Origin of the sequence: Aminiphilus sp., from assembly GCF_029975095.1 — a bacterium.
In the GTDB taxonomy this organism is placed as follows: Bacteria; Synergistota; Synergistia; order Synergistales; family Aminiphilaceae; genus Aminiphilus.
Genome location: NZ_JARKPW010000028.1, coordinates 1 through 46,846 on the forward strand (window position 1 = coordinate 1; position 46,846 = coordinate 46,846).

General features: G+C 60.3%; 48 protein-coding genes. All 48 read left to right on the top strand.

Going from position 1 to position 46,846, the window contains the following annotated elements:
- The coding region (locus Q1K49_RS01630) for a DNA topoisomerase (RefSeq protein WP_300522035.1) at positions 1-1,045 on the top strand (1,045 nt) is incomplete at its 5' end.
- A complete protein-coding gene (trmFO, locus tag Q1K49_RS01635) occupies positions 1,038-2,372 on the top strand; it encodes a methylenetetrahydrofolate--tRNA-(uracil(54)-C(5))-methyltransferase (FADH(2)-oxidizing) TrmFO (protein WP_300522037.1) in 1,335 nt (444 codons plus the stop codon). The genes Q1K49_RS01630 and trmFO, both read left to right, overlap by 8 nt.
- A gap of 63 nt (positions 2,373-2,435) precedes the next feature.
- The gene (locus tag Q1K49_RS01640) at positions 2,436-3,335 is read left to right on the top strand and encodes a tyrosine recombinase XerC (RefSeq protein ID WP_300522039.1); all 900 of its coding nucleotides are present in this window, start codon (positions 2,436-2,438) and stop codon (positions 3,333-3,335) included.
- Positions 3,328-3,861: an ATP-dependent protease subunit HslV gene (gene hslV, locus Q1K49_RS01645; RefSeq protein ID WP_213693772.1), complete on the top strand. Its 534-nt coding sequence runs from the start codon at positions 3,328-3,330 to the stop codon at positions 3,859-3,861. The genes Q1K49_RS01640 and hslV overlap by 8 nt, the downstream gene beginning before the upstream one ends.
- Complete coding sequence (hslU, locus tag Q1K49_RS01650; protein ID WP_300522043.1) at positions 3,858-5,285, top strand: ATP-dependent protease ATPase subunit HslU; 1,428 nt, start codon at positions 3,858-3,860, stop codon at positions 5,283-5,285. The genes hslV and hslU overlap by 4 nt, the downstream gene beginning before the upstream one ends.
- A gap of 137 nt (positions 5,286-5,422) precedes the next feature.
- The gene (gene codY / locus Q1K49_RS01655; RefSeq protein WP_029165870.1) at positions 5,423-6,259 is read left to right on the top strand and encodes a GTP-sensing pleiotropic transcriptional regulator CodY; all 837 of its coding nucleotides are present in this window, start codon (positions 5,423-5,425) and stop codon (positions 6,257-6,259) included.
- A 256-nt stretch (positions 6,260-6,515) separates the two neighbouring features.
- Positions 6,516-6,917: a flagellar basal body rod protein FlgB gene (flgB, locus tag Q1K49_RS01660; RefSeq protein WP_029165871.1), complete on the top strand. Its 402-nt coding sequence runs from the start codon at positions 6,516-6,518 to the stop codon at positions 6,915-6,917.
- Entirely contained in the window at positions 6,917-7,336 is a 420-nt protein-coding gene (flgC, locus tag Q1K49_RS01665; protein ID WP_300522046.1) for a flagellar basal body rod protein FlgC, read from the top strand. The genes flgB and flgC overlap by 1 nt, the downstream gene beginning before the upstream one ends.
- Before the next feature lie 213 nt (positions 7,337-7,549).
- Positions 7,550-7,870, top strand: coding sequence for a flagellar hook-basal body complex protein FliE (gene fliE / locus Q1K49_RS01670; protein ID WP_300522049.1), 321 nt, complete (start codon positions 7,550-7,552; stop codon positions 7,868-7,870).
- Positions 7,871-7,879: 9 nt separating this feature from the next.
- Entirely contained in the window at positions 7,880-9,451 is a 1,572-nt protein-coding gene (gene fliF / locus Q1K49_RS01675; RefSeq protein ID WP_300522052.1) for a flagellar basal-body MS-ring/collar protein FliF, read from the top strand.
- Between the two features lie 24 nt (positions 9,452-9,475).
- The gene (fliG, locus tag Q1K49_RS01680) at positions 9,476-10,483 is read left to right on the top strand and encodes a flagellar motor switch protein FliG (RefSeq protein WP_300522054.1); all 1,008 of its coding nucleotides are present in this window, start codon (positions 9,476-9,478) and stop codon (positions 10,481-10,483) included.
- Positions 10,476-11,411, top strand: coding sequence for a FliH/SctL family protein (locus Q1K49_RS01685; RefSeq protein WP_300522057.1), 936 nt, complete (start codon positions 10,476-10,478; stop codon positions 11,409-11,411). Before fliG ends, Q1K49_RS01685 begins: the two co-directional genes overlap by 8 nt.
- Positions 11,412-11,413: 2 nt before the next feature.
- Positions 11,414-12,748 carry a flagellar protein export ATPase FliI gene (gene fliI / locus Q1K49_RS01690; protein WP_300522059.1) on the top strand — a complete coding sequence of 445 codons (1,335 nt, stop codon included), beginning with the start codon at positions 11,414-11,416 and terminating at the stop codon, positions 12,746-12,748.
- A gap of 3 nt (positions 12,749-12,751) precedes the next feature.
- A complete protein-coding gene (locus tag Q1K49_RS01695) occupies positions 12,752-13,228 on the top strand; it encodes a hypothetical protein (protein ID WP_300522061.1) in 477 nt (158 codons plus the stop codon).
- On the top strand, positions 13,204-13,887 hold the full coding sequence (locus Q1K49_RS01700; protein WP_300522063.1) for a lytic transglycosylase domain-containing protein: 684 nt from the start codon (positions 13,204-13,206) through the stop codon (positions 13,885-13,887). Before Q1K49_RS01695 ends, Q1K49_RS01700 begins: the two co-directional genes overlap by 25 nt.
- A 4-nt stretch (positions 13,888-13,891) precedes the next feature.
- On the top strand, positions 13,892-14,587 hold the full coding sequence (locus tag Q1K49_RS01705) for an MgtE intracellular region (protein WP_300522065.1): 696 nt from the start codon (positions 13,892-13,894) through the stop codon (positions 14,585-14,587).
- Between the two features lie 413 nt (positions 14,588-15,000).
- Positions 15,001-16,368 carry a flagellar hook protein FlgE gene (locus Q1K49_RS01710; RefSeq protein WP_300522068.1) on the top strand — a complete coding sequence of 456 codons (1,368 nt, stop codon included), beginning with the start codon at positions 15,001-15,003 and terminating at the stop codon, positions 16,366-16,368.
- 35 nt (positions 16,369-16,403) lie between these two features.
- Positions 16,404-18,143 (top strand): flagellar hook-length control protein FliK, encoded by a 1,740-nt coding sequence (locus Q1K49_RS01715; protein WP_300522070.1) that lies wholly within the window; start codon positions 16,404-16,406, stop codon positions 18,141-18,143.
- A gap of 20 nt (positions 18,144-18,163) precedes the next feature.
- Positions 18,164-18,586 carry a flagellar hook assembly protein FlgD gene (gene flgD / locus Q1K49_RS01720; protein WP_213692464.1) on the top strand — a complete coding sequence of 141 codons (423 nt, stop codon included), beginning with the start codon at positions 18,164-18,166 and terminating at the stop codon, positions 18,584-18,586.
- 158 nt (positions 18,587-18,744) lie between these two features.
- Entirely contained in the window at positions 18,745-20,754 is a 2,010-nt protein-coding gene (locus Q1K49_RS01725; protein ID WP_300522075.1) for a flagellar hook protein FlgE, read from the top strand.
- A gap of 173 nt (positions 20,755-20,927) precedes the next feature.
- Entirely contained in the window at positions 20,928-21,131 is a 204-nt protein-coding gene (locus Q1K49_RS01730; protein ID WP_300522078.1) for a flagellar FlbD family protein, read from the top strand.
- A 129-nt stretch (positions 21,132-21,260) separates the two neighbouring features.
- Positions 21,261-22,055, top strand: coding sequence for a motility protein A (locus Q1K49_RS01735; protein ID WP_300522080.1), 795 nt, complete (start codon positions 21,261-21,263; stop codon positions 22,053-22,055).
- A 44-nt stretch (positions 22,056-22,099) separates the two neighbouring features.
- Positions 22,100-22,816, top strand: coding sequence for a flagellar motor protein MotB (locus tag Q1K49_RS01740; protein WP_300522082.1), 717 nt, complete (start codon positions 22,100-22,102; stop codon positions 22,814-22,816).
- A gap of 31 nt (positions 22,817-22,847) precedes the next feature.
- Positions 22,848-23,294 carry a flagellar basal body-associated FliL family protein gene (locus Q1K49_RS01745; protein ID WP_213693319.1) on the top strand — a complete coding sequence of 149 codons (447 nt, stop codon included), beginning with the start codon at positions 22,848-22,850 and terminating at the stop codon, positions 23,292-23,294.
- 26 nt (positions 23,295-23,320) lie between these two features.
- On the top strand, positions 23,321-24,322 hold the full coding sequence (fliM, locus tag Q1K49_RS01750) for a flagellar motor switch protein FliM (protein ID WP_213693318.1): 1,002 nt from the start codon (positions 23,321-23,323) through the stop codon (positions 24,320-24,322).
- A gap of 3 nt (positions 24,323-24,325) precedes the next feature.
- Complete coding sequence (gene fliY / locus Q1K49_RS01755; RefSeq protein ID WP_300522087.1) at positions 24,326-25,462, top strand: flagellar motor switch phosphatase FliY; 1,137 nt, start codon at positions 24,326-24,328, stop codon at positions 25,460-25,462.
- Between the two features lie 36 nt (positions 25,463-25,498).
- Positions 25,499-25,861 (top strand): response regulator, encoded by a 363-nt coding sequence (locus Q1K49_RS01760; RefSeq protein WP_029165889.1) that lies wholly within the window; start codon positions 25,499-25,501, stop codon positions 25,859-25,861.
- Positions 25,862-25,899: 38 nt separating this feature from the next.
- Entirely contained in the window at positions 25,900-26,268 is a 369-nt protein-coding gene (locus tag Q1K49_RS01765; protein ID WP_213693316.1) for a hypothetical protein, read from the top strand.
- Positions 26,269-26,276: 8 nt separating this feature from the next.
- Positions 26,277-27,026, top strand: a complete 750-nt coding sequence (gene fliP, locus Q1K49_RS01770; RefSeq protein ID WP_213693322.1) for a flagellar type III secretion system pore protein FliP — start codon at positions 26,277-26,279, stop codon at positions 27,024-27,026.
- Positions 27,027-27,046: 20 nt separating this feature from the next.
- Positions 27,047-27,316: a flagellar biosynthetic protein FliQ gene (locus Q1K49_RS01775; protein ID WP_029165892.1), complete on the top strand. Its 270-nt coding sequence runs from the start codon at positions 27,047-27,049 to the stop codon at positions 27,314-27,316.
- Positions 27,317-27,360: 44 nt separating this feature from the next.
- Positions 27,361-28,095, top strand: coding sequence for a flagellar biosynthetic protein FliR (locus Q1K49_RS01780; RefSeq protein ID WP_300522093.1), 735 nt, complete (start codon positions 27,361-27,363; stop codon positions 28,093-28,095).
- A gap of 11 nt (positions 28,096-28,106) precedes the next feature.
- Positions 28,107-29,186: a flagellar biosynthesis protein FlhB gene (gene flhB, locus Q1K49_RS01785; protein WP_300522096.1), complete on the top strand. Its 1,080-nt coding sequence runs from the start codon at positions 28,107-28,109 to the stop codon at positions 29,184-29,186.
- Positions 29,187-29,372: 186 nt separating this feature from the next.
- On the top strand, positions 29,373-31,496 hold the full coding sequence (flhA, locus tag Q1K49_RS01790) for a flagellar biosynthesis protein FlhA (RefSeq protein WP_300522098.1): 2,124 nt from the start codon (positions 29,373-29,375) through the stop codon (positions 31,494-31,496).
- On the top strand, positions 31,497-32,858 hold the full coding sequence (gene flhF / locus Q1K49_RS01795) for a flagellar biosynthesis protein FlhF (protein ID WP_300522100.1): 1,362 nt from the start codon (positions 31,497-31,499) through the stop codon (positions 32,856-32,858). It abuts the gene before it with no gap.
- Positions 32,859-32,892: 34 nt separating this feature from the next.
- Positions 32,893-33,876, top strand: coding sequence for a MinD/ParA family protein (locus Q1K49_RS01800; protein WP_300522102.1), 984 nt, complete (start codon positions 32,893-32,895; stop codon positions 33,874-33,876).
- A 1-nt stretch (position 33,877) separates the two neighbouring features.
- Positions 33,878-34,561 carry a PilZ domain-containing protein gene (locus tag Q1K49_RS01805; protein ID WP_300522104.1) on the top strand — a complete coding sequence of 228 codons (684 nt, stop codon included), beginning with the start codon at positions 33,878-33,880 and terminating at the stop codon, positions 34,559-34,561.
- A 7-nt stretch (positions 34,562-34,568) separates the two neighbouring features.
- Positions 34,569-35,633, top strand: a complete 1,065-nt coding sequence (locus Q1K49_RS01810; protein WP_300522106.1) for a chemotaxis response regulator protein-glutamate methylesterase — start codon at positions 34,569-34,571, stop codon at positions 35,631-35,633.
- Positions 35,634-35,667: 34 nt separating this feature from the next.
- Complete coding sequence (locus Q1K49_RS01815; protein ID WP_300522108.1) at positions 35,668-37,710, top strand: chemotaxis protein CheA; 2,043 nt, start codon at positions 35,668-35,670, stop codon at positions 37,708-37,710.
- Between the two features lie 14 nt (positions 37,711-37,724).
- Positions 37,725-38,354, top strand: a complete 630-nt coding sequence (locus Q1K49_RS01820) for a chemotaxis protein CheC (protein ID WP_300522109.1) — start codon at positions 37,725-37,727, stop codon at positions 38,352-38,354.
- Positions 38,355-38,356: 2 nt separating this feature from the next.
- Positions 38,357-38,845 (top strand): chemotaxis protein CheD, encoded by a 489-nt coding sequence (locus tag Q1K49_RS01825; RefSeq protein ID WP_213693850.1) that lies wholly within the window; start codon positions 38,357-38,359, stop codon positions 38,843-38,845.
- Positions 38,846-38,889: 44 nt separating this feature from the next.
- Complete coding sequence (locus Q1K49_RS01830) at positions 38,890-40,047, top strand: hypothetical protein (RefSeq protein ID WP_300522111.1); 1,158 nt, start codon at positions 38,890-38,892, stop codon at positions 40,045-40,047.
- Between the two features lie 11 nt (positions 40,048-40,058).
- Positions 40,059-40,814, top strand: a complete 756-nt coding sequence (locus Q1K49_RS01835; RefSeq protein WP_300522113.1) for a FliA/WhiG family RNA polymerase sigma factor — start codon at positions 40,059-40,061, stop codon at positions 40,812-40,814.
- Positions 40,815-40,826: 12 nt separating this feature from the next.
- Positions 40,827-42,413 (top strand): FapA family protein, encoded by a 1,587-nt coding sequence (locus Q1K49_RS01840; protein ID WP_300522114.1) that lies wholly within the window; start codon positions 40,827-40,829, stop codon positions 42,411-42,413.
- Positions 42,414-42,442: 29 nt separating this feature from the next.
- Complete coding sequence (locus Q1K49_RS01845; protein WP_300522115.1) at positions 42,443-42,754, top strand: hypothetical protein; 312 nt, start codon at positions 42,443-42,445, stop codon at positions 42,752-42,754.
- A 25-nt stretch (positions 42,755-42,779) separates the two neighbouring features.
- Complete coding sequence (locus Q1K49_RS01850) at positions 42,780-43,364, top strand: hypothetical protein (protein WP_300522117.1); 585 nt, start codon at positions 42,780-42,782, stop codon at positions 43,362-43,364.
- Positions 43,365-44,096: 732 nt separating this feature from the next.
- The gene (locus Q1K49_RS01855; RefSeq protein WP_300522119.1) at positions 44,097-44,501 is read left to right on the top strand and encodes a S1 RNA-binding domain-containing protein; all 405 of its coding nucleotides are present in this window, start codon (positions 44,097-44,099) and stop codon (positions 44,499-44,501) included.
- A gap of 98 nt (positions 44,502-44,599) precedes the next feature.
- Complete coding sequence (locus Q1K49_RS01860) at positions 44,600-45,127, top strand: DUF501 domain-containing protein (RefSeq protein ID WP_300522121.1); 528 nt, start codon at positions 44,600-44,602, stop codon at positions 45,125-45,127.
- The gene (locus Q1K49_RS01865) at positions 45,120-46,073 is read left to right on the top strand and encodes a phosphatase (protein ID WP_300522122.1); all 954 of its coding nucleotides are present in this window, start codon (positions 45,120-45,122) and stop codon (positions 46,071-46,073) included. Before Q1K49_RS01860 ends, Q1K49_RS01865 begins: the two co-directional genes overlap by 8 nt.
- Positions 46,074-46,846: the final 773 nt, after the last annotated feature.

Consider the following 46,846-nt stretch of genomic DNA (forward strand, 5'->3'; position numbering starts at 1 on the left):
GTTCACCGCATCGCAGATGTCTGCTGCGGTGGTGGCCCGGAGCACCCTCGAAGCCGAGTGTGGCGCCTACGGTCTCGCCCAGGCCGGAGCGGTTCTTCGTTTCGAAGGATGGGGCAAGGTCTGGCCCCTGGACCTGAAGGAGGGGCTCATCGCTCCCGCCGTGGAGGGGGAGACGCTTTTCGTGGACGATGTCCTCCGGGAGCAGCGTTTCACCAAGCCCCCCGCACGGTACGCGGAATCCGGGCTCGTGAAGGCTCTCGAAGAGAAGGGCATCGGTCGTCCCTCCACCTACGCCACCATCATCCAGACGCTCTACGACCGGGGATATGTGGAGCGCAACGACGAGCGGCGTCTGGAGCCCACGGATCTGGGGCTCGTGGTGAACGACTTTCTCGTCGCGCATTTTCCTGGGATCGTGGACGTCGGTTTTACCGCAGGCATGGAGAGCGAACTCGACGAAGTCGAGCAGGGCGGCCGCCCCTGGGTCGGCGTGGTGGACGATTTCTGGCGTCCCTTCTCCGAGACGCTTTCCTCGGCGGAGAAAAACGCGGAACGTGTCCGTGTCCCCGTCAAGGAGATCGGCGAGGCCTGTCCCGAGTGCGGCGCTCCCCTCGTGATCAAGCGAGGGCGTTTCGGCGAATTCATCGCCTGTTCGGGGTATCCGAACTGCTCCTACACCCGTCCCATCCTGAAGACCCTGGGCATTTCCTGTCCCACCTGCGGCAAGGGGGAGGTGGTGCGGCGACGTACGAAGAAGGGACGTTTCTTCTACGGCTGTTCCCTCTATCCCGCCTGCGACTTCGTCTCCTGGAACCAGCCCAGCGGAGAAAAATGTCCCGAGTGCGGTGGTCCTCTGATGGTGCGGGGAAAGAACAAGCCTCCTTTCTGTCCTGCCTGTTCCGGCCAGAGTGAGGCCGCTGAACCCGCACCGAAGAAAAAGGCCGGGCGTCCGAAGAAGAAGCCGAGCGCCGCCAAGCCGCGGACTCCCCGGAAGGGAACGACTCCGTCGCCCCGCTCTCCGAAGGAAACCTCCTCGGATGTGTAGCGCCCCGGTCCCGTCCCAGTCCGTCACCGTCGTCGGAGGTGGCCTCGCGGGAAGCGAAGCGGCGTGGCAGTTGGCCCGCCGGGGGCATACGGTTCGTCTCCACGAAATGCGCCCCGTAAACAACACTCCCGCCCACAGGACGGCGTGGCTGGCGGAGCTGGTCTGCAGCAATTCCCTCGGGTCGGACGTGCCGGAAAGCCCGGGAGGACTTCTCAAGGAAGAACTCCGGCGCATGAAGAGCCTCGTCATGGAAGCTGCCGAAGAGAGCGCCGTTCCCGCGGGGCGGGCTCTGGCGGTGGATCGGGAACTCTTCGCCCGTTTCGTGTCGGAGCGTCTCGTCGCACATCCCCTGGTGACGATCCTCCGGGAGGAGGTTGCCACATTGCCCCAAGAACCCGCGGTGATCGCCACGGGACCTCTCACGAGTCCTGCGCTTGCGGCGTGTCTCAGGGAATCCGCGGGAGGTTTTCTCGCCTTCTACGACGCGGTCGCTCCCGTGGTGACCGCGGAAAGCGTGGACGCGGGTACGGTCTACCGGGCCAGCCGATGGGGGCAGGGGGAGGATTATCTGAACTGTCCCCTCGACAGGGAGGCCTACGAGCGTTTTCTTTCCGCCCTGCTGGCGGCGGAACGGACACCTCGGAAGGAATTCGAGCAGGATCCGCGCTATTTCGAGGGATGTCTTCCCGTGGAAGTCCTTGCGGAACGGGGGCCGGACACCCTCCGCTACGGTCCCATGCGTCCCGTTGGGCTTCCGGACCCGAGAACGGGAAGAGAGCCCTACGCGGTGGTGCAGCTTCGCCAGGACAACCGGGAAGGCACACTCTACAACCTCGTGGGATTTCAGACCAATCTGCGCTGGGGGGAGCAGGAGCGCGTCTTCCGGCTCATTCCGGGACTGGAGAAGGCGGAGTTCATCCGTCTCGGCGTCATGCACCGGAACATCTATGTCAACGCTCCCCTGGCGTTGGATTCCTCCCTCCGGCTTAGGGGGCGGGAGGCACTGTTTCTGGCGGGGCAGCTCGTCGGCGTGGAAGGCTATGTGGAGAGCACCGCCATGGGGCTTGCCGCAGCGGTGAATTGTGCGGCCTTTCTCGCAGGTTCACCCTTTCCGTGCTGGCCCGAAGAGACCGCCATAGGTGCTCTGCTGCACTATCTCGGCAGTGCCCTTCCCGGAAGCTTTCAACCCATGAACTGCAATCTCGGCATTTTCCCCCCTCTTTCGAAGCGGATCCGAGGGCGGACCGAGCGGTGCGGAGCGGTAGCCACCAGGGCACGGGAAGCCCTTGCACTCTTTCTTGAGAAGCAGGGCACGCTTTTTCCGTAGTACTTATGACCCCTTTCTCCAGAAATTTCCCAATTTCAAGGGAAAAGTGCTACAATACGCGCCATGAGTGAAAATCTCTCCGTCGAAATGGACCGCTATCTGGAGCACCTGCGCTTCTCTCTGGGGCGCTCGGATCATACCGTGACCAACTACGCGGTCGATCTCGCCCAGTTCTGCGAGTTTCTTCTCCAGCAGGGGCTTGAGGACGTGGAGGAGATAACGTCCTCCCATGTCCGTGCTTTTCTTCGGGACATCATGGGATTCGGATACGCGAAGACCAGCGCGGCGAGGAAACTCTCCGCCGTGCGGAGCTGGTTCGCCTTCCTCCAGCGGAACGGAAGAGTGGCTTCCAACGCGGCGGCATCCGTGCGGAGTCCCAAGCTGCCCCAGCGCCTTCCCCGGGCGCTCTCCCGGGAAGACACGGCGCGTCTCGTCGAAGAGGGGCCGCGTGGGGAGGAGTTTCATCGCGACCGGGCGGTGTTGGAACTGTTGTACGGCTGTGGTCTGCGCGTGGCCGAACTCGTCGCGCTCGACTGGGAGGACGTGCAGCTTGAGGAGCGGTGGATTCGCGTGCGCGGCAAGGGGGACAAGGAGCGCATGGTTCCCATGGGACGCATTGCCCGGGATACCCTTCTGGAATTGCCCCTCCCGCCTTCGGGGGAGCGGGGTGGACCGCTCTTTCCGGGTGAGGAGGGTGGGAAGCTTTCGGTGCGCACCGTGCACCGTATCGTCACCCGAGCTGCCCGGATCGTCGGGCTCGCGGGTGTGACGCCCCACGTGCTGCGCCATTCCTTTGCGACGCACATGCTTGAGGGAGGCGCGTCGCTTCGGGTGCTTCAGGAACTGTTGGGCCACGAAAGTCTCGTGACGACCCAGAAATATCTCAGGATCACCGCGGAGCAGATGCGCCGGAGCTACAGTGCGGCCCATCCCCGCGGGGGAGGAGCGGACGAACATGTTTGAGGGAACGACGATTCTCTGCGTGCGGATCCGGAACCGCGTCGCCATGGCAGGAGACGGACAGGTCACGTTGGGAAACCAGGTCGTCAAGGCGGGGGCGCGAAAGGTACGGCGCCTCTACCGCGGCACGGTGCTCGCGGGATTCGCCGGAAGCACCGCCGATGCCATGACGCTGCTGGAGCGCTTTGAAAAGTTTCTGGAGGAGCATTCGGGAAATCTCATGCGGGCCGCCGTGACCATGGTGCGGGAATGGCGTACCGACCGGGCTCTTCGCAGGCTAGAGGCGATGATGCTCGTGGCGGACCGGGAGCAGACGCTTCTGCTCTCCGGCGCTGGAGATGTCCTGGAACCCGAAGGATACGCCGCGTCCATCGGTTCCGGCTCCGGCTTCGCCCTTGCTGCGGCGAGGGCGCTCTGCGAAGCTGCGGAATGGCCTGCGGAGGAGATTGCCCGCCGCTCTCTGGAGATCGCGGGGGATCTGTGCATCTACACCAACAAGAACATCACCGTGGAGGTGATCGACGCGTGATACGACAGGAAGGACGGGACTTCTCCCCCCGGGAGATCGTCGCCTATCTCGATAGATACGTCATCGGCCAGGAAAAGGCCAAACGCGCCGTGGCGGTCGCCCTGAGGAACCGCCTCCGCAGGCGGCGTCTTCCCGAGGAGGCGGCCAGGGAGATCGCTCCCCGGAACATCCTCATGGTCGGTCCCACTGGGGTGGGTAAGACGGAGATCGCCCGCCGCCTCTCGCACTTGGTGAACGCCCCGTTCGTCAAGGTGGAGGCCACCAAGTATACCGAAGTGGGCTATGTGGGGCGCGATGTGGAATCCATGATCCGCGATCTCGTGGAGACGGCGGTGCAGATGGTGAAGGAGCGGAAGGTCGAAGAGGTTCGCGAGGTCGCGAAGGTGCGCGCCGAGGACCGACTGCTTGATGCGCTTCTTCCCCGGCCCCGTTCCGCGGTCTCTCGCGTCCCCGAGTTCTTTCGGCTTTTCGGCGGGCAGCAGGAGGAGTCCGCCCAGGCGAGTACACCTCCCCCCCAGACGCCGGAGGAGGAACAGCGCTTCACCGCGACCCGGGAGCGACTTCGGGAGATGCTGCGCAACGGCAGGCTCGAGGATCGGGAGGTGGAAGTCGAGGTGACGGAGGTGCCCAAGCTCGGCATGCCCCTGTTGGGAGGTGCCGGCATGGAGGAAATGGGCATGAACCTCAACGAAATGCTCGGCGGTCTGCTGCCCAAGAAATCCCGACGGCGTCGCGTCAGCGTCGCCGAGGCTCGGCGCATTCTTGAGGCGGAAGAGGCGGAGAAGCTCGTGGACATGGAGGTCGTCACCAGGGAAGCCCTCGAAAAGGCACAGGAGGAAGGCATCGTCTTTCTCGACGAGCTGGATAAGGTTGCGGCCGGAGAGGGCCGCGGGGCAGGCCCGGACGTGAGTCGCGAGGGCGTGCAGCGGGATCTCCTGCCCATCGTGGAGGGATGTACGGTGCAGACCAAGTACGGCCCGGTCACGACGGATCACATTCTGTTTATCGCCGCCGGGGCCTTCCACAAGGTCAAGCCGTCGGATCTTGTTCCGGAGCTGCAGGGAAGACTTCCCATAAGGGTTGAGCTCGATTCCCTCGGCGAGGAGGAATTGTTCCGCATTCTCCGGGAGCCCGAACACAGCCTTGTACGCCAGTATCAGGCCCTGCTCGGCACGGAGGGGGTGGAACTTCTCTTTGAAGAAGGAGCGCTGCGCGCCATCGCCAAGTTTGCCACGGCGGCGAACCGCGACATGGAGAACATCGGTGCCCGGCGGCTCGCCACCATTATGGAACTTCTTCTGGAGGAAATCAGTTTCGATGCGCAGGACTTGGCCGGCAGCACGGTCCGCGTGGATGTCCCCTTTGTGGAGGAGCGCCTGCGGGACGTGGCGGCGGACAAAGACATGCGGAACTACCTTCTCTAAGAAAAGGAGATAACGAGGCATTCGAGCATTGCGGGAAGGGCACGCACGACGAGGAAAATCATGCCGGAAGTCCCGAGTGGGGCCGTCGTGAGCGACACGTTTACGAGAAGAAGAAATAGGAGGGACATGCCGTGACGATGAACACCCCCAAGGAACTCATCGAGTCGAGAGCGAAGATCCTGAATCCTTCGGCCATGCAGGATCTGCTCGAGAAAACCCGTCTCGTGAGCCGGGCACTGCAGAACAGAAGGGACCATCGGGCCTATCCGGATTACCAGAAGCTCTCCAAGCTTCTGTGCGATCTTGCGGCGGCCAACGTGTATCTCATCAGCAGGGAGGGGCGCATCCTCGGGTATGCCTGGGTGAGTGAGTACGACTGTCCCATTATGGCGAACCTGCTCGAAAAGAACAGCATGCCCGATTCCTATGTGGAGAAACTCAACCAGTACCACGAATCGGTGCTCAACCACACGGACCACGGGCTGTGCGCCTATGCGGACCATCCCTGTACCTACTCCAACAAGCACGTGCTCTACGTTCCCATCACGGGCGGGGCAGAGCGTTTGGGGACCCTGATTCTTGCTCGGTTCGGCCAGCCCTTTGATACGAGGGACCTCGTCCTCGCAGAATATCTCGCCACCGTGGTGGGACTGGAGATTCTCCACGAGCGGACTCGTTCTATCGAGGAACGCGCCCGGGAGCGTCTGGTGGTGCAGATGGCCATGCGTGCCCTTTCCTATTCCGAGGTGGAGTCGGTGCGGCACATCGTGCGGGAGCTCGGGGGCCCCGAAGGAGTCGTGGTGGCGAGCCGCGTGGCGGATCGCGTCGGCGTGACCCGGAGCGTCATCGTCAATGCCCTGCGCAAGCTGGAGAGTGCCGGGATCATCGAAAGCCGGAGCCTCGGCATGAAGGGAACGTACATCCGCGTTCTGAGCGCGCTCTTCCTGGAGGAACTGGGCATTTTCGAGGAGTGATCCGACAACCCCCGGCTACAGAGGTTTTTCGACGTCGTCCCGACTCTTTCCCGGTGGAATCTCCGATGTTTCGGCAGATTCCACCGGGTGTTTTTCTTCGGGGTGGACGGTCCTGTTCTCTTTTCGCCGTGTCGAGATACGGCGAAAAGAGAGATCCCGGGAGCGATTCTCCTTTCAAGAGAAGGAAAGACGCTGCCGATACACAAAAGGGTCCGATGAGATCCGTTCATCTTGGAATCGTTCGGGAGGGAGTTTCATGCAAAGGGACATGACCTGGGATGTCATCGCGAAGGATGTCGAAGGATTGTCTCGCCGGTTCGAGGCGGTCTCCCAGAACATGGCCAACGGCAACACCCCGCGGTATGCCCGCCGGGAGGTCTCCTTCGAGGACCAGTTGAAGGAACTCATCGACGGTCCCACGAAGCTGCCTCTTGCCGTGACCGACACCAAGCACATTCCTCGGCGTCCTCTTTCCGTGAACGACGTGGTTCCCGAGGAGTCCCGGATCTACGACGAGTGGTACCGCCTCGACGGAAACAATGTGGATCCCGAGCGGGAGAACGCCCTTCTCAACCAGACGAGGATGGGATATACCGCCATGAACAGAATGCTCGGGCGAAAGTTCGGTCTGTACAAGGCCGTCATAGGAGGCCGATGATGCGCGTCTTTCACTCCTTGAACGTGGCGGGAAGTGCTCTCACGGCGCATCGTCTCTGGATGGACACGATCTCGGAAAACCTCGCCAATGTGAATACCACGCGCTCCGGCGACGGAGGTCCTTATGTACGGCGCGTGCCTGTTTTTGCAGAACGCCTCGACCGCGAGCTTTCCCCCAATTCCGCGTCGGGTGGAGTGAAGGTTACCGCCATCGCGCAGGACCCTCTTCCGCCCCGGTTGGTCTACCAGCCGGAACACCCCGATGCGAACGAGGAAGGATATGTGGCCTATCCGAACGTGAACGTGGTGCGGGAGATGACGGACATGATCGTGGCCAGCAGGGCCTACGAGGCGAATCTCTCCATCGTGGACACGGGAAAGGCCATGTGGAACAGTGCCTTGGAAGTGCTCAAAGGATAGGTGTCGGGACTTTTGGATCAATTGAAAATAAGGCTTTCGATTCGGGGGGGTGAGGCAGTCCCCCCTGCTTTTTTTTCGCTTTTTCTGGTAAATTACCGGAGGATTGTCTTTAGAGGAAGAGCGACAGGGGAGAGTCTTTTGCGGTAAATGTCAGTCTGATGTGGTATCATGGTGTAAATCTGCGTATGCGTATTTCCGGGAGGAGGGGCGAACATGAGTGCCGTTACCCTGAATTTACTTGACAGGACGCTTCCTTTCGGGGACGAGGGGAAGGGGAGTGCGGTTCAGAAGAAGGATGAGGGAACAAAGCGTGGAACCACCTTCGCCGCGGTCCTCAAGGAGAGCATGGAGAATGTGAACGACCTGCAACATGTGGCGGACGAGAAGACGCGAAAACTGGCACTGGGAGAAGTGAACGACATTTCCGAGGTGGTTGTCGCCGCGTCCGAGGCGGAGATGTCCCTGCGGTTGTTCATGGAGATCCGGAACAAACTGGTGGATGCCTATCAGCAGATCGCCAGAATGCCGGTCTGACGAACGCTCATGGAACGGATCAGGCAGTTCTTCTCCAGGATACGGGTTTTTTGGGAGTCCCTCGTTCCGTGGCAGCGGTATTCTCTGCTCGGGGCGTCAGTGCTCGTGGTGGCCGCCATCGTCCTCCTCGTGCTCTGGTCCGGAAGAACAGCCTACGACCCCCTCTTTTCCGGGCTCGAAGTGGACGATCAGGCTTCCATCGTGGCGACCCTTCGGGAGCAGAAGATTCCTTACCGGCTGGATCCCGTTGCCAACGCTATTCTCGTTCCCCGGGACGTGGTCCATGAGGCACGGTTGAATCTCGCCTCCGCGGGGCTTCCCAAGGGGGGCGTCGTGGGCTTCGAGATCTTCGACCGGGCCAAGATGGGCATGAGCGATTTCCAGCAGCGCATCACCTACCTCCGGGGACTGGAGGGGGAGCTGGCGCGGACGGTCCTGCAGATCGACGCCGTGGAGTATGCGAAGGTCAACATCGTCATTCCCGAGCAGCGTCTCTTCCTCGAACAACAACAACCCTCCACCGCATCCGTCCTCGTCCGGCTGAAACAGGGGAGAAAGGTCGGTCCGGAGCAGGTGCGCTCCATCGTCCACCTCGTCGCTCACAGCGTCGAGGGCCTTCGCGCCGACGATGTCACCGTGGTGGACACGGCGGGCAACGTCCTCTCCGATATGATCGCCGATGAAAATTTCATCTTTGCGGGAAGTGACGGCCTGGGTTCTTCCGTCTCCTCGGTGCAACGGGAACTCGAACGGCAGCAGGAACAGGAATTCGAACGCAAGCTTCGCGTCATGCTGGAGCGGGTTTTCGGCCCCGGCAAGGCGGTGGTGCGCGTTCGGGTGGAACTTGATTTCGACAAGCGAAAGGTCTCCACCAGGGAATTCATCCCCGGTCCTACCGGCAAAGGCGTTATCCGAAGCCAACAGGACATGGAAGAGACCTACGAGGGACCCGGCAGTGTTCCCGGAGCTCCTCCGGGAACGACCACGAACATCCCGGGGTACGCCATCACGGGACAGCAGCAGGGGAACAGCGAATACGCCAAGACGGAATCGACGAAGAACTACGAGATCACCACCCGGGAAGAGGAGCAGGTGGGAACGCCGGGAACGGTGAAACGGGTCTCCGCCTCGGTGCTCGTGGACGGTACGCTCTCGGACGAGCAACTGGGCGGACTCAAGGAGGCCGTGGCGGCGGCCATCGGTATCGACGAGGTGAGGGGAGACAAGCTCGTCATTCAGCCCATGCCCTTCTCCACCTCTTTTGTGGACAACCTTCTCGCCCAGCTCCAGGAGCAGCGGCGACAGCAGCTCCTCATGGGCATGATCGCGCTCGCGCTCGTGCTTGTGGGGGCGGTCGGCGTGGCTCTCTGGTGGATGCGCCGCCGCCGGCGGCTTCTCCTCGAACAGGCGGCTGGAGGCGAGGAAGGAAAGGTGCCGAGCCTGAGAGAGCTCATGGAAAACCCTGATCTGATGGCCGGACAGAGTGAAGTCGTCGTTCTGGAAGAACAGCTCCGCATCTATGCGATGAAGAACCCCGAGGATGTCGCTGCAGTCATCAAGAATTGGCTGGCTGAGGAATAGCCGCCTGGGAGAGGAAGGGAATCCATGGCCAAAAAAGAACTGAGGGGGAGAGACAAAGCTGCCATCCTCTTGGTTTCTCTGGGCCCTGAAGTGGCAGGACTCATCTACAAGCAGCTCGACGAGGGGACCATCGAGTTGCTTACACTCGAAATCGCCAACCTGCGGAAAATCACTCCGGATGTCAAGCTCCAGGTTCTCAAAGAGGCCCAGGAGCTGCTTATGGCCAAGGAATTCCTTTCCCAAGGGGGCGTGGATTACGCACGGTCGCTCCTGGAGCAGGCCCTCGGGGCCGAGCGTGCCCAGGAAATCCTCCGGCGCATCACCGCGAGCCTTCAGGTACGTCCCTTCGACTTCATGCGCCACACTGACGCACAACAAGTTCTTAGCTTCATCCAGGGAGAGCATCCCCAGACTATCGCCCTCATTCTCTCCTATCTCGTTCCCGAACAGGCTGCGGCGATCATGGGCGGTCTGCCCGCCAACATTCAGTGGGATGTGACGCGGCGCATCGCCACCATGGACAGGATCACTCCGGAAGTCCTGCGGGAGGTGGAGCGGGTGCTGGAGCGAAAACTCAGCAGTGTTCTCGGCCAGGATTTCACCATTGCCGGAGGCATTGAAGCCGTGGTGGACATCATCAACCGTGTGGATCGGGGTACGGAGCGGAACATCATGGAAATGCTCGAGGAAAAGGACCCCGACCTGGCGGAGGAAATCAAACGGCGCCTCTTCGTCTTCGAGGACGTGATCGGGCTGGACGACCGTTCGCTTCAGCGCGTCCTCCGGGAAGTGGACATCAAGGACCTCTCTCTCGCCCTCAAGGGAGCTACGGAGGAGTTGCGGCAGAAATTCTTCAAGAACATGTCCAAACGAGCCTCCGAGATGCTGCTGGAGGACATGCAGTTCATGGGGCCCGTGCGCGTCCGGGACGTGGAGGAGGCGCAGCAGAAGATCGTCAATGTCATCCGCGCCCTTGAGGATGCCGGAGAGATCGTCATCGCCCGAGGTGGAGAGGAAGAGCTGATTGTCTAGCGGAACCGGTCGCCAACGTCTTTTCCGGGCGGTACGCCTTCTTCCGGAGGCGGTCAAGGTAGGAAGCCCCCTGCCGCAGGGGAAGACGGCGCCGGAGGAGGCATGTCCCGTCTCCGGAACCGAGGAGAGGGGAGAGCAGGCGGCGGCTCTTCGCGCCGAAAAGGAGCGGCTCGGACTTCAGGAGAAGCTCCGCCGGGCCGAAGAGGCCCTGGTGGAGGCGCGCAAACACGCGGCGTCCCTGGAGCAGGAGGTCGTGAAACAGCGCAGGGATGCGGAGGCAAGGCTGGAGAAGCTCAAGGCCGATCTGGAATCCCGGTTTGAGGAGCAACGGGAGGATGCGCGTCGCACGGGGCATGACGAGGGCTATTCCGAAGGGTATACCCGGGGGAGGAACAAGGCCTTCCAGGAAGTCCGGGAGGAATACGCGGAGCGCTTCGCCTCCCTGGCGGAACAGATTGACGGCGTCCACGGCGAGCTTCGCCGGAATCTGGAAGAGCTTGCGGAAGCGAACCAGCTCCGGTTGATCCGGCTCTGGAGTGTCGTGCTCGAACGCTTGCTCCATCGTCAGGTGGAACTCAACGAAGCCACGGTGATGACGCTTCTGCGCCAGGTTCTCCTCCGGGTGAGTGATCGGGAGCGCCTGGTGGTGTATCTTCACCCCGAGGATGCCGTCTCGGTGCGGGAACGGCGGGACGAGTTCGCCGACATTCTCCGGGGGATCCGCCATATCGAGTTCGTCGGGGACGAGAACGTGGATCGGGGAAGTTGTCTGGTGGAGACGAATCTCGGCGTGTACGACGCACGGTGGAGGACTCAGCTCGAACAGATTTCCCGGGAGGTTGACGGCGTTCTTCTGGAGGGACTTGCCTCCGGAGGCACGCCCGATCCTGCGGGGCGGGAGGATGCCGCCGAGGACGGCGGGGCGTAGTCATGGGAAAGGATCTGTTGGGTGTCCTGGAGGTGCGTTTGGACCGGAGCGACTGGATCCGCGTCAACGGAAGAGTCGTTCAGGTCGTGGGGCTCGTCATCGAGTCTCAGGGGCCGGATGTGCAGGTGGGGGATCTCTGCGAAATCCGCTTTCGCAGGCGGAACAGCGTGCTCCGTGCGGAAGTGGTGGGTTTTCGGGGCGATCGGGTGTTGCTCATGCCGCTCGGAGACATTCAGGACATCGGTCCGGGGTGCGATGTGGTGGCCATGGGGCGCAGTCTCGGCGTTCATGTGGGAAGCGGTCTCCTCGGCAGGGTTTTGGACGGACTGGGGCGTCCCATTGACGAGAAGGGACCCGTGGCGGTCTCCGGCTTCTACCCCCTTCACGCTGCGCCGCCGCACCCACTGCGCCGACAGCACATTTCGAAACCGCTCTCCGTGGGCGTCAAGGTCATGGACGGTCTGCTGACCCTGGGGCAGGGACAGCGCGTGGGCATCTTCTCCGGTTCAGGCGTGGGGAAGAGCACTCTTCTCGGAATGATGGCCCGCAACACCGAGGCGGATGTGAACGTCATCGGCCTTGTGGGAGAACGGGGCCGGGAAGTCAAGGAGTTCCTCGACAACGATCTGGGAGTGGAGGGCCTCAAGCGTTCCGTCGTGGTGGTGGCCACGTCGGATCAACCGCCTCTCGTGCGTCTCAAGGCGGCGCTCACTGCCACGACGATCGCGGAATACTTCCGTGACCAGGGAGAGAACGTCCTGCTCATGATGGATTCCATCACCCGCGTCGCCATGGCGCAGCGTGATTCAGGACTGGCCGTGGGGGAGCCTCCCGCCACACGCGGGTACACGCCTTCGGTGTTCGCCTTTTTGCCCCGTCTTCTTGAGCGGGCCGGCGCGGGAGAGCGGGGAAGCATCACCGCCATCTACTCGGTTCTCGTCGAGGGCGATGATATGAACGAGCCTGTGGCGGACACAGTGCGGGGCATTCTCGACGGACACATCGTTCTCTCCCGCCAGATCGCCGCGAGGAACCACTACCCTGCGGTGGATGTTCTCCGAAGCATCAGCCGCGTGATGCCCGGCGTGGTTTCGGAGGAGCAGATGGCGGCGGCCACGACGATACGGGAAGTCCTCTCCGTGTTCGAAGAAGCCCAGGATCTGGTCAACATCGGTGCGTACAAGACCGGAAGCAATCCGAAAATAGACTGGGCGTTGGAATACATCGACCGGGTGCAGGATTTTCTCCGTCAGGGTGTTCAGGAGCGATTCTCCTTCGAGGAGACCGTGCAGACTATGGGATCCCTCGTGCCGAACCTGCAGGAGGCGAGGAGATAGGCCATGATGCAGAAGATCCGGAGATTTCGGCGTATCCTTTCGACGAAAGTCCGGGAGGAACAGATCGTTCAGGTGGAACTTTCCGAGCGGCTCACGGCGGAGCAGAACGTGCTCGCCCAGCTCGACGGATTGAAGCTGGAGCGCCAGCGCGCCCTGGACGAGTTCGTGACCCAGGTCGGGCGGGTGTTCTCCCCCCGTGATCTCTGGCATCAGCGGCAGCATATCGAGTGTATCGACACGGATATGGAGTGCAAAGAGCGGGAATTGGCCGCCCTGCGCCGTGCCATTGAAGAGACCAAGGTGCGTCTCCTTGAGCGGCACCGCGAGGTGCGCATGCTGGAGAACTACGTGGACAAGCTCCAGGCCGCGGATACTGCGGTGCGGCTCTCGACGGCGCAGAACGAGTTGGACGATCTCACCTGCATGCGTTTCAACACCACTCGGGAGGAATTTCCATGCGACCCAGTCTCGCGAACGTGAATCGTGTTCTCGCCCGAATCGAGGAAATCCAGAACCGCTTTTCGCCTTCCGGAGGATCCGACATGCCGCTGGAACGTTTGCGGGAAGGCGTTTCGCCGGGGAATTTCGAGCGTGCCCTCGAAGAGGCGCGAAAGAAGGAGAAAACCCAGGGGAAGGACAGAAACCGTGCTTTGCAACATGTCCTCGCCTCGGACAGCCCGGGACTCGCCGACGGTGAAGGGATTTTCGACAGGGACGAGGTGCTTCTCTCGGAGGAGAGGAGTGGCGGAGCGACGTGGCAAGCGGCCCTCCCTGCAACCGCAGGGGCGTACGGTCTCGATCCGGCCCTTGTCCGGGCGGTGATCCGCATGGAGTCAGGAGGCAATCCGAGGGCGGTCTCGCCCAAGGGGGCCCAGGGGCTCATGCAGCTTATGCCGGGAACTGCAAGAATGCTGGGAGTCCAAGATGCCTTCGATCCCATTGAAAACATGGATGGAGGCGCCCGCTACCTTGCCTCGATGCTGCAGCGATATGACGGTGACATGGAGAAGGCGCTTGCGGCGTACAACGCCGGCCCCGGAAGAGTGGATGCCTGTGGAGGTATTCCGGCCATCCCGGAGACGCAGCGATACGTTCGGAACGTGCTGGCTCTTTACAGGAAAATGAAGGAGGAGGAATAGGTTCATGGCGGATCCGATGCGGGATTCCTCCGAAGAGATGATCGACGAACCGAGGCCCTCGCCGAAGGCTTCCAAGAGCACCGGAGGGAGCCCCAAGGCGAAGAAAAAGCCCCGCGGACGCGGATGTGCCATGTTTCTTCTGTCGCTTCTTCTTCTGGGCGGAACCCTTTCCGGTCTGCATCTGGCCGGTGTGTGGGATGCACGCACGGTCCTCTATCCGTTGCTTCCCCAGATTCCTTTGGTCGGAGAACAGCTCTCGGATACCTTCGGCGTGCCTCCCCGTTATGCCCTCACCGTCGCAGAACGTCGCGCCCTCGAAATCGAGGAGCGAGAGCAGTTGCTCGCCATACGGGAGGCGGAACTCAACGCTCTCCGGACCGCGGCGGAGGCCATCTCCGCGGATCTTCTCGCCAGAGCGGAAGCGCTCGGAAGGCAGGAGGCGCTTCTGGCGGAACAGTCGGCGCAGCAGCCGACACAGGATGCGCCGGACGCGGAGGAAAAAAACATCGAGGACCTTCTCCGGACCTACCAGGAAATGTCTCCCCGCAACGCCGCCCAGATCATGCAGGATCTCCGGGAGGATCTGGCGGTGACGCTCCTCTCCCGCATGCCCCAGGATCAGGCGGCGGCAATCCTCGCCAAGATGGACAGCCCGAAGGCGGCCCGCCTCACGGAGCGGCTGGCGACTCTCAAACGGTAACCCTGCGGCCTCGAAGCATCCTTGTCTTTGTGCCGCTCGGTGTGCCCGGCCAGGAAGAGCCGGAACCCTTCTTCTGTCGGAAAACACCGGAGCGGGTGTTTTTTGTTCCGGCGTCTCGGTTCGGTGCATGCTCAAATCTGTTTTTCCTCCGGAAACCGTGCGTATCTTCCGCCAGCGGGGCGATTTCGGCCTCGCCGCTTCGATTTTCCCCTTGCCGGTCTCCCCTCCTGGCCTCGTTCTTCTGAAGCACTCCATGGGATAAAGTCCCGCTTCGAAATGCCGATACCAACTACGAGGTATTCGGAGTCGGTCCAATGTGTTTGTTCATGCAGTGCCTGCCACGGACGGTCGGGCTTTGAAACGGCAAGGGAATGCGGCTTGACCGACATGACACATCATCTCAGGAGGCCGCCATGATACGATCTCTGTGGACAGGCGTGAACGGCGTGGTTGGGCATCAGACCTATCTCGACGTGATCGGCAACAATGTGGCCAACGTGAATACCGTGGGTTTTCGCAAATCCTCCCCGGTGTTTTCCGATCTCCTTTCGGACCTGATGCGTGGCGCCACCGGCCCCCAGGGCAATTTGGGCGGTGTGAGCCCCATGCAGGTCGGCTTGGGGTCCATCGTGACCGCCATCGATGTGAGCCAGGCTGCCGGAACTCTTTCCCTCACCGACAGTCCCACTGATATCGCCATCTCGGGCTCCGGTTTTTTCGTCGTCCGGAATGAGCAAGGCCAGTTCTACACCCGGGCGGGGAACTTCGTCGCCGATGGAGAAGGGTATCTCGTGCAGTCCGGGACGGGAAACTACCTGATGGGGACGAGAATCGGCGACGGAAGTGTTCCGGGAACTCCCGGTGGACTTGAGCCGGTGAAAATTCCCGTTCCGTCCGAAACGGGAGATTCGGAGTACACCCTCCCCCCAAAAGCGACGGGGGGCATCCTTTACGCATGCAATCTCGACGCGGGCATGGCTCTGGGCGATTCCCACGCCACGGAGACGACTGTCTACGACAATCTCGGCAATGTCCATCAAATCCGGGTGACCTGGTCCAAGGCCACGGAAATCGCGCCGGACGGGACGGAGACGTGGAAACTGAACCGCTGGACCTGGAAGGCGGAACTGCTCGACGAGGATCCTCCCGTTGAGGTGGGGTCTGGCGAGATCGGATTTTCCGGTGCTTCCGATCCTGCGACGGGGGTTGTGGCGGGCGACATCATCCGGGATGGATCGGAGATCGTCGCCATCAACGTGCCCTACAGCCCGGTCCCTGATCCCAATAATCCGGGACAGACCGTCACTCCCGAGGCCGGGGAGATCACCCTCGATTTCGGTGGCGGCGGAGATCCGCTTGCAGGGATCACGCAATTCGGAAGCTCCAGCACGACCCGTTCCGTCAAGCAGGACGGCTATCCCATGGGATATCGACAGGGAGTGGTCGTCACCGCCGACGGCGTGCTGAATGTGGTGTATTCAAACAACATGGTCAAACCCACCTACCGCATCCCCCTTGCCTTTTTCCGTAATCCCATGGGGCTCAAGAGTGAAGGGGACGTCCTCTTTTCCGTGACCGCGAATTCGGGGGATCTGAACCTTCTCTTTCCCGGCGCGGAGAACACGGGAAAGCTCATGGGCGGTGCGCTGGAGGGGAGCAACGGCGATCTGGCCGATTCCTTCTCCGATCTCATCATTTCTCAGCGGAGCTTTCAGGCGAATGCCCGGGTTATCACCACCAGCGATGCCTTCCTGAAGGAAAGCATCTCCATGAAGAAATAACGGGGCCGAACCGTGGCAGAAAGGAGCCCCTGAACATGTCCGTCAATTCCGTCCAGGCACTTTTTCCGGACCCCGCTTCGGCTTCCTCTGCGGGAAAGGGAACCGCCAAGACCCAAAGCGCCTCTCCCGGAGCGGTTTTTGAGACGCTCCTTTCCACTGCGGGGGAGAGCCTTTCCCAAGGTGATGCCGGGAAGAACGAAAAAGGGCTCCTTCTCGAAGGAGTGCTTCCGGAATCTTCCGCTGCCGTTCCGGGAGTTCTTTCGCCTGGGCTCGTCGAGCTGGCGTGGACGTTCTGGATCGGCAACGGAGAAGAGGCTCCGACGAAAGACGTGCTTGCCGATCCTTCGCAGGAAGAAGAGGAGGATGTGTCGTGCGAAGAGGAAGCAGGCGCGGATGCGCTTCGGGATGGTGCGCCGGAGAGTGCGCTTTCCTGCCTGGCGAACGGCATGGATGTCGCCGAGATCGTCGCAGTGCCTACGGCACCCGGTGGCGTTGAGGTCACTTCGGAACATTTGCTTGAAGAGAAGTTTCCTGTCGTTCCATCTGCCCTGGTGCCCGAAAACCAACCTGTGGTTCCGGTCGAAGAACAATACCGTGATGGAATGGCGGCGGTTGTCGCTCCGGACGGACACGTGGCCTGTGCGGAAGAAGCGGTGCTCTCGCAGGCGGGACACCTCGGTGAAGGCGATGACGCTGCGGACAAGGATGCCCCCGGGGTTGTCTCTCTCGAGGAAGGATCTCAGAAGGCAGAAGCAGCGGATGGAGAGAACGCGGCTTCGTTGAAAAAGGGCATACCTCTTTCCAAAGAGAATGACGCTTCCGGAACGCCTCGTTCCGTTGCGGCGTCCTTTCGGGAGGGGTTTGTGAACAATCTTTCCGAGGACGCGCTCTCCGGAGCGGTCGAAAGCAAAGAAACTCCGGTGCCGGTTTCGAAATCGACGCTCGAGAATATCTCGAGAACGGTGACGGAGAAGGCAGTTGCGGAGGATGCGCTCCCCCGGAATGTGGCGGTGACAGAACGTTCGCTCTTGCCGGACGGCTCTGTTCCGAATGAGGCTCGTCCTAAAAGCGATGAGGGGGCGGGCAAAAGCGCGTCGCACGAATTGGGGCAGGCCGCGGCTCTGGAGGTTCCGGAGGAACATGCCGAAACGGAGCAACGGAGTGGTGATGCATTTGCAGGAGGACGTGAGGGGCAGGGAGCCCGGAACACCGCGATGTCTTCGGCATCGGCCGGCAGGGAGACGGCTTTCTCCTCGTTCCTTGACGGGGGTGCGTCCTCCGGTATTTCCGGTCCGGCGCGGAGTGTCCCGGGACCTCTTCCCGGAGAAGGTACGTCCCTCCCGCTGCAGGGGCGAGGGCTCGCGGCCCTGCCCGAGGGAATGACGGAAGTGGTGCGTGTGATTGCCACTGAGGAGGGGCATCGTGCCCGGATCATCGTGGATCCTCCCGCTCTGGGACGCGTGGACGTGACCGTCCAGACCACGGGAAACGGCATGGAGGCGGTGCTTCGGGTGGACAACGAGGCGTTGCGGCAGACCCTGTTGGGCCAGCTCGACCAGTTGCGGCAGGCCCTCGCACAGCAGGGAATCACCGTGGGCCAGCTCAGCGTCGATGTCCGGCAGCAGGAAGAGCAGCAGCACAGCCAGAGCGATTCCGGAAAGAACCGGCGGACGAACAGACTTTCCGGTGTGGAAGACGGTGTTTCCGACGAAGACGAGGAACGGAGAACCGTGCGGCTTGACCTCGAACGAGGCTTGCTGCACTGGATAGCCTGAACGGAAAGGAGTGAACCGACATGTTTCAGACGTCGAGCGTGGCGGGAACGGGAAGTGCTTCCTCCACAAGCGGTACCAGCTCGGACGACATAACCAGAACGGTGAAGACCGAACTCGGCAAGGACGATTTCCTGAAACTTCTCATTACGCAGCTCACGCATCAGGATCCGCTGAACCCCATGGAGGACAAAGAGTTTATCGCCCAGATGGCGCAGTTCAGTTCCCTGGAGCAGTTGACGAACCTCAACGCGGGGCTGGAGAGCATGACGAACTTCGCTATGACCAACGCGGTGAATTACATCGGGAGAACCGTCACCTTCTACAACAGTGACGGCGAGGAACTTTCCTACAAGGTGACTTCCGTAACCTTCAACCAGGGGGAAGTGACGCTCCATTACGATGGAGGTAGTGTGCCTCTCGAGAACGTCATCGGTGTTGCCTGATTTAGAAGGGGACTGTCAGGCACGAGAACATGTTGTTCCGTGTTGACCGATTGGGGGAGAAGGGTTTCCCGTGCGCGGCCAGGGAGGAGCAGCGCTCGCAACGGCAAGGGATTGCAGACGAAAACGGAAGAAAATGACTTCATGAGGAGGGTACCGCCATGCTGCGATCTCTGATGGCCGGCGTTACGGGTATCAAAGCTCACACGACCTATCTCGACGTGGTGGGCAACAACATCGCCAACGTGAACACCACGGGCTTCAAGAAATCCGTCACGACCTTCCAGGATCTGCTGTACCAGACGGCGAAGGGAGCCACCGCGCCCGATGCCGGAGCGGGACGGGGAGGCATCAACCCCATGCAGGTGGGGCTTGGTGTGAACGTGGCGGCCATCGAAACCATCCACACCCAGGGGAACGTGAGTTACACGGGTGTCTCTACGGACTTCGCCATCCAGGGGGATGGTTATTTCGTCGTCAAGGACGGAAACAACACCTACTACACCCGGGCGGGGTCCTTCATCCGCGACGGGGCGGACAACGTGGTGAGTTCCGGAACGGGCTACATGCTCCAGGGGTACGCCATGTCCCAGGATCCCACGGATCCCACCAAATATGTTCAGGGAAGCACTCTCGGGGCCATCAACATTCCCATCGGCCAGAAGATCCCCGCCAAGCAGACCGAACTGGTGGGGTTCCGGTGCAACCTGGACAGCAGCGTTCCCACCTATCTCGCCTCGGGATTCACCGCAGTAGGAACGCAGCAGAAAGTGACGCTTGATGGAACGCAGTACACCGTGACCTTCGCCGAGAGTGCCGGAGGCCCACCGGCCACGCCGGACGATTTTCTCCGCATCACCTTTGATGGTGCCGGCGGTCCTCTGGATGGCACGCTCGAAATGCAGCTCGATGGTGTGGATGCGGAGGGAAACCCTGTCCTGTCTATCGGTGCCGGTTCGACCGCAGCTTTGACGGCGGCCACGACATACGATCCGAACACGGGTCTCCTCACCGTGCAGGACGGCACTGATCGGTGGGAGATGAATCTCTGGGATAATCTTGATATGGATTACGTTACCTTCAAGGACCCCGCCAATCCGAACCTTACCTGGAAGGTTCTCACCGAGTTCGACCCCGCGTCGAATCGTATGAAGGTCTGGTACCAGAGTGACGATGGCGCTGGCGGAGTGAACCCCGTCCCCATGGCCGTGTTCGATTCCCAGGATCCGGCGGCGGGACCGATTCTTTTCAACAGCGACGGAACCTTCCGGAGCTACGATTCGAATCCGGCAACCCAAGACATCGATCCCATCGCATTGGATGACGGTGCGGGCAACACGCTCGATATCTTTCTCGTGGCGAACCCCTCGGGGAGGTCCTTCCTCATTCAGCCCTCCGACGGAGGAGTACCTCCCGCGGCGACCGGGGAGACTCTGGGCTCCCTGAACCAGCGAATCTCGAGCATTCACGAGACGAAGATCGACGTGTACGACTCCCTCGGAAACGCCTACACGCTGGAGGTGAGCTGGGAGAAGACCTCCAACAACGAGTGGCGCTGGCGGGCCTGGCTTCCGGACAATCCTGGAATCCCCATCACGGGGAATGAGGGGCTCATCACCTTCGGGCAGGACGGTCGCATCACCGGAACAGGAACCGCCACGATCGACCTGGGGTTCGGTGCTGTCGGGGCCAAGGACACCACGGTGACGCTTGATTTCTCCGGCAAAACGTTTGAAAAGGACGATCTTGAGGGGGTCACCCAGTACGGATCGGCCTTCACGACGAAGGGATACTATCAGGACGGTTATGCCATGGGCGTGCTTGAGGATTTTGCCGTGGGTGCCGACGGGATTGTGACGGGGGTCTACAGCAACGGCAAGAACCAGCCAATCGCGCGGCTTGCCCTTGCGCTCTTCGCGAATCCCCAGGGACTTCTCAAGATGGGAGAGACGGTGTTCATGGAATCCCCCAATTCCGGCGTGGCTCAGATTGTCAACCCCCAGGAGGGTGGAGCCGGCAAGATTGCCGGAAGTTCCCTGGAGATGTCCAACGTGGACCTGGCGGAGGAGTTCGTGAGCCTCATCAAGGGGCAGCGCGGTTTTCAGGCCAACGCAAGGGTGGTCACCACGGGAGACCAGGTTCTCGAAGAACTCATCAACCTGAAGCGCTAGGTTGCTCCGTCGTTGCCGCGTGTCCTCCGGACGCGGTGTCGCCGGCAGGAAAGACAGGCGCAGGCTTCCCGGGGGATGTCTATTGTGGTATGGTTTCGCTCTGAAGAGAAATTCGTTGCACCGGCCGGAGGGGGTGACTGCCCCCTCTTTTCCTGGAGAAAGCGGTGGAGCGCATGATCGAACTCACGCGACTCAACGGAAGCATTTTCGTCCTCAACGCGGATCTCGTCGAGACGGTGGAGACCACGCCGGATACGGTGATCCTTCTCTCCAACGGACATCGCTACGTGGTACGAGAACCCATGGAGGAAGTGACGAAGCGAATCCTCGCGTTTCGTCGTCGTGTCGTCGACCATCGGGAATTTTCGTCGTCATAGCTTCTGTTTGTAGAAAGCGTTGTCGCAACGTGAGATTTTTTCCGATTCCTCCTTGGAGAAGGGGTCGGAGGAAGACCGCCAGTGGATTTCGATGTACAATGAAAACGCAGCAGTTGGGGAGGTGGAGGCGTGGACCTCGCAACCGTAATCGGGTTATCCTTGGCGCTCATTCTTGTCATCGGGGGCATCATCGCCGGCGGTGATCCCGGAGCCTTCGTGGATGTGACGTCGTTGCTCATTACGGCGGGGGGGACGCTCGGGACGGTCATCATGAGCAACCCCATCGAACGCTTCAAGGACATGGGCAAGGTGGTCAAGAGGGCCTTTTTCTCCTCAAGCCCGGATCTGGTCGGTTTGGTGCAGACCATGGTGAGCTTTGCCGAGAAGGCCCGGCGGGAGGGACTGCTCGCCCTGGAGGAGGATGCGAGTCAGCTGGAGGACGATTTTCTGCGCAAGTCCATTCAGCTCGTGGTGGACGGAACGGATCCGGAACTGGTGAAGGCAATTCTGGACACGGAGATCGGGCTTCTGGAGGAACGACACTCCCAGAACAAGAAGATGTTTGACACCATGGCGGAACTCGCGCCTGCCTTCGGCATGCTGGGAACGCTCATCGGCCTCATCCTGATGCTCAAGAACCTGGACGATCCCAACGCACTGGGGCCCGGCATGGCCGTGGCCCTCATCACCACGTTCTACGGCTCCTTCATCGCCAACGTCATCGCCCTTCCCATGTCCAAGAAGCTCGGCGTGCGCACCGCCCAGGAAGTGCTCTCCCGGGAACTCATGGTGGAGGGGGTGCTCTCGATCCAGGCCGGAGAAAATCCGCGCATCGTGGAGGAGAAGCTCAAGGTTTTCCTGCCGCCGGTGATGCGTTTGCTGCTTGAGGAATCAAAGAAGAAGGACAAGGACGAGGCGGCGTGAGAGTGGTTTTTTCGCGCCCGGGTTCGGAAAGGGGATGACGGAGCATGGCGAGAAGAAAACGACAGGAGGAGACCATCAGCCAAGGTTGGCTCACGACTTATGGCGACATGGTGACGTTGCTCCTGACGTTCTTCGTGTTCCTCTTCGCCTTCTCTACGCTGGATGTGCAGAAATTCCAGAAACTCATCCTTTCCTTCCAGGGAGCCATCGGTGTGCTTCCCGGGGGCAAGACGACACAGCCGGACGATCAGATTTTCCAGGCCCATGTTGGAGTGGACGCCGGCGAGGTCCGAAAACAAACTCAGGACATCCTCGATGTGGCACGTCGGGTCCAGACACTCGTTCGGGAGGAGGGACTGGAGGGTGAAGTGACCGTCCGGGTCGACCAGCGGGGTGTGACCATCTCCATGACGGAACAGGTACTCTACGCCAGCGGAAGCGCGGAGATCCGCCCCGAGGGGAAGCGGCTGCTCGCGAAGATCGGCATGATTCTGAAGGATGTGCAGCCCCCCATCGCCGTGGAGGGACATACGGATTCGGTGCCGTTGCGGGGAGGTGTCTTCGGTGACAACTGGGGGCTTTCCGCCGCCCGGGCGGCCGCGGTGGTCTCCTACTTCGGAGAGAACGTGGGAATCGACCCGAAGCGCCTTCAGGCCGTGGGGTTCGGGCAGTACCGGCCATTGGTGCCGAACGATACGGACGAGCATCGGGCGCTGAATCGGCGCGTAGACGTGGTGCTTCTCTCCCAATTCTCACAGTGACGCCAATTTTCCCCCAAGGGGAGGTTTCTGCATGAAACGAATGATCGTCCTCATCGTTGTGGGTGTGGTGGTTCTTCTCGCAGGTATCGGCGGCGGCATCTTCGTGGGACTGAAGTTCTTCTCCCAGCCTGATGTCGTTCCCGGCAGCCAGGGGCTGCCTCCGGGACCGACGGTGCGCCTTGGGGAGTTCACCGTGAATCTCGCGGACAAGGAACCTCATGTGCTGCGCACGACCATCACTCTGGAGGTCACCTCCCAGGAGTCCCTCGCTCTCGTGGCGGATCCGGGGTGGCTCAGCAGAATGCGCAACGAGGTCATCCTCGTCGGAAAGGATCGTCGCTACGACGATCTTCGTACCGCCGAAGGGGTTCTCGAGTTCGCGCAGGACGTGAAGCGCCGGCTCAATGCGCTCATGCCCCTCGTCAAGGGGCAACCCGCGGTTTCGAGGGTGCTCTTCGACGATCTCATCGTGCAGTGATCCGCTTTCCGAGGAGGTGAGGAGACGTGGTGCCTGAAGTACTTTCCCAGAGCGAAATCGATGCGTTGCTCAGCGCACTGAGCAGTGGCAGTGTCGATTTGGAGGCCATATCCGAGAGCGCCCGGGAAGACAAGATCAAACTCTACGATTTCCGGCGTCCGGACAAGTTCAGCAAGGACCAGCTCCGGGCCATTCAGATGATTCACGAATCCTTCGCACGACAGGTCACCACGGCTCTGTCCACCATGGTGCGCGCCATGGTCTCCGCCGAGGTGGTCTCGGTGGATCAGCTCGCCTACGATGAATTCGTCCGTTCTCTCGTGCAGCCCACCACCATCGCCATCCTGGAGATGTACCCTCTTACGGGAAACGCGGTGATGGAACTCAATCCTCACCTGGTCTTCAGTATCATCGATCGTATGTTGGGCGGCAAGGGAGAGCCTCTCCGGAAGGCCCGGGAACTGACGGACATCGAGCGGACCGTGGTCGAGCGGGTGCTTCTCCGCATGCTGGAACTGCTGGAGGAAAGTTGGAGCACCGTCGTGGACGTACGTTTCCGTTTCGACAGCATGGAGAGCAATCCCTTTTTCGTGCAGATCTGCCCCGGGACGGACATGGTGCTTCTCGTGACGCTCAAGGTCCAGGTGGGCGAGACGGAGGGAATGATCAACCTCTGCGTGCCCTACATCGTCATGGAGCCCATGGTGGACAAACTGAGTTCTCAGCACTGGTTCGCCAGCACGGGACGCAAGGACATCCAGGGTGTCCGGGAAGCCCTGAAGAACCGTCTGAACGCCGTTGTCGTGCCCGTGGCGCTGGAACTCGGACATTCCATTCTGAGTCTTCAGGATGTCATGCAGCTTCAGGAGGGAGACGTGATCCGCCTGGATGGAACGAGGGGAGATCCTCTCGGGCTCCGGGTGGGCAATCGTGTTAAATTCTACGCTTCTCCGGGAACCGTCGACGGCGCCTACGCCGCGAAGGTCACAGAAGTGCTTTCCGGCGAGGCCCAGAGAGAGGAGGAGTAGGCCGTGGTGGACGAACTCCTGAGTCAAGATGAAATTGATGCGTTGCTGAGCGGTGCTCCCGCCGTCTCTGCGGATGCCGCAGGCGGCGACCTCAGTCCCGAGGATCAGGACGTGCTCGGCGAGGTGGCGGGTATCTTCGCCAATGCGGCGGGCAACGTGGTGGGTATGCTCGCCGGTCGTGGCGTCGCGGCTTCCGTCGCGGGGATGGAAACGTTCCCGCAGCGGGAGATGCCGGAAAGAGCCGACGGAACGGGTCGCGTGTTTCTGTACACCCTTGCCTGCGACGGGTTGGAGAACGCTCCTGCGGCGATCGTGCTCTCCGAGCGGGGAGCCATGTCCCTTGCTGATCTCATGATGGGAGGCGATGGAAAAGAGCTTCCCGCCGAGGCGAACGATCTCTACTTGAGTGCGTCCCAGGAGGGGCTCAGCCAAGTGATCGGCTCGGCCTTCACGAATGTGAGCGGCCTGTTGAAGGGACAACGTCTCGTTCCTTCCGGGGCCTCCGGTGCGCTGAAGGAGGGAAGTTGGCTTCCCCTTGAGGGAAGGGGCCCTGAGGAAATGGTCTGGGGTGTCAAGACCGCCGTGGACGTGAGCGACGTCGGTGCCTTCGATCTGTGGTTGCTGCTTCCCGTCTCCGTGGCGCAGCTTCTGGCGAAGCGCATTCAAGAGGCACTTGCGCCTCCCGCTCCGGAACCATCCCGCGCGGCGCCCCAACCTCAGGCGGCCACGCCCCAGCCTTCACGGCCTGCGGCAGCGGCGGTTTCACCGTCGCCGGTCGGTGCACCTCTTCCTCCCCGCGGCATTCCCGTGACACCCCAAGTGGATGTGCGTCCGGCGGAGTTCATGCCGCTGCAGCAGGATCTGGGAGCGTCCGTTCCGGCGAATCTGGAACTCATTCTCGACATTCCCGTTCGTGTTACCGTCGAATTGGGGAGGACGAGGAAAACGATCGGCGAAGTGCTCAACATGACTCCCGGATCCGTGGTAGAATTGGAAAAGATGGCCGGAGAGCCGGTGGATGTTCTCGTAAACGGAAAGTTGATGGCGAGAGGCGAAGTGGTCGTCATCGACGAGAGTTTCGGTGTCCGCATTACCGAGATCGTCAGTCGTGCGGAACGCATCCGGTCCATGGGCATTTAGTCTGCGGACTACCTTGCGGGGAGGGAGAATCTGCCAATGGGTGCGAAGGTATTGATTGTGGACGACGCGGCGTTCATGCGGATGATGCTCAAGGATATTCTCGTGAAGAACGGCTTCGAGGTCGTTGGCGAGGCCGAGAATGGGAAAGTCGCGGTGGAGAAGTTCAACGAGGTCAAACCGGATGTGGTGACCATGGATATCACCATGCCCGAGATGGACGGCATCACGGCGGTGAAGGAAATCAAGAAGGCTCATCCCGGAGCGAAAGTCGTCATGGTCAGCGCCATGGGGCAACAGGCGATGGTCATTGAGGCGATTCAGGCGGGAGCGGCGGACTTCATCGTCAAGCCCTTTCAGCCGGACCGGGTTCTGGAGGCGTTGAGCAAGGCCATCTCCTGAGGAACATGTCCACTTCTTCCGGCAGGCGAACACAGTGCGTGAAGCGAGGTCAGTCCCTTTCGAAAGGCCTCGCTGTTGTTTTTTTCCTGGCGACGCCGGCGTTTGCCGATGAAAGAGCCGGGACCGACCTGACGGGGTATCTGCTTCGCATAGGTTTAGCGTTGGGGCTGTTGGCCCTTTGCGGGTATCTTCTTGTCCGTTTCGCACCCAGGACGGTCCTGCGCAAAGCTGCGGGAATGGAAATGCTGGCCATGTTGCCCCTGGGACGGGATGTCGTGCGTGTGTTTGCCTGCGGTCCCGATGTGATCGCCGTTCTCAGCTCGAAGAGCGGAAGCGTCGTCGTGGGTCGGTGGAGCAGAGAGGAGTGGGAGCGCTCGTGTGTCGGAAAGGATCAACTTCGACCCTGACCAGGGGTATGCTCGCGGCGGGAGCATTTCTTCTCGTTCTTGCCGCGGGAGCGGCCTGGGCGGAGCCGCCTTTGCCGGACATGCCCATTCCCACGCTCCAGTTGGGCATTCGAGGTGCGGAATCGCCCCAGGACGTGGTGCTTTCCCTGCAGATTCTCGCCCTTCTCACTGTTCTGAGCCTGGCTCCGGCCATTGTCCTCATGCTCACGAGCTTCACGCGCATCCTCGTGGTGCTGGGGTTTGTGCGGAATGCCCTCGGTCTCCAGCAAATGCCGCCGAACCAGGTCATCGTTACGCTCGCGCTCTTCCTTACCCTTTTCACCATGTCACCCGTGTGGCAGCGCATCTTCGACACGTCACTCTCTCCCTACATGGACGGACGCATGTCGGCGAGGGAGGCCATGCAGGGCGTCGTGACGCCTCTTCGGGATTTCATGCTTCGCCAGACGAGAGAGCAGGAGCTGTCCCTCATGGTTTCCATGGCGGAACTGCCCCGTCCGAACAATGCCGATGATGTTCCCCTCCGCGTCCTCATTCCCGCGTTTATTCTGAGTGAACTCAAGACGGCGTTTCAGATGGGCGTGGTCGTTTTCGTCCCCTTCGTCGTGGTAGACATGATCGTGGCGAGCGTTCTCATGGCCATGGGGATGATCATGCTTCCTCCCATGCTCATATCACTTCCCTTCAAAGTGCTTCTTTTCGTCCTCGCCGACGGGTGGAACCTGGTCATCGCGAGTCTCGTGACGAGTTTCCGCTGAGACGGGAAAGGAGAAGGGCCGTGGAGATTCTCAACATGTACGATACGCTGCAGCAGGCGGTATGGGTGACGCTCACGTCGGCCCTTCCGATCCTTCTTGTCGCCATGGGGATCGGACTTGTGATCGGGATTCTCCAGACCGCCACATCCATTCAGGAGCAGACACTGGTCTTCATTCCCAAGATCATCGCGGTGCTCGTCAGCATTGTCTTCTTCGGTCCCCTGATCTTCGGAAAGGTGGGGGACATGGCGAAGTTCCTGCTGGGGAACCTGCATCGGTTCGTTCAATGATCTTCGCGGAGCCGCAGCTTCTCCTGCTGGGACTGTATTTTTTCGTGAGCCTCCGCTTTCTGGGAATTCTCACCGTGGCGCCCGCCTTCGCCGCGTCGGCTTTTCCCATTCAGGTTCGACTGTGGCTCGCCTTTCTGCTCGCGCTCTTCGCCCTTCCCGCCGCATTGGAACTCCCTTCCCCGGAGCCGATACTCACCATAGGCGGTCTTGTGACGGCCTCCACACGGGAATATCTTCTCGGTGCGGCGCTGGGTTTTTTCGGAAGCCTTCCGCTCTATGCGTTGCAGATGGCGGGACGTATCGTGGGGATGCAGATGAGCTTCGGCATGGCAAACGTGCTGGACCCTTTTTCCGAGGTCCAGGTCTCCGTGGTGGAGCAGTTCAAGTTTCTCGCGGGGCTCTGGTTCTTTTTTCATTGGAACGGACACCTGCTGCTGGTGCGCGCCGCCGGAGAAAGCCTGTGCCTCGCCCCTCTCGGTGTCCCGTCCCTGGCGTTTCCGCTGGACCCGGGGCTGGGGCTCTGGATGCAGCGAGCGCTTGTCCTTGCCATGCGCATGGTCCTGCCTTTCTTTGGAGCACTGCTTCTGGCCGACGTGGGATTGGGCTTCGTGGCGAGGACCGTACCGCAGATGAACATTTTCGTGCTCGGGCTGCCGCTGAAGGTGGCGCTCGGATTCTTTCTCCTTATGGTGGTGCTTCCCATGTCCATCGATCTCATCCACGGAGAGGTGGAGCGCGTGGTGGAGACCGCTCTGGGAATACTCCAGGTCTGGCGGTAGGGCTTCGACGCATGCGGACGTTTCGCCTGCAGCTTTTTGCCGAAGAGCGAACCGAGCCGGCGACGCCCAGGAAGCGGCAGAAGACCCGCGAGGAAGGGCAGGTTGCCCGCAGCCAGGATCTGGGTGCGGCGGCGGTCATCCTCGTGGGGCTTCTGGCGGTGTTCGCTTTCTCGCTCTGGTGGGTCGCCTCCCTGAAGGGGTTTTTCGTGGAGACCTGGCGATTCATGTCGGGGGAGCAGATCGGCCGGGAAGGATGGGTGCAGGCACTCGCCAGGGATTTCCTCAAGGTCTTTTTGTTCACGTGGTTGCCCTTTGGATTGCTCTGCGGGCTTGCGGGGGCCGCCACGGCGGTTTACCAGGTGGGACTTTTTCTCTTCGTCAAGCCGTTGATCCCGAAGCTGAGTCGTCTGAACCCCATCTCGGGTCTGAAAAAGATTGTCTCGCTCCGCTCTCTCGTGGAGCTTGCCAAGGGTATTCTCAAGGCGTTGCTCCTCGGGTTGGTTCTCTATCTCGCCCTGAGGAAGGAACTGGAGAGCATCGCTCTGGCGATGAAGTTTCCCTATCTTCAGGGACTGAGCGTGGTGACGGAGAAGATCTGGTGGCTCGCGCTGCGCATGGCCCTTCTGCTGTTTGTCATCGCCGCCTTCGACTACGCGTACCAGAGGTGGGATTTCGAGAAGTCCATCCGGATGAGCAAGAAAGAGATCAAGGACGAATACAAGCAGATGGAAGGCGATCCCAAGGTCAAGCAGCGTATACGTCAGAGGCAGCGGGAACTGGCCCGGCGACGCATGATGGCACAGGTGCCGAAGGCGGATGTGGTCATCACGAACCCCACGACGCTCGCTGTGGCCATCCAGTACGAGCGACAGGTGATGGACGCGCCCTGTGTGGTCGCCAAAGGAAAAGGTGTTCTGGCGAGGCGCATTCGGGAAATTGCCCAGGAACACAACGTCCCCATCGTGGAAAATCGTGCTCTGGCACGTGCTCTTTTCGAGGCGGCGGATGTGGGGGAGATCATTCCGGAAACTCTCTACAAGGGTGTTGCGGAAGTGCTGGCCTTCGTTTATAAACTGAAGGCGAAAAAATGAAGGGAACTCTGAAAAAGAAGAGATAATTCCCTGGATGAAGCTGTCAGCAGTGCTCCTGTTTTCGCACTCTCCGAAAAAGTGCCGTAAGGAATCCGCGGGAGACTGGCGAAAACAGAAAGGAGAACGAGTAGCGGAGCACGGATACAGAAGAGGCGATACCAATCCGACAAACGGGAGTTGCGGGCCATGGCGAATGTTTCCGAACAGGAAGCGGGACTCAAGACGATGCTGAAATACGCGGATATAGGAATGGCGCTCCTCGTCGTGCTCATCGTAGGCATGATGATCATTCCGCTTCCGACGGCGCTGCTGGACATCCTTCTTTCCATGAACATCACCTTCGGTGTGGTGATTCTTCTTACCACGTTCTACGTCAAGAGGGCGCTGGAGATCGCCGCCTTTCCCACCATCCTTCTCATGGCGACTCTCTTCCGCCTTGCGCTGAACGTGTCCACCACGCGGCTCATCCTTCTCCAGGGCTACGCGGGGGAAGTGATCTCCGCCTTCGGAAACTTCGTGGTGGGCGGCAACTATGTCGTGGGCGGCGTCGTTTTCCTTATCCTCGTCATCATCCAGTTCATCGTTATCACCAAGGGTGCGGAGCGGGTGGCCGAAGTGGCGGCGCGCTTCACCCTGGACGCCATGCCGGGCAAGCAGATGGCCATCGATGCGGATCTCAACGCTGGGCTTATTGAGGAGGGAGAGGCCCGGAAGCGTCGGGCGGAGATCCAACGGGAGGCCGATTTCTACGGGGCGATGGACGGTGCCTCCAAGTTCGTGAAGGGGGATGCCATCGCAGGACTCATCATCACCGTGATCAACATTCTCGGAGGATTGGGCATCGGCGTCTTCCAGCGGGGAATGGACACGGCTCAGGCTCTCGGCACCTACAGCCTCCTCACCGTCGGAGACGGACTGGTAGCCCAGATCCCCTCGCTTCTCCTCTCTACCGCCACGGGCATCATCGTCACCCGTGCCGCGGGGGAATCCAATCTCGGCCAGGATATCGTGGCCACGCTCACCCGCTACCACCGTCCTCTCTGGATCGGGTCCGCCATGCTGCTCGGGCTTGCCGTCATTCCCGGGCTCCCCACGGTCCCCTTCGCGTTTCTGGGAATCTCTTTGGCGTTTCTGGGGTACCGGATTTACCGGGAGGATCTGGTGCAGGCCGAAACAACGGGAAAACCTTCTCCCCGCAAAGGAGGCCGAGGCGCCCCCGCTCCGGGTGGGCCCGCCCCTGAGGGGGGCGAAAAGGCGGGTCCCGCTCCGGGGCCCGAGAACGTTCTGCCTCTGCTGACGGTGGACCCCATGGAAGTGGAGATCGGCTATGCCCTGATTCCTCTGGTGGATCCCGCCCAGGGTGGCGATATGCTGGAGCGAATCGGCACGATCCGGCGGCAGATGGCCATGGATTTGGGGCTCGTGGTGCCCCCCATCCGCATACGGGACAACATCCAGCTTAAACCCACGGAATATCTCATCCTCGTCAAAGGGGGCGAGGTCGGGCGGGGTGAACTGCTTCCCGACCACTATCTCGCTATGAATACCGGAGGCAGCGAAGAGACGCTCGTGGGCGTTCCTACCACGGAGCCCGCCTTCGGTCTTCCCGCCGTGTGGATCACGCCGGAGCTGCGGGATCAGGCGGAGATGGCGGGATACACGGTGGTTGACGCGCCTTCCGTGTTGGCTACCCACATTTCCGAGAGCATCAAGCGCTTCGGAGCGGATCTGCTCACCCGACAGGAAGTGCAGAAGCTTGTCGACCTCGTCAAAGGATCCCATCCCGCTGCAGTGGAGGAGCTTTTGGGTGCCCTCGGGCTGGGCGAGATTCAAAAAGTGTTGCAGAATCTCATCCGGGAACAGATCCCCATTCGGGACCTGGTGAGCATTTTCGAAGCTCTTGCGGATTTCGGGAGAATCTCCCGGAGCGTGGATTTTCTCACCGAGAGAGTTCGCGAATCCCTTGCCCGGGTCATTACCCTCAGGCTCCAGGACAGGGAGGGGACGCTCACCGTGGGAACTCTTTCACCCCGGTGGGAAAAGCGGGTGAAAGAGTCCATTCACGGGGACCTCGTGCAGGGGTGGAACCTTGCCATGAATCCTCAGGAAATGCAACAGCTCATCACCGCCGTCTCCCGTTTTGCGGAACAGCAGGCTCTTTCCGGGCACGTTCCGGTGTTGCTCGTGCATCCCGAAGTACGGCTTGTGGTTCGGAGAATTCTTGAGGGAACCTTATCGCAGGTAGCTGTGGTATCCTATAATGAAGTGGCTCAGGGGGTGCAACTGAAATCCGTGGGGATGGTGGAGTAGGTGCGCTTGATACGGCAAATTGTCTATGATGCCAAGGATGATGCGGAAGCCCTCGCCATCGCACGCGAACGGCTCGGACGGGATGCGGTCATCCTTTCCACCCGTACCGTGAAGCGGGGAGGTTTTCTCGGGCTCTTCCGAAAGAAGATGCTCTCGGTCACCGCCGGCCTCTTCGAGGACGAGCGGACGGACTCATCCGCGTCGGAGGACGCCAAGGAGCGGATTCTCGCTTTTCAGCGACTGCTCGAAGTGAAACAGGCCGTGAAGGGGACGCTCGCCAGGGAATCCCAGGGAAATGCGGCTTCCGCTCCGGCGGATCCCTTTGTCGCCTCCGAGGTGACGCACCTTACCGGTCTTGCAAACGAAAATGTCCGACTGGACCTGTCCACCCAGGCAAGGACACTTGCCGCCGCCACCTATGGTCCGACCTCCAGGGGAGCGGAGCCTCTTGTGCGCCCCCCCATGTCCCCGGAGACGGTTCCTTCCGAGGATCCCGATCTTCGAAAGCAGGTGGAGGCGATTCACGCGTCCCTGCAGACGGTGCTGTCCCGGCTTGAAGAGCGGCGCGAAAGCCGTGCGCCTCTCCCGGGTGGCGAAGAGGAGGGGGACGAAAATGCCCGGCTCCTCGCGAATATGGATGTGGATATCCAGCACGCCCGGACGCTCGCCCGGACCTTCAGGAAGGAAGGATCCGGCAAATCCTTCGCGGTCTGGCTGGAGAAACGGATTCCCGTGGTAGGGTCGGATCCTCTCACGGCCATGTCGGGAAAGAAGGTCATGTTCATCGGTCCTACGGGAGTGGGAAAGACGACATCCATCGCCAAGCTCGCCGCCATCCATTCCCTCTGGGAGAAAAAGCGTGTGCTTCTTCTGACGGCGGATACCTACCGCATCGCGGCGGTGGAGCAATTGCGCACCTACGCCCGCATTCTCGGTATTCCCATAGAGGTCGTCTACGAACCGGAGGAAATTCCGTCGCTGTTGCAGAAACATGAAGAGATGGATCTTATCCTCATGGATACGGCGGGGCGAAGTCAGCGGGACGGCAAGCGTCTCGACGAACTCTGCGGCCTTTACGAATCCTATCGTCCCGAGGCGGTACACCTCGTCATGTCCGCCAACATGAAGTACGGAGATATGCTGGACGTAATCGACAGAATGGGTGTGGTTCCCGTTTCCTGCCTTCTCTTCACGAAACTTGACGAAACGCTGACCTACGGAAATCTGATGAATGCCGTTCTCGACTTCGACCGTCCCATTTCTTTCGTCACCACGGGACAGAATGTGCCCAACGACATTGAGGTCGCGCAGCCGGAGCGGATCGCAAGACTCCTCGTCGGAGGTGATCGTGTTGGCCGCTAAACAGATGCCGCCTCTTTCGGGAAGTTCCCCCCGCATGGAACAGGTACGACGGGAAACGACGGGAGGCCTTCTCCTTCAGGAGGGGGCGAACGGAAATCCACCTCTTCGGGGAGAACTTCTCGATCAGGCGACGGAATTGCGTTCTCTCGTCTCGGGCCAGTCGAGCGGAGCATCCCGAGGCAAGGGAATGCGCACTATCGCTGTCCTCAGCGGCAAGGGCGGAGTCGGAAAAACCAATATTTCCGTGAACCTCGCGCTCGCCATGAACAACATGGGGATTCGGGTGGCCATTCTCGACGCGGATCTCGGTCTCGCCAATGTGGACATCCTCTTCGGCATGATGCCCAAGTATAATCTCAGTCATGTCATCAGGGGGATGCGGGAGCTGGAGGACGTCATCGTCACCGTGAAGGAGGACGTGCTCATCATTCCCGGAGGTGCCGGCGTGCAGGAGCTCGCCGACCTCGATCAGACGCGACAATTGGCGCTCATCGACAAACTGAACGGTCTTGAGGGGCGTGTCGATGTTCTTCTCGTGGATACCAGCGCGGGCATTCACCGAAACATTCTTTCCTTTGCCCTCGCGTCGGACACGACGGTGCTTTTGACCACGCCCGAGCCGACGGCGATCCGGGACGCCTACGGCGTCCTCAAATCCCTGGCGCTGAACGCCGCCGGCAGCCTTGACGTGAATCTCCTCGTGAACATGGCCATGTCCGAGGAAGAGGCGGCCGCCGTGGCGGAGCGCATCCAGATGGCGGCCAATCAGTTCCTGAGTATCCCCGTTCCCTATGTGGGCTATATTCCCTGGGACAAGAAAGTGCGGGAGGCGGTACAGTTGAGACAACCTTTCTTCGAAGCGTTTCCGACCTGCAAGGCTTCTCTGTCCCTGGCGGGAATCGCGGGGCGCCTCGCGCGTGTCGAAACGGTTGTCCGAGATTCCGACGAAGGACGCCAGGGGCGAGGTGTCAAGGCATTTCTCTTCCGTTTGACCCGTCGCCTCGGATTGAGGGATTAGCGTGGGCGATGCGGGAAACGGTCTGGCGGAGCTCCTTGCACTGCTGAAAAACCGTGTGGGGTGCAGGGCGGACATCCGGATCGGTGCGGGGCTCTACAAGGGGCATTACGCGTCGCTTCTCGAACATGTGGAAGAGGACGGCGCGATCGGCCTCGCCCACCCTCTCCGAAAAGGAGGGCTCTTGCCTGTTTATCGGGATCTTGTCTTCTCCGTCTATTTCGAACATGAGCGCGCGCCTCTTCTTGCCAGGGTCGTCGCGTTGCGGAGCGATTTGAGCCGATCGTTGCCGATTCTCTGGGCACGGTGTTTCGGAGATTTCGAAAGAGTGCAGCGACGGCGGTTTCTGCGCGTTTCCTGTCTCCTGAGGACGTCCTTTTTCAACCTCGACAGGGAGGAAGCGTCGCCTCTGCGGGAGATATGGAGGCAGGGCAAGATCCTTGACGTGAGTCTCGGCGGTGCGAGGTTGCAGTACGCCGGAGATCGTGCTATCACAAAAGATGAACATTGTGTCTTCGTGCTTCCTCTTCCGGAGGGAGTGTTCCACATGATCGGGAAGGTCGTGTGGCTGCCTCCGTCCAAGGAGCCGGGGCAGCACGAAATGGGTGTCGAATTCGATTTCCTGCCGCGTCTGGTGGAGAAGCATCTGCAGGAGTTCATTCGTCAGCAGGAGTTGGTCAAACGGTGAGGAGAACATGAGCGAACGGCGGATACGCGTACTTGTCGTCGATGATTCGGCCTTCATGCGCAAGGTGATCGGAGACCTCCTCGCGGCGGATTCCCGCATCGAGGTAGTGGGGCGTGCCAGGGACGGAAGGGATGCTCTCGAACAGGTCCGAAATCTCACGCCGCACGTCATCACGCTCGATGTGGAAATGCCCCGCATGAATGGCCTGCAATTTCTCGAGGAACTCATGCGCGTGCGTCCGACTCCTGTGGTGATGGTGAGCAGTCTCACGAAACAGGGTGCCGATGTGACCATGAGAGCGTTGTCCGCGGGAGCGGTGGATTTCGTCACCAAACCCTCTGGAACGATCTCGCTGGATATGCACAGAGTAGCGGCGGAGCTCTGTCAGAAGGTTATCGGAGCGAGCGAGGCGAACGTGGGTACGCTTGTTCGAAAAACGCCGGTCGTTTCCAGAAGGGAGAGGGAAATTTTTCAGGAACCCATATCTTCCCGATCGCGGTCGCCCCAGATCGTGGCCGTTGCGTCCTCGACGGGAGGGCCACGGGCGATTCAGGAAATTCTTCCGCAACTTCCGGCGACATTTCCGATTCCCCTGGTGATCGTGCAGCACATGCCGGAGGGATTCACCGCCTCGTTCGCGCAGCGGCTCAACGACCTGAGTGCTCTTCGGGTCATGGAAGGATATGACGGCCTTCGTCTCGAAGGGGGGTGCGCCGTCATCGCTCCCGGAGGAAAGCACTTGTTGTTGGAAGGAGCGCCGGGGCAGGCGGTGTGCCGACTTTCCGACGGGCCTCCGGTGAAATCCGTGAAACCTGCGGCGGATCTGTTGTTCCTGAGTGTTGCGGATGTTTTCGGAGGAGCGTCGATCGGGGTCGTGCTCACGGGAATGGGACGGGACGGGTCGGACGGTGCCAGGGCCATGTACGGCAAGGGGGCGACGATTCTGGCCGAATCCCAGGAGACGTGTGTCGTCTACGGAATGCCTCGTGCGGTTGCTGAAGCGGGCATCGTCCACCGGCAATTGCCGCTCTATCATATCGCCGGTGCGCTGAAGGAAATGGTGAGGGAATGATCCGCAAATTCTTTCCGGGTGGAGGACGATGGCGATGACGAACATGGACATGAGTCAGTATTTGGGGGCCTTTCTCGACGAGTCGACGGAGAATCTCCAGAATCTCAACGACCTTCTTCTCTCGCTGGAAAAATCACGCAGCGATGACGGGTGCGTGAACGAGATATTCCGGATAGCTCATACACTCAAGGGCATGTCCTCCACCATGGGGTTCGAGGTCATGGCTCACCTGACGCATGCCATGGAGGATATGCTTGATCTGGTTCGGAAGGGGCAATTCGCGCTGCATGACGAGGATATTTCCATTCTCTTCAAATGCCTGGATGCCTTGACTGCCATGGTGGAAGCCGTTCGCGGAGGTGGTGACGACCACACCCCAGAGGGCGAGTCTCTTCCAAAGGCCCTCCACGCCAGGATTTCCGCTGTGGGAGAGAGTGGAAAGACCGCACCGGGAAAGGAGGAGGCGGAGAAGCGTGCCGTCATGAGCGACCAGGAGCGGGAATGGGTTCTCGAGGCCAAGGAACAGGGGATGGACGTTTTCGAAATACGAGTCGTTCTGGATGCCGGATGCATGCTCAAGGCGGCCAGGGCGTACATGGTCGTCTCCAGGGCCGGTGAACTCGGCGAGATCATCAGAACGGTTCCTCCCGTGGAGGAGTTGGAGAAAGAGGCTTTCGACGAAGCGTTCATCCTCTGCATGGCCACGCATGAACTTCCCGACAAGGTGCAACAGGCCCTCTCGAACATCAGCGAGGTGAGAACGGTGGAGATGACCAGGCTGGAAGGGCACCAGGCGTTGGAAGCCGCGTCGGATTCTCAAAACCTCCTGGAGCTGGTGCGGAGCGAGGAGGCGGAGGGTGGATCGGAAGAGCGCGATTCCGGGGCGGAAACGGCGAGGGCTCAGGCGACGGAGGCGGTGAAAAGGACGGGAAGAACCGTTCGAGTGGATATCGGACGTCTCGACAAACTCATGAACCTAGTGGGGGAGCTTGTCATCGGTCGTGCCCGCATCGAACGCCTGGCCATGGAGGCAAAACTCAAGGCCTTCGAGGAACCGCTTTCGCAATTGGGGCGCATTTCCGGGGAGATCCAGGAGTTGGTGACCAAGTTGCGCATGGTCCCTGTTTCCTTCGTCTTCGATCGCTTTCCCAGGCTCGTGCGAGATCTGTCGAAAAACATGGGCAAGGAAGTCCGTCTCACCATAGAAGGGAAGGAGACGGAACTCGACCGGACGGTCATCGACGAGATCGGCGATCCCATGGTGCACCTCATCCGGAACTGTTTGGACCACGGCATCGAACGTCCCGAAGACCGGAAGCGCATGGGGAAGTCTCGGGAGGGTGAGGTCTACATCGCCGCCTATCAGGAAGGCAACGGCGTCATCATCGAGGTCCGTGACGACGGGAAGGGTATCGACCCGGCGAAGATCCGCGCCAAGGCCCTGGAAAAAGGGATCATCAGCCGCGACGAAGCGCAGAGCATGACCGACGAGGAGCTTATCCGCCTTGTGCTTCTGCCGGGCTTCAGCACCGCCGAGGAAGTGACGGATCTTTCCGGTCGCGGTGTCGGCATGGATGCTGTGAAGAGCAAGGTGGAGTCCCTTGGAGGACAGTTCCAGATCGAGAGCAAGGTCGGAGAGGGAACAAGAGTCCTCATCCGCCTTCCTCTTACTTTGGCCATCGTCCTCGCCCTGCTGATTCGCGTCGGGGACGAAACGTACGCCATCTCCCTGGAAAACGTGGAGGAGACGCTTCTGGTGAACAAGGATGACATCAAGTACGTGCACGGAACTCCCGTGACCAACGTACGGGGTGAGATTCTTTCACTGAAGGATCTCGCGGGTATCCTCGGAACGGAAGTGAACCGCGAGGCCATCGAGGAACATCCTGTGGTGGTGGTCCGGTCTGGGCGGACCCGGATCGGTTTCATCGTGGACGAACTCGTGGGGCAACAGGAAATCGTCATCAAGCCCCTCGGAAAGCTCCTGGCAAAGGTACGGGGAATGGCCGGAGCGACGATTCTGGGCGACGGAAACGTTGCTCTCATCCTCGACGTGGCATCCCTGCACGGTCGTTGAGCGGGAGAATCCCCATGGAGTGGGAAGAACTCGAACTCTCCACACTACAGCTCGACGCGATTCGGGAGGTGGGGAACATCGGAGCGGGGAACGCCGCCACCGCGCTCTCCCAGCTCCTGGGGAGAGCGGTGGACATGGAGGTCCCCGTGGCGGATCTCGTGTCGATTTACGATATCCCCTTCCGGTACGGCTCTCCGGAAGCTCAGGTCTGTGCCGTGCTCATCCGTGCGGAGGGTGATTTTTCCTGCAATCTGATCTTCGTCATGGAAGAGGAGGAAGCGCAGGGGCTTGCGGACCTGTTGCTCTCCATGGACATCAGCGGCATGGATCCTGACGTGCAGATACAGATGCGGGACAGCGCCCTTTCCGAGGTGGGAAACATCATCCTCGGCGCTTTTCTGAATGCCATCTCCATGATGACCGGCTACGTTCTCCCGGCCTCGGTGCCTTCGGTGGCGCACGACATGCTCGGGGCCATCATGGATGTGGTGGCCTCCATCTTCGGTGTCATGGGAGAGACCGCCGTCATTGTGAAGACGACTCTTCAGGTGATGGATGTGCAGCAGGAGATCCGAGGCAACGTCATCATGGTGCCGGATCCGGGAGCGCTCGCCGTGCTCCTGGAGAAGCTGGGGGTGTGTTGAGAATGGCTCAGACCATTCACGTCGGCATGGCGGATCTCGTTGCCGTCAAACACCCCTCCGTACTCGTGACGTTGGGACTCGGGTCCTGCATCGGTCTTGTCATCTTCGATCCGAAGAACAAGGTGGCGGGAATGGCGCACATCATGCTTCCCGACAGCAGGGAGAGCAAAAGCGTCCCGAAGCCGGGCAAGTTCGCCGACACGGCGGTTCCGAAATTGTTGCAGGAATTGCTTTCCCTCGGCGCTCTCCCGACGAATCTTCAGGCGAAGATCGCCGGAGGGGCTCAGATGTTCTCTGTTCCGGGAAAGGAGTCGGGACTTCTTGCCGTGGGTGCGCGAAACATCGAGGCGACGAAAAAATGGCTTGAACAGCACAGAATCCCTCTCATCGCCGAGGACACCGGAGGAAACAAGGGACGCAGCATCGAGTTCGCCGTGCCCCAGTGGACATTGACCGTCAAAGTTCTCGGCACCGGCACGAAAGAAATCTGAACGAAATCGATGCATTCGAGGCGACAGCCAGGAGGATCCGTGGTATGGTCGATGCGGAAAGAAACGCCACGCCCGCCCACAACAGCGAAGACGCAGCTGCCGTATTTCCGCCGGTTGACACGGAGGCAGAGGTCGCTTTCCCCGAAGAGAGCCCTACGGTCGATTCGGGTTCGAACGCCCGGGGAGGAGGAAGCATCTCTTTCGAGGAACTGGCGCGTCTGCTGCGTTGTTCCCCCGAGGATGTCCAGGCTGCTGCGGCCACGTTGGACAAAGATCCGGACAAGGCGAGGGATATGCTCAAGTCCCTGGCGCCGGCTTATCTTGCCATCAAGGGACGGTTCGAAGCGCGGCGCCGCGGCGAGGTGAACGGTGGTTTCTGCATCGTCGCGGATGGACATGCGGGGACGATTGTGGACAGCGTCGTCTGGGTTGGAACCTATGAACTTCCGCAGGGATTTACCGCCAGGGCGAGTTGGGAATCGGTCCGGGCGGCTCTCACCGGCATTTCCGCATTCCCCGATCGCCTGATGTACCGCAAGACCCAGTCCATTCTCGAGCCACTTCTCACTCCCACGGCGATGAACGTTCTTTTTCAGTCCTCCGATGCCATGGCAACCTTTGTCACGAGGTTGAAAGAGTCCCTGAGCGACCAGTTCCGGGTGGAATTTATCGTGGATGTTCACATGGAGCGTTTCAACCGGCTTCGCCTCGACATGTCTCCTCTGGGGAAGAAACAGGAAGAGCGGAAGGAGGAGCCGAAGGAGAGCCCGCCACCCAAAGAAAGCCGGTCCGGCATCGAAGAGATCAAGATCTTCTGTGCTCCCGTTCTCGATCCGGTGCGCGGTAAGCCCGTCTCGGCGCTTCGCGTCGGGGATGTGGTGGAGGTCTCTTTCGAGCAGGCCCAGGGATTGGGGCGTTTCATCGGGCGCCTCATCTCCCGGAGCGGTCTCGTGCCCGCGTTCGCCGTGGAGGAAGTACGTCCCCTTCCCACGGGAGATATCTCAGTCCGTCTGAGCATCTCCGAGGGGATCGTGGGAGCCATGAAGCTCTCCCCCACGTATCGCATACGTCTTCACAGTTCGAAGTACGATGTATTGCGCCGTTCGATCCTCTCGATGAAGCTCTTCATTCAGGTGGGACTCTTCATCGCTGCGGTGCTTCTTTTGCTCTTCGGCGTGTACTGGTTTTTCTTTCTGGAATAGGTGGCTTTCCCATGACACAGGCACAGCAGCGGACCGATGCGCATCTTTGGAAAGAATACAGGGAGACACCGACGCCTCCTCTGCGGGAGGCCATCGTCGCGAGATATCTTCCCCTGGTGCGTTTCGTCGCGGGACGTATGGCGGTGACGCCGCCTCCCGGGCTCGACTACGAGGATATCTACAGTTTCGGAGTCCTTGGGCTCCTCGACGCCATTGACCGATTCGACTTGTCGAGGGGATTCTCTTTTCAAACTTTCGCCGTTCCGAGGATTCGCGGCGCCATCCTGGACGAACTGCGGAAATACGATTGGATCTCCCGGACGGGACGCGAAAAACTCCAGCGGCTCGAGAGAGCGACGGAGAAGCTTCTGCAGGCGCACGGTCGGGCGGAGGACCGTCTTCTCATGAGAGAACTCGGCATGGATGATGCGGCGTACAGAGAACTCCTGGACGTGGCGAGCAGGAGTTACGTGGTTTCCCTTGACGAAGTCGTTCCTATGGAGGATGGTGATGTGGAAAGAGGGGCCTCTCTTCCCGATGACGCCTTGTCCGCACAGGCATTGCTGGAACAGGAGGACGAACTCCGAATGGTGGTGGGTGCCCTGGAAAAGCTTCCCGAACGGGAGCGCCTGCTTCTGTCGTTGTATTATGGGGATGGTTTGACCCTCAAGGAGATCGGGGCTGTTCTGGGGGTGACGGAATCCAGGGTTTCCCAGCTCCACGGCAAGGCGCTGGCGTATCTTCGCGGCATTCTCGCGACATTCTGAGGAGGGATGAACGTGGAAACACGTCCATATCGGTTGAAAATGGCTTCCGACGGAGTGTACCTTCTGATTGAGCCGTCGGCGGAAGTTGCGCTCGCGGACGTGGTCGCGTTCATTCGCTCCAGGGAGATCGAGGAGTACGACGGCGATGCAGTCTTGCGCGCCGTGAACGAGAAACCCGGCGAACCGGTCCGCATTGCCGACCGGCGCCCGGAACTGGACAGGGCGGCACAGGTGGGAGTGCGCATCGCTGAAGATGCGCTCACGGCGGAGATCAGAATCCTTCCGCCTTTGGGCAAACCCTGGCCTACGGTGGAGGAATTGAAGACGACGCTCAAGGAGTACGGCGTCGTTCACGGAATCAGAGAGGATGTCCTCCAGCGCCTCGTTTCCTCCAGAATCGACGGTAAGTGGACCGAAGCCGCCACGGGTACCGCGCCGGTGGAGGGGAAGGATGCGGAGTTCGTCTACAAGGTGGAGATGCACGGCGCGAAACCCAAAGAAATCGACGACAACCGGGTGGACATGAAGGAACTCGGCACGGTGGTCAACGTGGTGAAGGGGCAGGAGCTTCTTGAGAAGATCCCCCCCGTTCCCCAGAGGGACGGGCAGAGTGTGCTGGGGAAACTCATCAAGGCGCGTCAAGTGAAGGACAAAAACATTCCCTCGGGTACGAACACGTATCTTTCCGAGGACGGCCTGCGTCTTTTTGCCGGAATCGACGGACATGTGACGGTACGGGACAACAAGTTCACCGTGCTCCCTGTTTTTGAGGTTCACGGTGACGTGGACTACAGCACGGGAAACATTCAATTCGTCGGGGATGTGCACGTGAAGGGCACCGTTCGGGAAGGATTCGAGGTGACCGCGGGAGGCAATATCGTCGTGGGCGGCGTTGTGGAGGGAGCCTTTCTCACCGCCGAGGGAAACATCGCCATCAGGGGCGGTGTGCGCGGCATGAATCGGGGCAAAATCCAGGCGAAGGGGAAAATCGAAGCCGGATACATCGATCAGAGCTGGATTCGCAGTGCCCAGGATATCAGCGTGAATGAGGCCATCATGCACAGCGACGTGGGCGCCCGGGGTGTCGTGGATGCCATGGGAGGCAAGAAGGGACTTATCGTCGGCGGCAAGATCCAGGCAGGACAGGAAGTACGGTGCGAAATCCTCGGCAGTGAGATGGGAACCCGAACGGAAGTCGTAGTGGGGCTTCCTCCAGAAATGCTTGAGGAAAGGACACTTCTCCAGGGGAGTGTGAAGGAATTGGACGCCAAACTCCAGGAGATCCTTTCCAACGTGTCCTATCTCAAGAAGGTCGAATCCCTGGGCAAGCTGGACGACGCGAAGCGCCAGGTTCTTCTGAAGCTTACGAGAGCCCAGTTTCAACTCCAGGCTCAATTCAAGATCGCCAAGGAAAAATTGGCCGCCCTGGAATCCCAGATGGACAAGACCAAGACTGAAGGGCGTGTCCTTGTACATAAAGTCGTTTATCCCGGTGTTTCCGTGACGATCCGGGGATTGACCTATCTGGTGCGGGAAACCATGCAGTTCATCGCCTTCTCCTTCATTGACGGAGAGGTGAAGGCGCGCCCCTACAATTGAGGTGAGGAAAGGCAGGGGGTGAAGACCGGATGATTCGACCTCTTGATGCGGTGTCGTCCATCTGGAAAACGGAGCAGCAGGCGCAAAACGCCAAAGATCCTGGTTCTGCGCCCTTGCAGAACCAGCAGAGAGCGGAGATCGTCGCCGAGGCCGAGGCCAGGGACAACCAGGTGAGGGAGAGCGACGAAAGCGGCACGGACGACAACGTGAAGTCCCGCAAGGAAGGACGAAGCGGCGGGGGATCCGGAAAGAAGGGCGGAAATCCCCGGAATCCCCGGAGTGGGGCAGAAGAGGAGGAGACGCCTCAAGGGGGATCGGACGGTCTCGACTTCTACGCCTGATGTCTTGGCGACGGATCGAGGTACCGTGAAATCGAAAGGGGACGTGCTTGTGGCGAAATCCGTGGATGTCGTTCTGGGATATGTGCTTGTCGAAGAGGAGAGCGGCAGTTTCCGCGGTGCCGTACTTCTCACCGACCACCGAGGCATTCCGAGGGATTTTCGTTACACGGATCCCATTTCTCCTTCTCGGGTGGAAAAAGTGCTGTACGGAGGTGCTCTCGACGTCTATCTCAAAGAGGAAGTGATTCTCGGGAGCCTCCTCGGTGCGGTGGAGCTTCGCCCGGCCCTGTGGTTCTGTCGCGACCGGGAGCTGTTGCGTTCCTTCCGCAGCAGGGTTTCTTCACCTGTGCTCGTTCTCCAGGAAAGCCCCCACGCGCCGCTGGATCATGTGGGTGAGGTGCTTCCCCAGGGGGAGGGATCGGTCTTTCTCGTGCAGGCGTCGCCGCTTGCCGCGCCGCTTCGGGTGGAGCTGCTCAAGGAGGATGGGGCGAGGATACAGGATATGGCGTCGACCCTCCAGCAGATCACGGAGACGATGGATCCTCTGGAGCCCTTCTCCCGTATGAGAAAGGCCCTTCAGATCGTTGGAGAAGGACAGGAAAACGCGTGAACCGGAGCGAGGGAGGACATCTTCTCGAAACGCTGAAACGTCTTTTCATGGGACGAATTGCCGTGCGTCGCTTCCCCGTCTCTTCGGGGCGCTCTCCGGAGATCCGAAACATTTCGAGGAGACCGGCTTTGCGGGGTGGGATTCCCGCCGACAGGGTCGTGATCTCCCAGTGTTTTCGCTGGAGGAACAAGGCCGTCCAAACTCCCCGCAGGGTCGTTTTTTCTGAAAAACCAGGAATCAGGGTGCTTTCATTTTCAACCCTCGATGCCGATGTTCGGATCGTGCCTCTGACCGGTCTGACTGTTTCGGCCCGGAACGGTGGCGCTTTGCTCGGCTCAGTTCCTCACTACAGAGCGAACCAACTCGCATTTTTTCGCGAGAAACCCGTCTTCGAGGGTGCTAGCGTGCTTGCCCTGTTTACGCCTATAATCAAGGATGGTGTAGTGCGGAGTGCCCTCGACAAAGGATCGGGGCGCCTCTGTGTCTGGATGGACCCGAGGACGAAAGCGGGACAGCCATTTCACCTTCTTCTTGTACGGCGCCTTTCAGGGCCTCCATCCGTATCCTGGGTGTGGCTTCCTGTCTCTCGCCGGGAGAACTCTGGGGGTGGTTCTTCGATATCCTGAGACATGTGGCGATACGAAGAATTCGTACATGGTGGCTTCGCGCCTGGGGAAGCCGGAAGAGCTTGTGGCAACTCTCAACCGAGAACACGGAGGGGCAGGAACGCGCATGGCAGAGGAAAAGAGCACCGATGTCGTCGCTGTGAACGTAGGCGATGAAGTGGCGGGCACCGTGGAGCACATCGCTCCCTATGGCGCTTTTGTCAGGCTGGAAACGGGACAAAAGGCGATGATCCATATTTCGGAACTCTCCCACGGTTTTGTGAAGAAAGTGGAGGATGTTCTGGAGCTTGGACAAACCGTTCGGGCCAAGGTCATCAAGATCGACGAGCGGGGGCGTATTGATCTCTCTCTCAAGGCGATGCAGCCGAAAGAGGTTCGCCCGCAACCCAAGACGGAGGATTTCGAAAAACGCCTTTCCCAGTTCCTCAAGCAGAGCGACGAAAAAATCGCAGATCTCAACAGCAAGATGAAAAACCCGAAAGGTACCAAGAAACGGGTCGGGAAAAAATGAGTCCATCACTGGCGGTAACCGGAGGCGGGTTTTTGAGAGTGGGGGGCGGTTGCCCCCCACTTTTTTTCGAAAGGCTTCTTCCCGGGGATGCGGGGTGTTTGCGAAGGCAGATGCAGGACCGTCGCTTCGATGCCGAGGCGGTGTTCGCACTCTCGCGGCGCTGCGCCTGGGGTGCGCCTTTGGTGGCGCTCTGTCTTCCTTTTCGGGGTGCCGCTCCCTTTCCCACAACCTTCTGGCTTACCTGTCCCTTTTTGCGCGATCGCTGTTCCCGGGAGGAATCACGTCAGGGGGTCCCCGCCTTTGAGGCTTTTCTCCGCAGACGGTATTCCCGGTGGGTTGCCTACCATCTCCGTTCCTCCCTGATTCGACTGGCGCTCCTTTCCGAAGGGGCGCGCCGTTTTGCCTTGCTCCATAGACGTGCCGCGTGGGCTTCTCTCCGGAAAGGGGGCGTAGGCGGAACGCGCCTCGGAAGCGCTCCAACGGTGAAATGCCTGCATCTCCAGGTGGCCTCGTGGCTCGGGCTCGGTGAGCATCCGGGAGAGGCGTGGCTCCGCGAGCGTTTTGCCCCCGTGAGTTGCCCGTCCCCCGACCGTTTCTCCTGTCTGGGTGAAAAACGTCATGAGTGATATGGAACGTTTCGCCGCGGTGGATGTGGGATCCAATTCCGTCCGGTCCCTTGTCGTCGCCGTGCGCCACGAGCGTATGGTCCGTGTGGACTCCAGTGCACAAATTACCCGTCTTGCCGAAGGGCTTCGGGGCGAGAAGGCGATTGTTTCTCCGGAGGTGCTCGAACGGACGCTCCGGGAAGTTCGAGCACGGAAAAGACGTCTCGATGTGCTGGACGTTCCCCGGTCGCGGCGTTTTTTCTTTGCCACTGAGGGATTGCGTGCCGCCACCAACGCGGCGGAGATCCGGGAGCGGCTCGAAGACAGCCTCGGCGTACCACTGCGCATTCTCTCCGGAACGGAGGAGGGACGGTACAGTTTTCTCGGGGCGAGAACCGCTTTTCCGGATGCCTCGCCCGTGTTCGATCTTGGGGGTGGAAGTCTGGAGATTGCCGATTCCAGGGACGTCCTCTCCCTTCCTCTCGGTGTGGTGCGTCTCACCAATCAATTCGGGGAGGATCACTCCCGAATGAAGGCTCATGTGTGGAGCGCTCTCGATAGTCTTGATTCCACCTTTGGTTGCTCAATGATTTCCTGCCCGGTAGGCATCGGTGGGACATCCTCCACGCTGTGCATGGTGCTCCGGAAAATCCCCGTTACCGCCTATACTCCGGAGATGCTTCACGGTCATCGTGTTTCCCTGGGGGATGTCGTCGCCCTGCGGGAACACTACGCGAACATGAGCCGGGAAAAGCAACGGGGCATGATCGGAATGGACCCCCGGCGGGCGCCGGTCTTCGCTGCGGGACTCCTTGTGCTCGAGACGCTCCTGGAACGGTGGAGGCAGCCCGCCTACGTGCACAGCGAGGGGGATCTGCTCTGGGGCATTCTCGCCGAAGCCTCACGCGCTGCCGGGTACGCCGCTCGGGAGGCTGTTTTCCAGGTTGGGCAAGGATCCGGGGCATGAGGAAGTGTTAAGAAACCTCTGCATAAGGCTACGTCAGACCTTCGTGGCGCCTCGCAGAGCATAATGTGACCCGAGTCAAGGAAAAGCGAAAGGTCTTTCTTCAGAGCTTCCTTAAGGATACGCTGATCGCCGCTGATCGTCCGTGTCGTGGTCCACGATGCTGGGCTCCGTTCTGCGGTACTTCAGCCCTTCGGCGGGGGGGACTCGTCGAAGGCGCCTTACTCCACGCAGAAGGGTCGGAGCGCACGCAATTGTACGTTATATGTGGTCGGGCTGATGCCGTCCTGGGAGGGAAACGCAAAGAGACAGTCTTTACATACGGGGCTCCACGCCGTGGGGAACCAGCTGAAGAAGGTTTCCACGGTCTCTCCGTACCATCGAATCGTTCTTGGTGCGCATCCCTGCGCGGTCTTCCAGCGGAGGAATCGTTCCATCGCCTCTTGCCATGTTTCCGGGGCTCTTTGTGAAATATGCGTGATTCTTGCGGCTTGCATGGCCTCGCCTCCTCGCAATGTCAATGTCTCCGGAGCGGAAACCGCAGTCGCGGATCGTCCGTGGAGAAATGCTGTTGAGCCGCTTTTCCGCCAGGAAGAGCTCCAAAAGCTCTGGTACGGAAAATTCCTGCTTTTTGAGGCGAACGATAGACATTGTTCTATCCCCCCCTTGACATTTGGATGAGTGGGAGAAAATGCCGATTTTCGGTAGCATCACCGGACTCCATCCTTGCGAGAGAGGAAGAGTTTTCCTGCTTTCTCTCGGTGGTGTGGCGTATT

Excerpts from the sequence above, each read along its gene's own strand:
- Q1K49_RS01820 (WP_300522109.1), top strand. The coding sequence starts at position 37,725 with ATGGAGTGGGAAGAACTCGAACTCTCCACACTACAGCTCGACGCGATT.
- trmFO (WP_300522037.1), top strand. The coding sequence starts at position 1,038 with ATGTGTAGCGCCCCGGTCCCGTCCCAGTCCGTCACCGTCGTCGGAGGT.
- Q1K49_RS01855 (WP_300522119.1), top strand. The coding sequence starts at position 44,097 with ATGGCAGAGGAAAAGAGCACCGATGTCGTCGCTGTGAACGTAGGCGAT.
- flgD (WP_213692464.1), top strand. The coding sequence starts at position 18,164 with ATGTTTCAGACGTCGAGCGTGGCGGGAACGGGAAGTGCTTCCTCCACA.
- Q1K49_RS01745 (WP_213693319.1), top strand. The coding sequence starts at position 22,848 with ATGAAACGAATGATCGTCCTCATCGTTGTGGGTGTGGTGGTTCTTCTC.
- Q1K49_RS01800 (WP_300522102.1), top strand. The coding sequence starts at position 32,893 with ATGGAACAGGTACGACGGGAAACGACGGGAGGCCTTCTCCTTCAGGAG.
- flgB (WP_029165871.1), top strand. The coding sequence starts at position 6,516 with ATGCAAAGGGACATGACCTGGGATGTCATCGCGAAGGATGTCGAAGGA.
- Q1K49_RS01725 (WP_300522075.1), top strand. The coding sequence starts at position 18,745 with ATGCTGCGATCTCTGATGGCCGGCGTTACGGGTATCAAAGCTCACACG.
- Q1K49_RS01810 (WP_300522106.1), top strand. The coding sequence starts at position 34,569 with ATGAGCGAACGGCGGATACGCGTACTTGTCGTCGATGATTCGGCCTTC.
- fliP (WP_213693322.1), top strand. The coding sequence starts at position 26,277 with ATGCTCGCGGCGGGAGCATTTCTTCTCGTTCTTGCCGCGGGAGCGGCC.
- fliE (WP_300522049.1), top strand. The coding sequence starts at position 7,550 with ATGAGTGCCGTTACCCTGAATTTACTTGACAGGACGCTTCCTTTCGGG.
- Q1K49_RS01740 (WP_300522082.1), top strand. The coding sequence starts at position 22,100 with ATGGCGAGAAGAAAACGACAGGAGGAGACCATCAGCCAAGGTTGGCTC.
- Q1K49_RS01835 (WP_300522113.1), top strand. The coding sequence starts at position 40,059 with ATGACACAGGCACAGCAGCGGACCGATGCGCATCTTTGGAAAGAATAC.
- hslV (WP_213693772.1), top strand. The coding sequence starts at position 3,328 with ATGTTTGAGGGAACGACGATTCTCTGCGTGCGGATCCGGAACCGCGTC.
- Q1K49_RS01825 (WP_213693850.1), top strand. The coding sequence starts at position 38,357 with ATGGCTCAGACCATTCACGTCGGCATGGCGGATCTCGTTGCCGTCAAA.
- fliF (WP_300522052.1), top strand. The coding sequence starts at position 7,880 with ATGGAACGGATCAGGCAGTTCTTCTCCAGGATACGGGTTTTTTGGGAG.
- Q1K49_RS01695 (WP_300522061.1), top strand. The coding sequence starts at position 12,752 with ATGATGCAGAAGATCCGGAGATTTCGGCGTATCCTTTCGACGAAAGTC.
- flhA (WP_300522098.1), top strand. The coding sequence starts at position 29,373 with ATGGCGAATGTTTCCGAACAGGAAGCGGGACTCAAGACGATGCTGAAA.
- Q1K49_RS01760 (WP_029165889.1), top strand. The coding sequence starts at position 25,499 with ATGGGTGCGAAGGTATTGATTGTGGACGACGCGGCGTTCATGCGGATG.
- Q1K49_RS01715 (WP_300522070.1), top strand. The coding sequence starts at position 16,404 with ATGTCCGTCAATTCCGTCCAGGCACTTTTTCCGGACCCCGCTTCGGCT.
- fliI (WP_300522059.1), top strand. The coding sequence starts at position 11,414 with ATGGGAAAGGATCTGTTGGGTGTCCTGGAGGTGCGTTTGGACCGGAGC.
- codY (WP_029165870.1), top strand. The coding sequence starts at position 5,423 with ATGAACACCCCCAAGGAACTCATCGAGTCGAGAGCGAAGATCCTGAAT.
- flhB (WP_300522096.1), top strand. The coding sequence starts at position 28,107 with ATGCGGACGTTTCGCCTGCAGCTTTTTGCCGAAGAGCGAACCGAGCCG.
- Q1K49_RS01710 (WP_300522068.1), top strand. The coding sequence starts at position 15,001 with ATGATACGATCTCTGTGGACAGGCGTGAACGGCGTGGTTGGGCATCAG.
- Q1K49_RS01830 (WP_300522111.1), top strand. The coding sequence starts at position 38,890 with ATGGTCGATGCGGAAAGAAACGCCACGCCCGCCCACAACAGCGAAGAC.
- Q1K49_RS01865 (WP_300522122.1), top strand. The coding sequence starts at position 45,120 with ATGAGTGATATGGAACGTTTCGCCGCGGTGGATGTGGGATCCAATTCC.
- Q1K49_RS01700 (WP_300522063.1), top strand. The coding sequence starts at position 13,204 with ATGCGACCCAGTCTCGCGAACGTGAATCGTGTTCTCGCCCGAATCGAG.
- Q1K49_RS01730 (WP_300522078.1), top strand. The coding sequence starts at position 20,928 with ATGATCGAACTCACGCGACTCAACGGAAGCATTTTCGTCCTCAACGCG.
- Q1K49_RS01705 (WP_300522065.1), top strand. The coding sequence starts at position 13,892 with ATGGCGGATCCGATGCGGGATTCCTCCGAAGAGATGATCGACGAACCG.
- Q1K49_RS01845 (WP_300522115.1), top strand. The coding sequence starts at position 42,443 with ATGATTCGACCTCTTGATGCGGTGTCGTCCATCTGGAAAACGGAGCAG.
- Q1K49_RS01640 (WP_300522039.1), top strand. The coding sequence starts at position 2,436 with ATGAGTGAAAATCTCTCCGTCGAAATGGACCGCTATCTGGAGCACCTG.
- flgC (WP_300522046.1), top strand. The coding sequence starts at position 6,917 with ATGCGCGTCTTTCACTCCTTGAACGTGGCGGGAAGTGCTCTCACGGCG.
- Q1K49_RS01815 (WP_300522108.1), top strand. The coding sequence starts at position 35,668 with ATGACGAACATGGACATGAGTCAGTATTTGGGGGCCTTTCTCGACGAG.
- fliG (WP_300522054.1), top strand. The coding sequence starts at position 9,476 with ATGGCCAAAAAAGAACTGAGGGGGAGAGACAAAGCTGCCATCCTCTTG.